Source organism: Spirosoma humi, assembly GCF_054776575.1.
In genome coordinates this window covers 480,366-538,036 of the sequence record NZ_BAAHBR010000017.1, presented here as the reverse complement: position 1 = coordinate 538,036, position 57,671 = coordinate 480,366, and the positions used below count along the sequence as shown (strand labels likewise).

The following is a 57,671-nucleotide window of genomic DNA, read 5'->3' as shown; positions in this document are numbered from 1 at the left end:
ATCTAACATGGGCGACTGCCAGGCCTGGAGATTTATTTTATGGGCGAAAGTAAAAATAACCCCGGTTAAAACTAAGAAGCCTGTCAGTAAACAACCACTCGGTGGCGCTGCCGACTCCCTTTTTCACGTTGGCTTAAACAAAAAAAGTGGCAACCGTTACGTTGCCACCCACATAGGTATCAGTTTGTAATGCAATTACTCGATTCGCTTTATGATATGGTTTTCAACCCATCGGCAAAGGCCTGCATTTGAGGCATGGTACCCAGGCTGACACGGCACCAGTATTGCCCGTCGAACTTCCACTGACGGATACCTACACCCTGGTCCAGCATGCGACTTACGAAATCCTCGCCTTTCATACGAATCGGGAACATCACAAAATTGGCCCCCGATGGCAGCGGTTCATAATTATGCTGCTTCAGGACGCCGTACAGATAATCTTTTGACTCCTGCGCTTTGCCCAGTGAGTATTTGATGAAGTCTTTATCCTGTAAACTAACCATAGCCGCCCGCAGCGTTGTCATGCTCATCGAACTGCCCCCAGTCGCAAACTTACTGATCTGTTCGAGTAGCTCTGGTTTCGCAATCATGTACCCCGTCCGCAACCCGGCGAAACCGTGTACTTTCGAGAACGTTTTGGTAATGATGACGTTGCTGCCCTTCTTCACCATATCGACCATGGTATAGGCTTTCGGATCGGGCGTATAATCGATATAGGCTTCATCGACCAGAACCGGCGTCTTGGCTCCCACCGCTTCGCAGAAAGCCCGTAACTTGGCGGGGTCGACGGTGATGGCGGTTGGGTTGTTGGGATTACATAGATAAACCATGCCTGTCTGGCTACCAACGCGCTCATTCAGCTTATTCAGGTTGATGTCGTATCCATCGGCGGCTACCAGAGGAACCTTATCCATCGTGATACCGTGTTTAACCGCCGTTCTTGGCAGCGCGTCAAACGTCGGGTCAGGCGCAACAATGGTTCGACCAGCGTTAGCACGGTAGGCCGCCCAGAGCGAAGCCGCCGTCAGCAATTCACCTGATCCGGCACCCAGCAGCACATACTCTTCCGGAACACCTTCCGTATCGGCCACCAGCTTCCGGAATTGCTTCGAGTATTCCATCGCATAGAGATAACCATCGGGCGCAGCCTCCGTAATGGCTTTCAGGGCTTTGGGCGAAGGACCGTACGGATTTTCGTTGGCGGATAAGCGGGCTTTCAGTCCGCCTTTCGGAATCGTATATCCCCTGGGCATTTCGGGCTCTGATTCGCAAAAGGCCGCCGGAGCAGCCGCTAAACTCAGACCAGATAACATACTGGCCCGTAGCCAGTCACGACGATTGATAGACATAGCAGAAAGGATAGTTTACCGCATCAATAAATAACAAAAGAGACTGTTGATTAAGGGACCGCCCATAAGAAAGGCGGGTGAGCCGTAAAGAGCTGTTTTGCTGCAGTGTTCAACTTAATAAGTCAAATATATGCCAATCATCAATATTGTTCAAATAATATTCTGTATTATAAAATTATTGCTTGCATAAAAGTTAGACAAATCAATTATATCCAAACAAAGTATAAGTATTATACCATTTATAAAATAAAGAATGGTAACGAGCTTATTCCGTATAGCGCACAGGTATCCCTTCACCAGCAAATAAACGCGGGAATACATCCGACAACAACAATGGTATGATTAATCTAACTGGGCCAATTCCTCTGTCTGGATGCCCCAGGCACACCGAAAATGACCCAGCGGACAACGCGTTCGGCCGTGCAAATTGCAGGGCTTGCACTCAAGCAGTTCGGAGGTTTGTACGACCCGCGATGCATCGGCCAGTGGACCAAAACCGAATTCGGGAACCGTTGAGCAAAAGACTGCCGTTGTCGGCGCGTTCATGGCCGAACACAAATGGAGCGGAGCCGAGTCATTGACATAGTTCATTACGGCCCCCTGTTGTAGAGCCGCCGACTGCAATAGACTTAATTTACCGGCCAGATTCACAACATTCGTTTGGGGAGCGGCCAGCGTTTTGATTGCTTCACAAGCCACTTCGTCCGATGGAGCGCCTAACAGGTAAACCCGTATGCCGTTAGGTAGAGCCTGCATCAGTTCAACCCAGCGCTGGGCTGGGTACTGTTTTGTAAACCACACCGACATAGGCGCTATGCAGATGTAAGGCTTGCTCCGGTAAGTGTTAACGGCGGCATAATCATCGAGCGACGGGTATAACTTAGGGCGACGTACAAATCCGCCAGTTATGCCCAGCGCCCTCAATAACCCAGCGTTACGATCCACTTCGTGAACTCCCGGCTCAAACCGGTGCTCGACCTGGTGGGTAAAAAAACGAGCCAATGGATTCTTGTCGAAACCAATCGTCTTTTTTGCTTCCGACAAGACGGTCAGTAAGCCCATCGTGCCGTATCGTTGCAGGTTAAGTACGGCATCGTAGTGACGGGGGCGGATGATATTGAGCAGACGCCACAAATCCTGGTATTTGGCGAACGGCCCACCAGCTCCCTTTTTATCCCAAATCAGGACTTCGTTCAGAAAGGGGTGATTAGCCAGTAAACCCTCGTTACCTTTGCGAACCAAAATATCCAGTATTGCATTTGGATGTGCTTCATGTACTTGTTCAAGCATGGCCGTAGCCAAAATCACATCACCGATGAAAGCGGTTTGAATAATCAGGAACCGGGGCGGATTGGTAGCGGTTATCATTAGTACGCTCAATGCGTAAAAGCTAAGAATGGAAGATTACGAAGTTTATACTTTACCCAACGGAATTCGGATTGCGCATAAACAAATGCCCTATACGCAGATTGCTCATTGTGGTATCATGCTCGACATCGGCAGCCGCGACGAACAACCACATCAGCAGGGATTGGCCCATTTCTGGGAGCATATGGCATTCAAAGGTACGGAGAAACGAAAATCCTACCACATCATTACACGCTTAGAAACGGTTGGGGGCGAATTAAATGCCTACACAACGAAAGAAAAAGTGTGTTTCCATGCATCTGTACTGGATGCTCATTTCGAGAAAGCTACTGAGTTATTGGCAGATATCACATTTCATTCAATTTTTCCGGAGAAGCAGATCGAGCGGGAACGGGGTGTCATCCTCGAAGAAATGGCCATGTATTACGATTCGCCCGAGGATGCCATTCAGGATGATTTCGATGAGCTGGTTTTTCCAAACCATGCCCTGGGTGGGAATATTCTAGGTACCATTGACACCGTCAGCTCGTTCAGGCGTGAAGATCTTCAGCAATTTATTACTGAAAATTATGACACCAGCCGAATCGTCTTTGCCTCTGTCAGCAAGTTACCGTTCAGCCAGGTAATCAAAGTTGCCGAGAAGTATTTTCGGGATGTACCGGCTCAGCATTCGGTTCGCCAGCGGACGAAACCCACCGATTATGCACCGCGCCACACCAGGGTAGAGCGGCCGATTACGCAGGCACAATGCGCGCTCGGCCGACCGGCCTATGGCCTGACCGACCCAAGGCGGCTCCCATTTTTCATGCTGGTCAACCTTCTTGGCGGCCCCGGCATGAACTCCCGGCTGAACCTGAACCTACGCGAGAAATACGGTCTTGTTTACTCCATCGATGCCAGCTATACGCCCTACCTGGACACGGGTTTTCTGGGTATTTACTTCGGTACCGATCCCAAGAAAGTGGACAAAGCACAGGCGCTTATTATAAAGGAACTGAAACGGCTTCGTGAGCAACCGCTTACAACGCTGCAACTGCACCAAACTAAAGAGCAACTCATTGGGCAGTTGGCCATGGCCGAAGAAAGCAACAACAGCTTTATGCTGATGATGGCAAAAAGCCTGCTCGACATTGATCGGGTTGAAGCGTTGAACGATATTTTCAACGATATAAAATCGGTAACAGCCGAACACTTGCAAACGCTCGCGCAGGAAGTTTTCGATGAAAATCAGTTCAGCTATCTGACCTTTGTTCCTGAGAAGTAAGTACTGTTTTTATCATGCTGGTACGCCAGCATAACAAGAGTATGACCATTAAAGACGCTCAACTGACGGTAGACGACTGGATTAAAACCGTTGGCGTTCGTTATTTCAACGAACTGACCAACATGGCTCAGCTGACGGAAGAGGTTGGCGAAGTAGCCCGAATTATTGCCCGACGCTACGGAGAGCAATCCGAAAAGGAATCTGATAAGAACAAAGACCTGGGCGACGAACTGGCCGATGTACTTTGGGTGCTTATTTGTCTGGCCAACCAGACCGGTGTCGACCTGACAGACGCCTTCCAGAAAAATCTGGACAAAAAAAACATACGGGATGCTACAAGGCATCTGAACAATGAGAAACTGCACTAACGAGAATCACACAGGCAACTCCAATCTTGTCCTTCCTGTTAGCCATAAAAAATGCCCGCTGAGTTATCAGCGGGCATTTTTTATGGCTAATACCAGTATAAACTATTTTTGAAAAGAGCCGAAAACGTAATCCCAGAAGGGCGATGACACGCCATAGTTACTTTCTGGATTCTTATAGTGGTGTACGCTGTGATTGATCCACAACACCTTGAAGAAATTCTTCGGTGGGGCGTAGGCATGAACGATAAAATGTACGGCCAGATAGCCCGAATAGCCTACCAGAAAGCCAGGGAAGAACGCATAGGCCGCTTCACCCATGAGCAGGAAGAATAAGCCAAAAAACCCACCGGCAACAAAAATAGCCAGGGCCGGAGGCATGGCCAGCCGGGTTTTGTCTTTCGGATATTCGTGGTGAACACCGTGAAAGGTATACTGAATCTTGGCACGCTGGGGCGTCGATGGGGCTAAATGGTATAAGTACCGGTGTAGTACGTATTCAAACAAAGAAAATACCAATAAACCCGTTGCAAATAACGTAGCGATGGTGGCGGTTCCCATGTCTGTGTAGGTGAACGCGTACCACCCCAGAAACACCGATAAGACCAACCACATCGAAATAGGCACTAGAATATGCGTCCGTGAAAGTGCTTCCAGGATCGGATTGTCGAATAGCTTTTTACTACCGCTGTTCTTTGGCCGGGTTTTGCCGTGGCCAGCCATGGTTTGTAGCTTTTCAGTAGTTGATTCCATAGAGAGATAAAAATTAACAACGAGTATTATGACACAAAAATAAAACGAAAATCAGTTTTTCAGTCAGATAGTAAACTAAATTTACTATCTGACTTATGTTTTACTGACTTCTAACTGATCGGAGAGTTTTTCCTGCATAGCCGACATATCGCCCTTCGGCATTTTCTGGCGAATAATGAGCCGTAGTGAGTTGTTATAGGTAAGGTAGTTAAACATCCAGTTCAGAAAAATAGCCAGCCGGTTTTTCACACCAACAATGGACATAAGATGGACGAATAACCACGTTATCCAGGCAAAGAATCCCTGAAATTTAAAAAAAGGCAAATCGACTACGGCCAGCCCTCGCCCAATAGTAGCCATAGTGCCCAAATCACGGTAGACAAATTCCACTGGCGGCTCATTACGTACCCAGCGCACCATATTTTTGGCCAGGTGTTTTCCCTGCTGAATGGCAGGCTGCGCAATCTGCGGATGCCCATTCGGCCATTTTTCTTCAGTCATCAGGGCTACATCGCCTATCGCAAATATATCTGTAAAACCCTGTACCTGGTTGTACCGATTGACCAGTACCCGACCGCCCCGACCGATCACGTCCGGTGGCAAACCAGCCAATGGATTGGCTTTGACACCAGCCGCCCAGATAAGGTTATTGGTACGGAGCGATGTGCCGTCGTTCATCGTCACCACGCGTCCATCAAAATCCTTAACCCGTGTATTCAGCCGCACATGCACGCCCAGCTTTTGCAGATACGCCAGCGAATGCTCCTGCGACTGCACCGACATAGGTCCTAACAGCTCGCCCCCGGACTCGATCAGGAAAATATCCATCATCTTAAAATCCAGTTCCGGATAATCGGCGGGCAGCACCGTTTTACGCATCTCGGCCAGCGTGCCACACAGTTCAACGCCCGTGGGGCCGCCCCCCACCACCACCACATCCATCAGTCCTTCGCGTTCATCGAGGGTTTCAACGCTCAGCGCATCCTCGAAGTTTTGTAGCATCCGGTTTCGAAGGGCGATGGCCTCGGCCACCGACTTCATGGGCAGTGCCTTCTCAATGATATTCTGCTGATTGAAAAAGTTGGTATCCGCACCCGTCGCCATAACGAGGTAGTCGTACGTAACAGGCCCCAGTTCGGTATCGACCGCTTTATCGACCGGACGAATGCCCGTTACGTTGGTAACCCGGATATGAACATTCTGGCAGTTGCCAAATACAGCCCGTAGGGGAAACAAAATGGAGTTGGCCTCCAATCCGGCCGTCGCTACCTGATAGTAAAGTGGCTGAAACTCATGATAATTCTGTTTGTTGAGCAGTACTACCTGAAACTCTTTCCGACGCGACAGGTAACGGGCCAGCCTTAGGCCACCAAAACCAGCACCGACAACAACAACGCGCTTGCGGTCTGTTTGAGGTATGTTTGGATTCATTTGTATTCGTTTACGGTCTACGGTATTGGTTTATGGCATTTCTCCGTAAACCTAAAACTGTAAATCTGATACTAAGTTTCAGGACACCAGCGGTTGAGCGGTTTGCAACACACGTTCATAATGGGCTTCGTAAAGGGGTAAAATTCGCGATAGCTCAAATTCCTTGGCGCGTGCCAGCGCATTTTCCTTAAAGGTCGGCAGATGGGCATCGTCCAGAACATAAAGCGCATTTTTGACCATGTCATCCACGTCGCCCACCGGACTCAGGAAACCTGTTACACCCTGTATGTTCAGTTCGGGTAAGCCCCCCGCATTCGAGGTGATCAAGGGCACTTCACAAGCCAGTGCTTCCAGTGCAGCAAGACCGAAACTCTCGTTTTCGGATGGCATCACAAACAAATCAGCAACAGACAGAACCTCCTCCACGGCATCCAGCTTGCCCAGAAAACGAACCTGATCGTAGATACCCAGGTCACGCACCAGTCGTTCGATACGCGCGCGTTCGGGGCCATCGCCCACGAGCAGAAGTTTGGCCGGGGTTTGCTGCTGAATATGAAAAAACATCATAACAGCGTCATCAATGCGCTTCACCCGCCGGAAGTTCGACGTATGGACAATCAGTTTTTCGCCATTTGGGCAGATGGCCCGTTTGAAATGGTCCTTTTGCTGGCGCTTGAAACGATCCAGATCAATGAAGTTGGGAATGACTTCGATTTCGCGGTGAACATTGAAGTGCTTGTAGGTATCCTGACGTAAATTTTCGGATACCGCCGTAACACCATCTGACTCGTTGATACTGAACGTGACAACGGGCTCATAGGAAGCATCTTTCCCTACCAGCGTAATATCGGTACCATGCAGCGTTGTTACAACGGGCACGGTTCGTCCCTGCGACCGTAAAATCATCTTGGCCATATAGGCGGCCGACGCATGCGGAATAGCGTAGTGAACGTGCAGTAAATCAACGTTTTCGTTCGTTACTACATTAACCATTGCACTAGCCAGCGCCGATTCGTAAGGCGCGTATTGAAATAGCGGGTAGGATGGTATATTTACCTCATGGTAAAAGACGTTCTCGTTAAAAAAATCGAGCCGGGGTGGCTGCTGGTAGGTAATGAAATGAATTTGATGACCACTTTTGGCCAATCCCTTGCCAAGTTCAGTGGCCACAACGCCACTGCCTCCAAAGGTAGGGTAGCACACGATACCAATTTTCATGCGTAAGAGAACGGTTTTGTTTCTCAACATCAAACAGGAGTAAAAAGAATCCCTAAGAAGAGAAGAAAGGGAGAAGAGGCAAGATGACGTATTTTTTGTTGTTTCTTTGCGGTTTCGCCTTCCCCTCTTTTTACCCAGTTTTCCGAAACGGGTAGTTTTGTAAAAACAGTCATGGTTGCACGACAGTCCATTCCTTTCTCGGCGTTCACATTCGGCTTTCTGCGGCTCATTCGGGTGCAGAATCTGCTGATTGTTGTCCTGACGCAGTTTCTGGCCCGGCTGTGTCTGGTTGGTGAAAAAGCAGAGATTGTTCAGTCACTGACCGATCCGAAAATCTGGCTTCTCGCTTTATCAACCGTTTGCATAGCAGCCGCCGGTTACATTATCAACGATTATTTTGATGTTAAGATCGACCTCATCAATAAACCGCAGCGGGTAGTTATCGGGCGCTATTTAAAGCGTCGGGTAGCCATGGGCGTTCACCAGGGCCTGAATGTCGCTGGTTGTCTGCTCGGTCTTTACCTGAGTCGCTGGGTCTTTGTCGTTGATGTGCTGTCCGTCACGTTACTGTGGTTTTATTCCGCCCAGTTTAAGCGACAGCCACTCGTCGGGAACATTGTTATCTCGCTGCTAACGGCCTTATCGTTCATTGTTCTGGCCGTGTATTATCGGCAGAATACGGATATGCTGCTGATCTACGCCTTGTTTTCGTTTGGCATTTCGCTCATCCGCGAGATCATCAAAGACATGCAGGACATTCGGGGCGATGCCCGTTTTGGCTGCCGGACGTTACCCATCGTGTGGGGTCTCCGACGAACGAAATACCTGCTGTATGTACTCATCGGAGCGTTTCTGTTGAGTTTATTTCTCATTGCCAGCTCGCTCCACAACGTTCGGCTTACCTTTATTTTTGGCTTGTTACTTTTTCCAATCGCCTGGCTCACCTACCGCCTGGTTATTGCCGATACCCGGCACGATTTCGGGTATCTCAGTAACCTGTGTAAACTCATCATGCTCATGGGCGTACTGAGTATGATATGGGCGTAAGCGATTCAGCATACATCGTTAAACTTACTTCTATTCACATGAAAACAATTCTTTTCTCATTGCTCCTTGCCGTAGTTGCAGGAGGCACAAGTGTGGCGCAGGCTTGTATGGGCTTGAATTTCAAGTCGGGGATGAGCTTCGAACTGAGTCAGTTTAATGCGAAAGACAAGCCAATTGGTAAAATCAGCTACCAGGTTAAAGACGTTCGCAAGGAAGGTAGTTCGACCGTGATGGACATTGTGGCTCAGGTAGAAGACGAAAAGGGCAAGCAGCGCCCTCCCTATACCATTCATTACACCTGTACGGGCGATGAGCTGATAGCCGACATGTCGGGAATGATGCAGGCAATGCCGAACGGCGGCCCGAAAGACATGGAAATGAAGCTCAAAACCAACAAGCTCGTTTACCCCGGAAAACTGAGTGTAGGTCAAAAGTTGAGTGATGGCCAGATGGAGGTCGAAATGAATACGAATGGCAACGTGATGATGACGATGAACATGATCATGGCCAATCGGCAGGTAGACAGTCAGGCCCCCCTGACAACGCCCGCCGGCACCTTCAACGCCTACAAAATTACGTCGGACATGAACCTGGAAAACAGGGTGATGGGCATGCCCATCCGCAGCACCATGCACGTGGTCAGTTACCGCGCCGACAACCAGCTATTCGATATAAAATCAGAGACTTACAACAAAGGTGGTAAGCTAATGGGGTACTCGTTACTGACAAAAACGAACTAATGCCTATGTGCGACCAATGAGGAATAGTCTGGCCGACATCGTGGACCGTACCTCACTTTTCAGGGGCAACAAATCAATTTACGCAACTTTGTTGCAAAAAAGTGGGTTAAGGGATCGTACGTTCGCCCAAAGCATCGTACTTTTGTGCGTGCTCATGAAGACAGATATTCTCTCCCGCAAAGCTGACTATATCGGCATTACTGGTTCGGTATTGTGCATTATTCACTGCCTGATCACCCCCATACTATTGCTGACAAGTTCGGTTCTCCAGAACTCGACTCTCCGTGTTGGCTACCTGAGCCTGGACTATGTATTCATTGGGGTGAACATTGTAGCAGTCTATTTTGCGACCCGGCATTATGCCGCTCCAGCCATCAAAAAAGGACTTTGGGGATTTCTGGCCTTGTTCACGGTTGCTCTTTTGCTGGAAGACGTAGCCCCGTTTTTCGAATACCTCGCCTATGCTGCATCCGCCGGCCTGGTCATTACTCATTTAATCAACATCCGACAACATAGGCTGAGTCATACGCATTAGTTTGGGCCGAATGCCCGGTTGTTAATAAATGTGTCATCGGCCAGCGTACGCAGGAAGGCGATGACCTGCTTTTTTTCGGAGTCGGTCAGGGCAATACCAAGTTGACCGTTGACTTTGAGCGCCGGATCGAGTGAAGGACTGTCTTTAACGCCAGCGGTGTAGTGATTCAGAACCTGATCCAGCGTAGCAAAACGACCATCGTGCATGTAGGGAAACGTTTTCTCAACGTTCCGTAGACTCGGCACCTTAAACTTCAACCGATCAGTTTCATTCAACGTAATTGTGTATCTGCCCTGATCGTTTATCCCCGTACTAACGGGCAAGCCGTTGTTGCGGTAACTCTTGTCGGTGAATAAGTCGGTGGCATGACAGGTCGCGCATTTTTGCTGAAACAACGTCAAGCCTGCCAGTTCATCGGCGCTCAGGTCTCCACCAGCCTCTTTTCGCACGTATTTGTCGTAGCGCGAATCAGCCGAAACAAGGGTCAATAGAAACTGCGAAATCGCTTTCAGAAAGCGCGCCGTCGTGACCGTATCTGACCCGAAGGCGGCCCTGAACATCGACGGATACTTTGGACTTTTCTGCGCCCGGCTCAGAGCATCCGCAAATTTCATATCCATCTCGACTGGATTCTGAATCGGCGTTATGGGTAACTCATCCAGGCTGGTAACGCCCCCGTCCCAAAAAAACTCACGACTCCAGGCCAGATTTTGCAAGCCCGGTACATTGCGCGTGCCAAACTTACCGCCAATACCGTGGCTGAGCGGGTGGTCGGAATGGCCAAAACCCGCAAATTGCTGGTGGCAGAACCCGCAACTGATAGTCGTGTCGCGCGAGAGAGCGGGATCGTAGAATAAGGCCTTGCCCAGTGCTACGCCCTCCACTGTGAGCGGATTCTGACTCAGATCATACGCCACATCAGGAAAATTAGCGGGCTTCCGAAAGGCTAGCGGGGTTGTTTGATACGTTACTCCCCCACCCGGTGCGGGCGGATTAGGCTCAGGCGCTGGCTCACCGCCCTTGTTTGTCTGGCAGGCAATGGCGAGGGCAAACAAGCCAGTACTGACCGTCAAGCCAATACGCTTTGTCGATATCGTCCGTAGCCCTTTCATTGGTTAGCCTGTACTCGGACGTAACTAAACATCTTCGCGTAATTATCCGAAATGCTGGTTGAATACGGGTCAAACATCACGGATGGATTTTGCGCAATACTTAGTTTCGTTGATCCGTTGAAAAGCGCCAGTACATCCGCTTTTAGCTGGACAAATGGCGTCGCATTGGTTTGAACGTTTGCCACGTCAGTATTGAACGGGACCGTACTGGTGCGTAGGTTATTAATTGTCTTCTTACCGTCATATCCTCCGCCAAACCCACCAATGTGGTAATAAAAGGCGTTGTTCTGGGCGGCTGGTGCCACCGCCGATGTCCCTTCCAGCTTTAGGAAAATATAGCCAGAGTTCCACTCCCAGTACATCCCGTCATTGAGTCCCGGATCGAGAACGCCGGTGCGCTTGCTAATATCGGCCAGACTACGCAGGCTATCGACCCCCACGGTAAACGTTATCCCGGTATAATTGCCCGTCGGTATGCCGGACAGCGTAATCGTTTGTGAAGCGGGTTTCTCTTCCTGAATCAGAAAATAGCTACTATCCTGCGGCACTACATATTCACTGCCATCGGCTTTGCGAAGGCGAATGTTGCTCACGAAATAATTGAACTTCGTAACCGTGAAGGACTCACCAACGGCATTTTGATACGTCCCTGAATTGAGGGTCAGATCCGATGTACCGGCCACGTTATCGAAGGCAACGCGCAGGCGGCCTGTTTCGGCCGGGGCCATGAGCGGATCGGTTGTGTTACAGGAAAAAACGGCTAGTCCCAGGGCAATACTGGCCAGCAACCCAACAGTAATGATCTTCTTCATAGCAAGTACGTTGGCTACCTGTTCATTTGACAACAGATTAGCGCGTAAATTACTAACGTCAGGAAGCTCGAAATCATACAGGCTTTCCGATTAAATCTCGGTTAGAGGCTGTCAACTAAAAGGCCACCCGTTTGGATGGCCTTTCGTTCGGATGATCTATAAACTCTTCAGGTAAGCCAGGCTCTGCGGCACTTGCTGCTCGGCAGCCTTGCTTTCGTCTTCAATATAAAAGTGGGCGATGGAGCTTTTACGGGCCGCTTTCAAAACGGCAGGCCAATCGATTTGCCCTGTTCCCAATACCACAGATTGTTCGTTGGCCATGCTCCCTTTATCACTCCGGGCAACCCCCTTCTGAACATCTTTCAGGTGAATGAGCCGGAATCGTTTAGGATATTTGGTTAATAACGCGGCCGGATCCTGACCCGGCAAATAAGTCCAGGTTACATCCATTTCGTAGCCCACATACTCGGGATTGGTTTGTTTCACCAGGTAATCGAACAGCGTTCCATTTTCGTACGGCTGAAATTCAAATCCGTGATTGTGGTAGCAGAACATAATTCCTTTTTCGTGTGCCTTCTTCCCAAACCGATTGAATACCTCGGCGGCTTTCTGCATCATCTCCAGCGTGGCAGCCGTTTTGTGCGGTATCGACCCAATGCGAATGTACTGAACACCCAGCGCTTGCGCATTTTGCAGAATAGAATCAGGCTTCTGGTCGATAGCGTCGTAGCTCACACCGTAACTGCTGCACTTGAGTCCGCGCTGGTCGAGCAGTGTCCGAAGTTCGGGGGCCGTTTTTCCAAAAAGACTCGAAAATTCAATATCGGTGATGCCCCAGGCTTTGATCTTATCCAGCGTGCCGGGCACATCCTGGCTAAAACTATCGCGTAGGGTATAGGAAACAATACCGGGTGTTTTCTGAACAAGTTTACCAAAAGGTTGCGCCTGTGCAGTCCATGAACCAGCCAGAAACAGAATCGACAACAGGGTTTTACGTATCATAGCGAAATAAGGGGCAAAAATTAATAAACTCGTTAACTAAGTGATTGGCCTACGTCTATCAGATATGCCTGGAAGCCCCGGAATACCCTGACCTGTACCAGTAAGGACTATGCATTGCGGTTTCTACTTAGCGTACTTCCCAGATAAGGCCGTTTTGCTGCGTCTCCTCACCGCTTGCCTAGGGCAAATCCGCTTAGCCTGAAACGGTGATTGCATCATTCGCTCGATATTCGAACCGTTCGCTCAAAAGTCGTTCAGGCAATCACCTACCTAAGCTAACTTCCTGACCAACAAACCGTAAACTTATTTTTAATCAAAAAAAACAGGTCTAATCGCATGAAAACATTACGCTGCCGGGATGCCGGTTTCGATTGTGACGCCGTAGTCAAAGCAAGTACCGACGAGGAAGTTTTGAATCAGGCCGCCGAACATGCTCAAACTGCTCATGGCGTTACGGTCACGCCCGAATTAGCGGCTGGTATCAAAAGTCTGATTCGTGAAGAACCAGTCTGAAATCGGACCCTTCTGATCGGTTCAATCAACTGCCCCAAACACTGTACTCCTCAACTCGTGTGAAGGGTTTGCGCTAGCCTTTTTTCACTCAACCACCTATTTGTTATGAATCAGAAATTGACGCCCTACGGCTGCCTGGCTGCCCTTCTTTTCGTTATGAGTTGTCAGGATCACCGCCTACCTGCTCCGGCAGATCCTGCCGTAACAACGGCTCCGCTGATCACGGGGTTAATGGCCCCCATTAGCGTAGAGACCGATGCCAGTGGGCGGGTTTTCGTGGCTGAGCAAGGCACCGGCAACAATGACGGCAGCATCTCCGAAATTACCCAGGATGGTAAGAAGCACCCAATTGTTACCGGAATTTATTCACAAACCAACAATGCAGGTGAGCTTGATGCGGTCGATCATCTGCTGGTTGCCGATGGGATGCTCTATTTTCTGAACCCAAAAGGACTTTGTAAAATCGATCTCGCATCGTATAAGACCGATGCGACGCCCGCCATACCATTTTCCAGTATGGTACCCGAAAACATTCAAAAGTTTGTCATTGACTATACGTTCACCAACGATACCGGCGAATCGCACCTGTACAATTTAACACTTGGCCCCGATGGCGCTCTTTACATGACCGATGCAGCCGCAAACGCGATCATTCGCCGATCGAAAACCGGTGATTTGAGCGTCGTGACAGAGGTACCGGGTATCGTCAACCCAAATCTGCCTGGTTCTCCTCCTGGCCCCCCGTTCATTCAGTCGGTGCCCACGAGCATCACCTACGACGGTCATCAGTTTCTGATCACGACATTACTGGGTTTTCCGTTCCCTGCCGGCAAAGCCATTCTTTATCAGATGGACCTGACGGGGAAACTCAGCCTCTATCAGCAAACGTTCAACAGCCTGGTCGACGTAGAAAATGATGGAAACGGCAAACCCCTGGTACTCGAATTTGCGGTATTTGGTCCGGCAGGCTTTACCCCAGCCACGGGCCGTTTGTTGCGCGCCAATGGAACAACCAGTACGGTCTTGCTCGATAAGCTAAACCTGCCGACCGATCTGAAAGTAAGTAACAGCCATACAGCTTACATAACCAGTATGGGCGACGGCGCCTTATTAAAAGTTACGTTTTAAGGGCCTAAATCCATCACAGGCAGGTTAAATGTTAACCACAGAGGCACGGAGAACACAGAGGGCTAAACTGTAGATTTTACCTACTTATACTCTGTGTTCTCCGTGCCTCTGTGGTTAATAAAGTTTTACCATTAATCAGATAAAGCCAGATGCGTCTTACTCAAAGGCTAAGGCTTCGCATGGCGCATTTCCAGCCCGACCGACATGCGGGGTTTGAAACCCGTCCAGGACCCGGCAGCGTCTGTTTCGGGAAGATTCAGATATTTCGCATAATCCATTTTCTTGAGGTGAATCCCCAGAAATGCGGTTACAAAGTGCTGGTTTATGTTATTGATCCGGTGTTCATTCCAGGCGGGTTCGGCATAGTGCATGTACTCATCAGGCGATACACCGGGTTGTAGCGAAGCCACTGGCGGTGGATTAGGCGCCACATTGTGCCGGGCATTTACGTAGGTCAGTAAATAGCGGTCTGCATTGACGGCTCCTTCGTAAATGGCTTTGATGCCTTTTTCATAGCCCGATACATCATCTTTACTACCCGCAACAAACAACGTAGGCAGGGTTAAACCCGCCAGCCCGGCAGCATCCCAGAAACCCCGTTCCATACCCCAGGGCGCAAAGGCAACGACCGCTTTAATCCGGGGGTCCAGTGAGGCTTTGTACACGGGCGAGTCCATGGTCCGAACCTCAAGGGCCGTACTACCGTCGGCAAGTTGGCCAAACATCTTAACGGCCTGAGGGCTATAACCCGCTCCTACGGCGTTGAGCGCCCCATAACCACCCATCGAATACCCAATCAGGGCTGTGTTATCGGCGTTCAGCAAACCAGCCAGAAAGGTTTTACTGGACACTGCACTCAATCGGGCCATTTCATTCAATACGAACAGATCGTCGAGGGCCCGATTCAGCAGCGTACTCGGAAAACCGGCGGCATCGCTATAGGTCGATTCAGCGTGGTCGATGGCCACGACAACGTATCCTTTTGAGGCCAGGTTTTCGGTTAAATAGGTGAGCAGAAGCCGTGATCCAAGATACCCGTGCGAAACGATAACCAATGGATAGGCTCCACCGCTGGCGTCCGGCTCGGCATCACGACCAGCCCGACCCATGAATGTGAACGGAATGAGGGGACGCTTGGGGTCGTTGGAACGGCCAAGTACGGATTCATACGTAACCATTGAGGGTTGGCTGGCTGCCATACGAGCCGGATACCAGACCTCGACCGTTAGCGGACGATCATAAAAAGGATGCTTGCCATCTTTCGTATGCAGAACATCGACCTGGCCTTTATGGATCAATTTCAGGGTTCGTACCCCAACACCATAGGTTCCGCGAGCCGACAGTTCGGGAGAATTAGGCAGTAAATCACCGTTGACAAAGGTATTGTCGGGCGTTTGGGCGCTGGTTGGGCAGGCCGCTCCCAGCGTAATGAGCAGGTAAAACAGGTAGCGAAGCGAGGTCAATTTCACGGAATATACGACTAGAAATATTGTCCGTAAAGCTATCTCAAACTTTCTGTAGTCGGCAGATGGTTATGCAATTTTCACAATTTCGTAATTCATTATCCCCTACCTTTGTGAAACAACTTTAGGGGTGTCAGCGCCGGATTAGCCTGACTGAGAGAATACCCTCACCACCTGATGCAGCTGGTACTGCCGTAGGGAAAAGTTAACGAGATGCGCTCCGCTCTCCTAAAGTTGCTGTTTACCGACCGATTGACAGCAACATGACCCAATCTCCTCAAGCCATCTGGACCGACGTCGAGCGTATACGCACGCAGGCCCCGCTTATTCACAACATTACCAACTTCGTGGTGATGAACAATACGGCCAATGCGCTGCTGGCGCTGGGAGCCTCGCCCGCCATGGTACACGCGCCCGAAGAAGTCGAAGACTTTGTGTCTATTTCGAGTGCGCTGGTGGTCAATATCGGCACGCTTGACGCCACTTTTGTAGCGGGTATGCGGCTGGCCATGCGTCAGGCCAGAGCGCTGGGCAAACCTATCGTTTTCGATCCGGTTGGCGTGGGTGCCACGGCCTACCGCAATCAGGTTAGCGAAGAACTTCTGGCCCTGGCCGCACCGGATATTATTCGGGGAAATGCCTCCGAGATTATGGCCCTGGCGGGCCTCAACGCGCAGACCAAAGGGGTCGACAGCCTGTACGGGTCCGAAGCGGCCATTGACGCGGCCCGCCGGCTAAGTTCCGTTTGGGGAAGTGTGGTGGTCATCAGTGGCGAAAAAGACTACATTATCCAGCATGATCAAACAGCCATAGTCGCCAACGGCCACCCGCTTATGACCAAAGTGACGGGTATGGGTTGCACCGCTACAGCCCTGACCGGCGCTTTTGCCGCCGTCAACGCCAATTATTTTCGGGCTGCCACGCACGCCATGGCCGTTATGGGTATTGCGGGTGAACTAGCGGTCGATAAAAAGCCGTTGCCGGGTAGCCTGCAAGTCAACTTCCTGGATGCTTTATACGAATTGACCGAAACGATTATTACCGATCGTCTTCTACTGACCGAAGCGTGAACAGACTTTATTTAGTAACCGATAGCGCCATTGCGCGGCAGGCGGGTCATACGCTGCCTTTTGTGGTCGAAGAAGCCTGCCGGGCCGGAGTTCGGTGGGTGCAGCTGCGGGAGAAAGATATAGCCACCCGCGCTTTTCTAGACATCGCCTTCGACCTGAAACGCATTACGCAGACCTACGAGGCAACGCTCATTATCAATGATCGGGTCGATATAGCCCTCGCTGTCAATGCCGATGGCGTGCACGTTGGTCAGGACGATATGCCGTATGCACTGGTCCGCTCACTACTCGGACCGGACAAAATTATTGGCCTGTCGATCAATAACGCAGCCGAACTGGAAGCCGCTCGCGGGGCTGACCTGAACTACCTCGGCATAGCTACTATATTTCCAACTGGCACCAAGCAGGACACGTCAAGCCTGTTGGGTCTGGACGGTTTACGGGCTATTTGTCAGCAAACGAATTTGCCCACATTTGCCATTGGTGGCATCAACGCCACCAACCTTCGGTCGATTCGGGAGGCTGGCGCAACGGGAGCGGCTGTTGTCTCGGCCATCTGTGGTCATCCATCTCCGTACGAAGCCACCCGCGAACTCATTAACCTGATCGACGAAAGCCAATGAAAACATACGCACGCACCTTAACGATTGCCGGTTCCGACAGTGGCGGGGGCGCTGGTATCCAGGCCGACCTTAAAACGTTTGCCGCGCTGGGCTGCTACGGAATGTCGGTGATTACTGCGCTGACGGCTCAGAACACAAAAGCCGTAACGGGTATTATGCCGGTGCCGCCTGCCTTCATTGCTCAACAGATGGAAGCGGTATTAAGCGACATTGGGGTCGATGCGGTAAAAATCGGTATGCTGCACTCAGCCGAAGTCATTCAGCAGGTGGCTAAAACGCTGGTTCAATTCGGGGTGAAAACCATTGTGCTTGACCCGGTAATGGTAGCCAAAAGTGGCGACAAACTCTTGCAAGACGAAGCGGTCGATGCCCTCAAAACGCATCTGCTGCCCATTGCCTCCGTTATTACGCCCAATTTGCCCGAAGCCAGTGTATTGCTGGGGCACCCGGTCGAGACGTTGGTCGACATGCCGCAGGCCGCTATTGAGCTGGCAGCACTCTGTCCGGGCGCTATTCTGGTCAAAGGAGGTCATTTGCCCACGGCAGAAAGCACCGACTTACTTTATCTTTCCGCCAATGACCAACATTGGTTTCCGACGAGCCGAATCCAGACCGATAATTCGCATGGTACGGGCTGCACGCTTTCGTCGGCCATTGCGGCCGGATTAGCCAGGGGTTTATCCGTCGTCGATGCGGTAGCGACCGCCAAAGACTACCTGACACTCGCTCTCCAGGCGGGGGCCGTTTACAAACTGGGACATGGGCATGGCCCTGTTCACCATTTTTTCAACGTTTGGCCATAAAACGCATGACATTCACCGACCAACTCTGGCAGGACATTAGCCCTATTTATCAGTCCATACTCGAGCATGGCTTTGTAAGCAAATTGATGGACGGCAGCTTACCCTCGCCGACATTTCGGTATTACATTCAGCAGGATGCACTTTACCTGACAGACTTCAGCCGGGCGCTGAGTCAACTGGCCGTACGGGCCACCACGCCCGACGATATGCTGCAATTCACGCAGTTTGCCCAGAATGCGATTCTGGTGGAACGCGCTCTGCACGAAACCTACTTTGCCCTCTACGCTATTCAGCCCGAAACCGCGAAAATGCCTGCCTGTTTCGCCTACACAAATTATTTGCTGGCAACGACCTCGCTTCAGTCGGTAGCGGTTGGGGCAGCCGCCGTTTTACCCTGCTTCTGGATTTATCGGCAGGTGGGTAAACACATCTATGAACGGGCTGTTCAGGAAAATCCCTACCGAAGCTGGATTGATACCTACGCAGGCGACGCCTTCGACGAATCGGTCAATCAACTGCTGGCTCTGACGGATGCCTACGCCAAAACAGCGGGCGAATCTGAACGCGAAAGGATGCGGGAAGCCTTTCGGATATCGAGCCGACTGGAATGGTACTTCTGGAATGATGCCTACAGTCAGAATCGCTGGCTTGTGTAAACGCAATAATGTTGGTTGTTAGCCGTACAATCGGGAAAAGCAGTTATCTACAAAATAATAAAAGAGGGTTGGCTTAACTTTTTGTTAGTAGTGGGTCAATAGTTTATTAATTAACCCTACTAACTCAACTGTTATGGACAGCATCAATCAACAGCAGCCCGAAAAGAATCACGAAGACCTTTCCGGTACCGAAGCCGGGAAGAAAATAAAAGAGTTGGTCGATAAAAGCAGCACGTGTTATTTCTGCACAAAAATTACAACCGGCGAACCGTTGAAAACCAGGCCCATGTCCGTGCAAAAAGTTGACGAAGCGGGCAACTTCTGGTTCCTGAGTGCCAACGACAGCCACAAAAACGCGGATATACAAACCGACGACAAAGTTCAACTGTTGTTCCAGGGCTCGGAACATTCGGATTTTCTGAGCATCTACGGGCAGGCGACTATCTCGACGGATAAGGAACTCATCAAGGAACTTTGGGAGCCCATTTTGAAAACGTGGTTTACCGAAGGCGTCGATGATCCCCGCATTACGGTCCTGAAAGTAGAAACGCAGGAAGGTTATTATTGGGACAATAAACACGGCGATGCCGTGGCGTTTGTCAAGATGGCCGCCGGGGCGATTATGGGCAAAACCTTAGACGACTCAATCGAGGGTAAGCTAAATGTTTAATCGCCCGATTTAGAAATTCCGGTAGCCCGGCTTAACGGGGAAGGCCCCCAGACAGATTTGTCTGGGGGCCTTCCCCGTTACTGGCAGAAGAGATTTTTTTCTCAGCGACCAAGCAGCGTATCTATGGTTTTCAGAATCATCGGCAGTTTTTCGTGGTCGTTGTTGCACAGCACAATTACCGTTTTATCGGCGTCGATATAGCGGGTGATCTGAGTTTTATAGCCTGGATTGTCACCGTCATGCCAGACGATTCGTCCAAGTTTATCGCTTTTACTCAACTCCCACCCGAATCCGTACGATGTCGGTGACCCATCGTTTAGTTTGGCCGGGATAAAGGCTTCGGCCAACGTTTGCTGACTAACGAGTTTACCGGCGTACAAAGCGCGATCCCACTTCAGCAAATCCTCGGCCGTAGAGCTGATGCGACCGGGACCTTTTCGATTACCCAACCAGATGGCATAGTTGAATTCTGGAAAAGAATCGGCCTGAACGTAACGTTTCTTCTCTGGCACGTAAATATGCCCCCAGGCCACATCGGATAGGTTTACCTTCTCCTCTCGCGTCCGAATATCGGTATGTGTCATGCCGAGGGGGTTGAAAATACGGGTTCGGCAAAAGTCGATAAAATCCTGCCCGGATGCCCGTTCGGCAATGCTGGCCAGCAGCATATAGCCGGTGTTACTATATTTGTATTTAGCTCCCGGCTCAAACAACCGGTCGGGATGAAACTTGATCAGGTACGCAATGTTGTCGGTATTATTGGCGACTTTACTCTTATCCCAATGCTTATCCATCACATCCTGGTAGTCGGGCAAGCCCGATGTATGGTTGAGCAGATGCCGGATGGTAATACCGGGATACGGTAAGCCCGAAATGTATTTGTCTATTCGGTCATCGTAAGCCAGTTTACCCGCCTGTTTCAACATCAGGATGGTCATGGCGGTAAACTGTTTCGACACGGAAGCCAGTTCAAAAATAGACGATGTCGCCAGCGGGTCTTTCGTCTCAAATCGTTTGTAGCCAAACGCCTTCTCGTAAACCGGTTTGCCTTTATCAGCAATCAGGACAACCCCGCTAAAATCGGGCGTGCTGGCGAACAATTTGTCCAGCTCGGTATTGAGTGACGACTGGGCATTGGCGCAGAAATTAATCGATAGCAGAAGTAAGAACAGGTACGTAAACAGATTGATTTTCATGAATGAGCAGGTTGTATAAGGTCTCCGGTAAAAATACATTTTACCACAACATCCGTCAACGAGTGCTCACGTCAAATCCGAAAGGTTTTAGCATAATCCGTGACTTCGTTCTGGTATTTGTCGCGATTGTAGTAAAAGTACCGAATGCCCCATAAATTTAGGCCGCAGGAGGCTTCATCCGGTAAATTTAACCGTGCCGGGCCGTTTCTTGCTGTGCAGTCAGGCTCAGGAACCAGACTTCACAATAGGGATACCGATTTTGATTTACATATTGTGTCTATTTATCAACCCGAACTCAGAACCGTCAATGTGACGCGCTACGCCAGACCCTTACGGGAAGGCGGCTCATTACCCGCCCTTGTCGAGGCCGACGACGACTTCCTGTACGTACTCAAGTTTCGCGGAGCGGGGCAAGGAACCAAAGCACTGATTGCGGAACTGATTGCGGGTGAAATTGCCCGCCTGCTTGGCTTACGGATTCCGGAGATTGTCTTTGCGACGCTCGATGAAGCCTTTGGCCGTACCGAACCCGACGAAGAAATTCAGGATTTGCTCCGGGCCAGCGAAGGCCTCAACCTGGCCCTGCACTACCTGTCCGGCTCCATCACCTTCGACCCGCTGGTCACCACGGTCGATGCAAGACTGGCGTCGCAAATCGTCTGGCTGGATTGTCTGGTAACGAATGTAGACCGCACGGCCCGCAACACGAACATGCTCATCTGGCACAAGGAATTGTGGTTGATCGACCATGGTGCGTCCCTTTATTTCCATCATTCGTGGGAAAACTGGGAAGCCCAGAGCAGGCGTCCGTTCGTTCAGGTGAAAGACCATGTGCTGCTCCCGCAGGCCAGCGAACTTGATGCGGTGGATGCTGAGTTTCGGGCGATTCTTACTCCCGACCGCATTCAATCCATTGTTGCCTTGATTCCTGACGACTGGCTGATGAACGAGTCAACGCCAGAGTCGCCCAGCGAACAGCGAGCGGTGTACGCCAATTTTTTAGCGTCACGAGTTGCCTCATCCGAAATCTTTGTGAAGGAAGCTACCCATGCCAGAAAAGCACTTGTTTGAGTACGCCGTCATTCGCGTCATGCCGCGTGTCGAACGGGAAGAATTTCTTAATGTGGGCGTTATTCTTTATTGCTCCGCGGAAGGCTTTCTGAAAACAATGTATACATTGAATGAAGATCGGCTTTGCGCTTTTTCGAATAAGATTGACTGCCAGGAACTGAACGAACGCCTTCTGGCCTTCGAACGCATTTGCGCCGGTCGCCGGGAAGGTGGCACCATTGGCCAACTGCCCATTGCCGGCCGTTTTCGCTGGCTAACCGCCACGCGCAGCACCGTAGTACAAACGTCGCCCGTTCACCCCGGCTTGTGCGTAAATGCCCAGGAAACGCTGGAGAAACTTTTTGAGCAACTAGTCCTGTAACGTAGCCAAACTGTCTGCGTTACCACCCACCACCCTATGCGCCCTCTCGCTATCTTTTTGTATCTGTGCTGCTTCTCAGCACAAAGTTACGCCCAGCCGCGCACGGATGCGTGGCTGAAAAGTTTATTCACCACGAACAGACATCCCGTTTTTCAGGAAGTCATCAAGCATCCGGACGCTTATCGGCTACAGATCATCTATACGCAGATTGACCGGGATGCCGCAAATAAACCTTCGTTTAAAAATTACTATTTCCGGGTCGATAGTACGGAGTATTTCAATCCCGCTTCGACCGTTAAGTTACCCCTGGCATTGCTATCGCTGGAAAAATTGAACAGCCTAAAAAAGCCCGGTGTGACTAAGTTTACAGCTATGCAGTTTGACAGTGCTTACAGTGGTCAAACCAAAGAGTGGCGCGACAACACCGCCCAAACGGGTTATCCATCCATTGCTCAGTTCATTCGAAAGGCTTTTTTGGTGAGTGACAATGATGCCTATAGCCGGATGTATGAGTTTGTTGGGCAGGAACGTATCAACCGGAGTTTACATGCCAAAGGATATCTGGACACACGGATTACGCACCGGTTCGTGCGGTTGACGCCGGACGAAAATCGCCATACCAACCCCGTTCGATTTATTCGGGAAGATGGAACGTTGATTTATGCACAGGCAGCAGCGTATAATAAAGACCCTTTCGATTTCCGTCGGACGGCCAACATTGGGAAAGGTTATTACGCGAAAGACAGCCTGATTCGGGAGCCGTTCAACTTCACCGAACGCAATAAATTCCCGCTGGAAAGCTTTCAGCAAATTTTGCAATCCGTTCTGTTTCCGCTCTCCGTACCCGAGAAACAACGGTTCGACCTGACACCCGACGACTACGCCTTTCTGCACCAGTACCTGTCACAATTCCCAGGCGAAACCAATTACCCTAAATACGACGCCAACCAGTATTACGACAGCTACGTAAAATTCTTTTTCATGGACAGCCTGCATCATCGACTTCCCCAGGATGTCCGGGTTTTCAACAAAGTGGGCTGGGCATATGGGTTCCTGACGGATGCTTCGTACGTAGTGGATTTTAAAAATAAAGTCGAGTACATGCTGACTGCTACTTTGTATACCAACAGCGATGGCATTTTGAACGATGACAAATACGAGTACGAAACAGTGGGCCACCCGTTTCTGTATCAGCTTGGCCAGACGATCTACCAGCATGAGCTAAAGCGCAAACGAAAATACACGCCCAACCTAAATTCGTTTCGGATTAGGTATGAGAAACGGGCGACTGATAATCGACCCACGGTTAAGGATGTCGACAATTAGGCGAAGAGCGTTTCAAATGATTTTTCTTTATTTAGCGACAGATAGAGTTGTTTTAAGATAATTTTTCATCGGTCTATTAACCCCTAAATCCCCTAAAGGGGCTTTACTCGCGCGCTGACAAAGTCCCCTTTAGGGGATTTAGGGGTTAATAGACCGACAAACAGGCATGTTCATGGGCTAAAAGCGATACTCTAAATAGCCTCGATGTCAGGCTACACTGGGTTAAAACAACTGTGTAATCATTGGCACCAGATTTAAGACCAGCACAAAATAACTTACCTTCTCCTGACCAACATGAACCTCACGACCACGTTCCGGACCAGCGTATTGCTGGCGCTCACTACCCTTTCGCTGTATGCTCAAACGAGTACCAAACAGTCACCCCCGCTCCTGGCGGCAGCTGCCCCCGAAACGGTTGGTTTCTCCAGCGAACGGCTCAATCGCATTGACGGCCTGATTCAGTCGTACATCGACAAAAAAGCCTTTCCGGGCGTGGCGGCCCTGGTAGTAAAAGACGGCAAGATTGTGTACTACAAAGCGTTCGGCACGGCGGATCTGGACGTTAACAAGCCATTGGCGAAAGACGCGATTTACCGGATCGCGTCCATGACAAAAGCCATTACGTCGCTGGCGGTGATGATGCTCCACGAAGAAGGAAAAATCATGCTCGACGATCCGATCAGCAAGTACATTCCGGAGTTTGCCAAACCGGTCGTGCTCGACAAGTTCAACGAAAAAGACAGCACCTACACGACGGTTCCGGCTAATCGGGAAATCACGATTCGGCATTTGCTGACCCATATGTCGGGCCTCAATTACAATGTCATTTCGAGCGATCCCCGCATGCGGGCCATTTATACGAAAGCGGGAATTATTGATGCGTTTACAACCCAAAATGTAAAAATTGGCGATGCGGTAAAAACACTGGCGAAGCTGCCGTTGAATCACCAGCCCGGCGAAAAATGGACGTATGGCCTCAGCATCGACGTGTTGGGCGCGCTGGTGGAAGTTGTGTCGGGAATACCGCTGGACCAGTTTTTTCAGAAACGCATTTTTGAGCCGCTGGGCATGAAAGATACATACTTCTATTTACCCGACTCGAAGAAGGATCGTCTGGTGCCGGTTTATTCGGAAGATAAGGATAAGAAACTGGTGAAGACGTCTACCATAAAAACCCTGCCTACCGATCCCAATTTCCCGATTGTGGGGGCCAAAGCTTATTTTTCGGGTGGTGGCGGTTTATCGAGTACGGCCTATGACTACGCCATCTTCCTGCAGATGCTGCTGAACAACGGCGTGTACAACGGAAAGCGGTTCCTGAGCCGCAAAGGGGTCGATCTATTCACGAACTCAAACCAGACCGGCACCCTGTTCCCGGACCCACACGGCTATTTTAGCCTGGGCTTTTCCGTTGTCAATGAAAAAGGGCACACCAAAGACCTGAGCAGCATTGGCACTTTCTCCTGGGGTGGAGCTTTCAGCACAGATTACTTCGCTGATCCTAAGGAAAAGATCTGCGCTGTATTAATGAAACAAATGTGGGGAACAAGTTACGGCGGGGAACTCGATGATAAATTTGGCCTGATGATTTACCAGGCACTGGACAACTAGCTGTACTGGTTATCGTTCAGGGTAGGTTTCGATCTGCCCTGACAACTCCTTTATCGCTTCCTGCAGTTGGTTTCGGCTCAACACAATGTCCATTTCTACCGGAAAGTCAGGGTATTCGTTCCAGGCGGGTGTCAGGTCATGCCCCAACTGGATTTGTAACCGGTAGCGGTCATCTGACAGAGCTTTTGCATCCATGCTTAAGCCGGGCTCAGAGAACGTCAATTCTACGTGGTTGGTCGCCTTGTTCCAGAGTGACCGCAATCCTGTCAGCAGCCGCTTTACTTCCCAGGTATGCAGCTTTGCCGACTGCGTGTCAGCCTGTTGCCGCCAGAAGGTCGAGAAACGGCACTGAAGCCGATTCCGGTCGCGCCAGCTTTTTGTTGCCTGACCGTAGCCCAGAATGGCCAGTTCGAACGAATCGAGTGAGTTGACAGAAGATACAAATTTCATAACGATATAATTTAGGGAGGCAACTATTCTCTACTCAACAAATATACTAAATATGTTGTTACAGATTCCCTGCAAAAATTAACCATTCCCGATGAGTGCGCTCAATTCTATCCTACGGGAAAGTTTATCAATCCGTTAACTTCCACGCCCAGTCACTTATCCACGTAGTCACTTTCCTTATCTTTGCGACCAAAAGAATTACAAACTAATCATTCAGATAGATGGCAAACGTGCTCATCATTGGAGCCGGTGGTGTTGGTAGTGTTGTGGCGCACAAATGCGCCATGAACAGCAATGTCTTCACAACGATCATGCTGGCTAGTCGCACGAAATCAAAGTGCGACCGTATTGCGGCCGAAATTCAGGAGATGCACGGCGTCACTGTTCAAACAGCCCAGGTAGATGCCGACGTCGTGGCCGATATGGTCGCGTTAATCCGGTCCTTCAAGCCCGTGCTGGTTATTAATGTGGCCCTCCCCTACCAGGATCTGCCCATTATGGACGCCTGCCTGGAAGCTGGTGTTCACTACATGGACACGGCCAACTACGAACCCAAAGACGTTGCCAAGTTCGAATATAGCTGGCAATGGGCTTATAAGGAACGCTTCGAGCAGGCTGGCCTGATGGCGCTTCTGGGCTGTGGTTTCGATCCGGGCGCTACCCAGGTCTTTACTGCCTATGCCAACAAACATTACTTCGATCGGATGGATTATCTGGACATTGTCGACTGTAATGCGGGCAATCACGGTAAAGCGTTCGCTACTAATTTCAATCCCGAAATTAACATCCGGGAAATAACCCAACCCGGCCGCTACTGGGAAAACGGCGAGTGGATCGAGATTCCGGCGATGAGTATCCATAAACCCATTGAGTATCCTGAAATTGGAGCCCGTGAGTCATACGTGCTGTATCACGAAGAACTGGAATCCCTGGTCAAGAATTTCCCGACCCTGAAACGGGCTCGTTTCTGGATGACGTTTGGCCAGGCCTATCTGACGCACCTGGAGGTACTCCAGAACGTGGGCATGACCCGTATCGACAAAGTGAAGTTTCAGGGAATGGACGTTGTTCCGCTCGAATTCCTGAAAGCGGTGCTCCCGGCTCCCGATTCGTTGGGCGAAAACTACACAGGCCAGACCAGCATCGGCTGCCAGATCAAAGGGGTAAAAGATGGAGAAGAGCGCACGTATTTCATCTGGAATAACTGTGACCACGCCGAAACCTACCGCGAAGTACGCGGGCAGGCGGTTAGCTACACGACCGGTGTTCCAGCCATGATTGGTGCTATGCTGATGCTGACAGGCGTCTGGATGAAGCCTGGCGTCTGGAACTGCGAGGAACTGGACCCGGATCCGTTTATCGAGCAGATGAACAAACAGGGTTTACCCGTTCAGGAACGAATCAACATCCCGCTTCCGCACGAATATTAAGCTCGTTGAGGCACGTTGTGCGTTGGTTACGCATCGATTAAAATACAACATGCCACCTGCCAACGACTTATCTCAATCCCGTTCATCTTAGATGGCGGGATTTTTCGTTAGTTAGACAGCCTATTATACCGACTTATTGCTGCGCTCATGAAACGCCTAATTCAACTTTCACTTGTCTTGTTTTCCTTTTCGATGGGGTATGCCCAAACCCGCGACACAACCAAAGCGAACAGTTCCAGCCGTCAGGCGAACCCTACGCCCCTCAACCAGCGAAATGGGTACGAAACCTATCAATCAACTAATCAAATTGTTGGGGCTGGCCCGAATGGCATGGTCAACACCCTCGATAACCGCTACGAAGGGCTGAAGGGTACGCCTTACTTTTTGCCCGACTGGATTAACGGGCAGGTTGAGATGACGACTGGAAAAAACTACACCAACGTGCCCCTCAAATTTAACGCACATAAACAACAGTTGATTCTGCTGCGGACAGGCTCGGGCAATGACTCGATTATTGTCGATGCCAATCAGGTGAAGCGCTTTATGCTAAGCAGTGCCGATGGACAAACGTATGTTTTTGAGCGCTTACCAACGGCAAAAACCAATGATCAGAATTTGAAAGACGGGTATTTTCTGGTGCTTTACGAAGGCAAAAACGCCTTATTGAAGCGCATTGCCAAAACGTTCAAAGCCGCTGATTATAAGAACCCTTACGCAAGCGACATACGCTACGATGCCTACCAGAATGCCTTTTCGTACTACCTGCTCAAGCCCGACCAGACACTGACCAAAGTCAAACTCTCAGACAAGTCGATTATCGATGCTTTAGGTGACCGAAAAGACGAGCTGAAAGCGTTCGCCAAGCAGGAAAACCTGACGTTTAAAACAGATAATGACGCCATTCTGCTCGTGAAGAAGTACGATAGTCTGTAAAGCCAAATGTGGAATTTGGTGGGCGCACACATCCTGGTTGTGCAAACCAAATCGCGCATCGCTATATGTATCTCTCTACCGCTTCCGAACCCGTCTCGTTAACCTACGACGACATTATTTTCCAAACCCGCAACCGGGCCTACGGAGCCTTTGACCTCCGCAAACAGTATCGGCCAACGCTTAGCCGTGCTCTCGGTTTAGGCGTCGTCCTGTTCTTGGGTTCTTTATCGGCGCCCACGCTGTACGCTCGTTTCTGGCCTCAGGCGTTGGTGAGTCATGACCAGTCTATGCAGGAGGTGACCCTCACCAAACTGGCTGAGCCCCCCGTTGAACCACCCATTTCCTTACCACCCGAAACCGCTCCGGCGGTCAATACGGTCAGAAACCTACCACCCGTTGTCATGCCCGAGGCCGATGTGGTGGAAGAGAGCCTCCCACCCACAACAGATCAGCTAAAAGAGGCCACGTCGGGCACCGAAACGGCTCAGGGTACGGGCGATGTTGATGTTATTGCGGCCCCGGAGGCAAGCGCGCCCACCGTAACCGAGAAAGCGTTGGAAGTAGAGACAAGAACAGAAGCACCCTTTGTCGTAGTCGAGCAGCAACCAGAGTACCCCGGTGGACTGGACGCTCTACGCGCTTTCCTGGGCAAGAATCTCAACTATCCAAGGGCAGCGGCTGCAGCCGGTGTGTTCGGCCGGGTTTATGTTAGTTTCGTCGTTAATACGGATGGTAGCCTGACGGATATACAGGTTCTGAAAGGTATTGGGTTTGGGTGCGATGAAGAAGCGGTACGGGTTATGCAAAAAATGCCCCGCTGGTGGCCCGGCAAACAGTCTGGCCATACGGTTCGGGTGAAATACAACTTACCCATCTCGTTTACGTTGGAATAATCGCCACAAGCAGATCAGAAACAAACACATTGGATTCTTTTTGTCATGCTGACGCAGGAAGCATCTTGAGGCATACTACCGAAGATGCATCCTGCGTCAGCATGACAAAAAAACAATCGAGAATACGCTAAACTAGTTATACTTGACTATTGATCCGCAAATTACCCATCCTATTCGGCGTTGACTATTCCAAACGGAAATAGCATTCGTTATACCTTTGTCTTATGAATACGACTTTGCTCCAATACCTCGACTCTGCCGACGAATCGGTTATTCCGTCCCCCTGCTTTGTCCTTGAGGAGGCCAAACTTCGGCGAAATCTTCAGTTGATCGATTCGGTGCAGCAAGCGGCCGGGGTTACGATTATTCTGGCGCTCAAAGGCTTTTCCATGTACAACGCATTTCCGCTGGTGCGCGAGTACCTGAGTGGTGCCACTGCCAGTTCGCTCAACGAAATTAAGCTCGTTAATGAATACATGGGCGTGCAGGCGCATACATACATACCGGCTTATCAGGATGCCACATTCGATGAAGTCGTTAGTCGGAGCAGTCACCTGACGTTTAATTCCTGGACACAGTGGGAACGATTTAAAGATCGGGTGGCAGGAAAACCCGTTTCCTGTGGCATACGCGTCAATCCGCAGTATTCGGAAGTAGCAACGGATATGTATAATCCCTGTGTGCCGGGTTCCCGATTAGGTGCCACCCGCGATCAATTACCCGATCAGTTGCCGGAGGGGCTAGACGGAATTCATTTTCATACCCTCTGCGAAAACGATTCGTTCACGCTCGAACGTACCCTCGAAGCGCTCGAAAGCCGGTTTGCTACCTTGCTGCACCAGGCCAAGTGGGTCAATTTTGGCGGAGGTCATTTAATGACCCGCGAAGGATATGACACCAATCACCTGATTAGGCTATTGACCGCTTTCCGGCAGAAATATACGGTAGATGTCATTCTGGAACCCGGCTCGGCCATTGCCTGGCAAACGGGTGTGCTCACCTCGACGGTGCTTGATGTGTTTGATAGCCAGGGGATTTCGGTGGCGGTTCTTGATACCTCGTTTGCGGCTCACATGCCCGACACACTCGAAATGCCGTACAAGCCCCGCATCATCGGGTCTTATCATGAGCCGGTTGCGGGCAAACCAACCTATCGTTTGGGCGGCATGACCTGTCTGGCGGGTGACTTTATGGGCGATTATTCGTTCGATAAACCGCTCACCGTGGGTGACAAAATCGTGTTCGATGATATGATTCACTACACCATGGTGAAAACCACCACCTTCAATGGTGTGAACCTGCCTGCCATTGGTGTCTGGAAGGAAAATGAGTCCTTTCAACTGGTCAAAACGTTTGGTTACGAAAGTTTTAAAGACCGGCTGTAACCTGAGCAGTGCCCTTTTTTAGCTTATTCGGCCAACAAAAAACCTGCATACGATACCGTGTGCAGGTTTTCATTAGACAGCTAAAGGTAACCACCTAAGGCAGTTACAGAAAAGTAAAGCTACGATGTTTTCGGGAATAGCCCTCGTTCGCTTACTTTTTTGAGAATTCGCGGTGGTAAGCCGCCGTGTATAATTCCTCTTCCGGCAGGTTCTTGAAGTAATCATACGTGATCCGCAGACCTTCTTCGCGCGATACTTTTGGCTCCCAATCCAGAATCGCTTTTGCCTTCGTTATGTCTGGCTGGCGTTGTTTTGGATCATCAACGGGCAAGTCTTTAAGCACAAGCTTTTGCTTGGTTCCGGTAAGCTTGATGATCTCTTCGCCAAACTCCTTGATGGTAATTTCCGACGGGTTGCCGATGTTGACCGGATACGCGTAATCGCTGAGCAACAGGCGATAAATACCCTCTACCAGATCATCGACATAACAAAATGAACGAGTCTGGCTACCATCGCCGAACACCGTCAGGTCTTCACCCCGCAGGGCCTGACCAATGAAAGCGGGCAATACCCGGCCGTCATTCAGGCGCATCCGTGGGCCATAGGTGTTGAAAATACGAACAATGCGCGTTTCCAGACCGTGGTACGTATGATACGCCATCGTGATCGCTTCCTGAAACCGCTTTGCTTCGTCGTACACACCCCGTGGTCCAATTGGGTTTACGTTGCCCCAATACTCTTCGGGTTGTGGATGAACGTTAGGGTCACCGTATACTTCCGATGTGGAAGCAATCAGGACACGGGCCCCTTTTACCCGCGCCAGACCCAGGCAATTATGAATACCCAGCGAACCCACTTTCAGCGTTTGAATCGGGATTTTCAGGTAATCGATCGGGCTGGCCGGCGAAGCAAAGTGAAGAATGTAATCCAGTTCGCCGGGTACATGGATGTACTTGGATACATCGTGATGGTAGAACTCGAAATTTGGCAGATGGAACAGATGCTCGATGTTACGGATGTCGCCCGTAATGAGGTTGTCCATGGCCATTACGTGATAACCTTCTTTAATAAACCGGTCGCAAAGGTGCGACCCCAAAAAGCCGGCTCCACCCGTAATCAGTACACGTTTCATATATTGTTTTGGAAAAGGATTACACACAAATACACAGAGTACACAGTATATCTACTCTGTGCAAATCTCTGTGTATTTTGTCTTTATGCGTAAAAAAAGTTAGACTTTCTGTTCAACGGGTGCTAAAACAGCTTCGCGTCCAACACTATAATAGGTATAATTTACCTCGCGCATCTGCTCCAGTTCGTACACGTTACGACCATCAAAGATCACTTTGTTCTTTAGCAACAGGTTCATTTTATCGAAGTCCGGCGTGCGGAACAGAGGCCATTCAGTAACGATAACCAGGGCATCGGCATCATCCAGCGCAGCATACTGTGTATGCGCGTACGTGACCGAATTACCAATTACACCCCGAACGTTCTCCATCGCTTCGGGATCATAAACCGTCACTTTAGCGCCGGCATCGAGCAACGCCTGGATGTTGTCCAGGGCTGGTGCTTCCCGAATATCATCGGTATAGGGTTTGAACGCCAGTCCCCAAACAGCAATCGTTTTACCCGTCAGATCGCCACCAAAGTGATTCAGTATAATTGGCATCAGTTTGGTTTTCTGCTCGTAGTTCACATCCATAACCGATTTCAGCACTTTAAAATCGTAATTAAAATCCTTGGCCGTTTTGGCCAGTGCCTGCACATCTTTCGGGAAGCAGCTGCCACCGTAACCGATACCGGCAAATAGGAAACGCTTACCGATCCGGCTATCCGTACCGATCCCCCGACGAATATCATCGACATTGGCACCAGCCCGCTCGCACAGGTTGGCGATCTCGTTCATGAAGGTAATTTTCGTAGCCAGGAATGCGTTAGCGGCATATTTGGTCATTTCAGCCGAACGCTCATCCATGAAAATGACGGGGTTCCCCTGACGCACCAATGGCGCGTAGAGTTTGTTCATCACCGCCTTGGCACGTTCTGATTTTGTACCGATGACAACCCGGTCAGGCTTCATGAAGTCTTCAACCGCAACACCTTCCCGCAGGAATTCGGGGTTCGATACCACGTCGAAATCTACTTTGGCGTTGTCGGCGATGTGGGCGTGTACTTTTTCGGCGGTTCCAACAGGCACCGTGCTTTTATCGACGATAACCGCGTACTGGCTCAGGATTGGGCCCAGGTCGCTGGCTACTTTCAGAATGTACTTCAAATCAGCCGAACCATCTTCGCCCGGAGGGGTTGGCAAGGCCAGAAAAATAACTTCAGCGCCTTTGATTCCTTCTTCCAGATCCGTTGTGAAGGATAAACGACCTTCCTCAACGTTCCGGTGGAACAGGGTTTCGAGACCCGGTTCATAGATAGGAACGATGCCATTATTAAGTTTTTCAACCTTGCGCACGTCGATGTCAACGCACGTTACCTGGTTACCCGTCTCCGCGAAACATGTCCCGGTAACAAGTCCTACATATCCTGTTCCAACAACTGCTAATTTCATATCTATTTATTTATAAAAAATCCCAATGACATACTTTACAGACTCGTCCGAATACGCAATGTCACAAAAATAGGAGTTTTTCAATAAGTCCCCTCATCTGTAACACAATAGTGACTTACCGGTCATACCCCTCGTTTAATAAGGCTTTTGCTGATTTACCTAAATGATCCCATCGCATATTGAAACCAAAATAAATTTTATGGATCTATTTTGTTTCAAATATATATAAAACATTAACTTATATCTTATGCAACGGTAATTTTCGCCCACGCATGGATTCAATCGAGAAGCAAAAAATAATATTGAACTTCTCGTAGAATTTGTTTAAATTACCTATTGGGCACGCTTGTAAGAAGCCCCACTTTATGACAAACGAAATTGTAGAAAATCAAGAATTAATTGCCCAGTCAGTTCGTAGCCTAGGTGAGCGGCTTATTCGGCCTAATATGCGGCAATGGGATGATAGTCAACACTTTCCGGCAGAATTGTTTCAGCAGCTTGGTGAACTAGGCCTAATGGGAATGCTGGTCCCCGTTGAATACGGTGGCGCTGGCCTTGGTTACCACGAATATGTGGCTGCCATTGTTGAACTCGCACGTATTGATGGTTCTATCGGCCTTTCCATGGCCGCTCATAACTCGCTTTGCACCAATCATATTTTATTATTCGGCGACGAAGATCAGAAACGAACCTACCTGCCACGGCTGGCTACCGGCGAATGGCTGGGAGCCTGGGGCCTGACGGAACCGAATACGGGCTCTGACGCGGGCAATATGCGAACGACAGCCGTGCGTAATAATCAGGGAGACTGGGTTTTGAACGGCGCCAAAAACTTTATTACGCATGGTAAAAGCGGCAATGTGGCCGTTGTTATCGCCCGAACAGGTGAACCGAATGCCCCTCATAACGCAACAGCGTTTATTGTTGAGCGAGGTACTCCTGGGTTTTCGGGCGGGCGCAAAGAAGATAAATTAGGGATGCGAGCCTCGGAAACGGCCGAAATGTTATTTGAGGACTGCCAGATATCGGATCGTCAGCGGATTGGCGCGGTGGGTGATGGCTTTGTGCAGTCGCTGAAAGTGCTTGATGGGGGGCGTATTTCAATCGCTGCACTCAGCCTGGGTATTGCGTATGGGGCCTACGATGCTGCGTTGGCCTACGCCAAAGAACGTGAACAGTTTGGTCAGCCCATTGCCACGTTTCAGGGAATAAGTTTTAAGCTGGCTGACATGGCAACCGATATCGAAGCGGCCAAACTATTGACGTACCAGGCAGCCGCGTTGAAGGATGCCGGAAAGCCGGTGACAAAAGAATCAGCTATGGCGAAGTTGTTTGCTTCAGAAACGGCCGTTCGGGTTGCCAATGAAGCGGTACAGATTTTCGGCGGTTATGGCTATACGAAAGACTTTCCTGTCGAGAAATTTTACCGCGATGCGAAACTCTGCACGATTGGGGAGGGTACCAGCGAAATTCAGAAACTTGTTATTTCAAGGCAAATATTGAAGTAAATGAGCCGTGCTTTGCGTGATTTCCTGGCCGACTCTACTATAAATCATACAGCTAAGTAACAGCGCAAATTTGTTAACCACAGAGGCACAAAGACCACAAAGTTTTCAACGTAAACTTCTCTGTAATCTTTGTGCCTCTGTGGTTAACAAATCCTGTTTGTATTACACCGTACGACGCGAACCTTTGATTAAAGCAGCAACGCCAAGGATGATGACAGCACCGACAAAGGCCGTTAGAATTTGGTCGATTACACCACCATCACGGCCAAAAATCCAGCCGCCTACAAAGCCACCAGCGATACCGAGTAAAATTTCGGCAAATAGCGAAAACGAAAACCGTTTGAAAACGAGGTCAGCTAGCCAGCCGGCTACTGCACCTACCAGAATTGATACCAGGATTCCCATGACGTTTGAGTATTGAGTAAAAAGTATGTGATAAAAACAGATACATAACTCAGTCAAATTAATTATTGTTTAATCGGCCAGACCAATTACTGCCAGCATACGTCCAGTCTGGCCCTGTTCGGCCCGATAGGAGAAATAAGTATCATTATGAAGGACGGTGGAAAAAGGTGAAACCTCAAGCTGCTTTTCTGGAATACCAGCCGTCACCAGCAAGTGTGCGTTAGCGGCTTTCAGATCGACAAAGCTTTTGTCGTTACCCGCATCAGCCCGTTTGAAAGCCGTGTCAAATTGCTCAGCTACCTCTGGCCCAACCTCGAAAGCGCGTTCATCGATGCAGGTTCCCACATAGGCGTAACAGTGCTCGGCATTTGTTCCAAACAGTTGGTGCATTTGGGCCAGCGTTTTTGTGACAATTCCCCCCACCGTGCCACGCCAGCCCGCATGAATAGCCGCAACTGCCTTTTGTGCCGGGTCGTAAATCAGGATCGGTACACAATCCGCAACGGTGACGCCAAGTAGCAAGCCCGGTTTGTTTGTGATGAGCGCATCGTAACCCGTATAACGACCTGCTTCCACAGCATACTTGATCTCGGTGCCGTGAACCTGATGCGAAGAAGCAAACGCGTAGGCACTGGCCCCAATGGCGCTAAAAAAACGACGACGGTTCTCGTCAACATTCGCTACTTCATCGGCGGTGTTAATGCCCAGGTTTAGCGACGTAAACGGGGCTGGACTTACGCCCCCATGACGGGTACTTTCAGCGGCAACTATGTTAGAAAAACCAGCGAATATGGTTGGCGAAGTGTATAAAAACGTATGCGTCGTGTGGTCGGCCATGGCGTAATTTATCAATGGAGTTGAGTCGTGCAGCCTACTTATTCGTAGCTAGTCAAAAGTACCGGCAAGTCCTGTTTTATCCAAAAAGCATTGCTGGTAGTAGGCAGGTTGACTGCCTGAAAATCTACTTCTTTATTATAGGAGAATTGGCCTGTTAATTTCCTTTTACGAATAATAAAGTAGGTGGCCTATGATTTTTCCCCAAAGAACGCCTGGCAGTAATATCAATATAGTACGGAATAACGTCAATTTAGGTTAGTTTTATCGACATAAAGTATATACTCGACAGTATGACACGTTTACTCCTGCTTTTTCTGTTACTGATTGCATCAGGACAGGTTTTCTCGCAGGCGCACCCTACTATTGGAGACATAACGGACAGAACACTGGGGCAACCCATCGCCAATCAATTTGACCATTTGTCTGTCCAAGACGGGCTATCCAACAATTCGGTCAACTGTATTCTTCAGGACCGGGAAGGCTTTATCTGGCTCGGAACCAATGAGGGGCTAAACAAATATGACGGCTATACCTTTACGATCCTGCAACATGATCCGAAGCACCCAACGCAAAGCTTTCAGAATAATAACATAACAGGCCTGTGCGAAGACCATTCGGGCCGTTTATGGGTGGTAACCGAAGGGGGTGGCCTGCATGAAGTGGACAAAAAAACGGGCCTCGTTACGCCCCATCTCATTCGCGCCGAAAACGCCCATAAATGGAGCAAGCAACTTTCCGTTTATGAAGACAAAGGAGGAGTGCTCTGGATTAGCACATTTGCCGGTTTGGCCCGCTACCAACCCGCCCGGCATCAGTTTACGCTTTACCCGTCGCCCCAGCCTGATGTACCCATCAAAACTGTCTTTGAAGATTATGACCATCGCTTTTGGGTAGCCACAAACCGAGGCTTGTATCTCTTTGATCGACAAACTGGTCAATTTACACCCCTCCCCATTTCGGGCATAACGGGCAATCAGCCCACGTTCATTTCGTTTTGTCTGGACGCCAACGATGTGCTTTGGCTCGGCACGGCAGGTCGTAGTCTGTTTCGGCTCGATCTGCGCCGTCGCCCCTGGCAATTCATACCGTACAATCCAGGTGGCCTTATCAACCCGTTTGTGTACATGAATTCTGTCCACCGCGATGCCAAGGGAATCCTTTGGGTCGGCACAACGAATGGCCTGCAAGGCATCGATACGAAGAATGATAAGGTTTTTACTTACCGTCCTCAGCCCAATGCCTCCAGGGGCATCAGCAGTGTTAACGCCCAGGCTGTATATCATGACCGAACGGGTATGCTCTGGGTGGGTACAGACAATGGTGTCGACCGGCAGGCCGTTGCCATAAAACCTTTCCAGACGTATCAGGTAATACCCAATAAGGGTACCGCAAACCTGCCCGAGAACAAGGTTGTTGCCTTATTGAAGGACAGTCATGACCAGTTCTGGGTTAGTAATCTGCGCGTTGTTTACCAGAAAAAAGCGGGTAAAGAAAACTTTACGGCCATCCCTTCGGCAGCACTAGGCTCTGTCGGACCGCACGAAAACCTGATCTGCGCCCTGCTAACAAACCAATCTGATGGCATCTGGCTAGGAACCACCGATGGCTTGTACCAATTCGATCAGGCATCCGGTCATTATCGCAATTATCCTTCTGAAGTACCTGCTCAATTTCTGGATCGCTCACCTTCCGGCGATTTGTGGATTGGCGGAGAAGGCGGAATTGCCTCATTCAATCCCATCACCCATCATTATACCTATTATAAAACAGGCCTTAATGCACTGCCCGACAAGTATGTGCATGGCGTAATGGCGAGCCGAACCGGCGATATCTGGGTGTTGATCGAACGGCAGGGAATCTGCCGTCTCCATCCGCAAACGAGCCATTTCACCCGGTACACGGCAGGCCCAGCAGGTCAGCTGAGCAGCAACGATGTTCAGTCTATTTACGAAGCCGCCGATGGTATCATATGGATCGGCACGCACCAGGGAGGCCTTAATCGCTTCGATCCAAAAACGGGTTTGTTCTCCGTTATTTCTCACCGGGATGGATTGCCCGGAAATAACGTTCTGGGGATTACCAGCGATAGTTCGGGGCACCTCTGGTTAAGCACCGATCAGGGATTGTGTCGATTTGATCCACACACCAGATCTATTCGAAATTACGGCCTAAACAATGAGCTGCCCAGTAATGATTTCGTCCGAAACGCAACTTTCCGGCAGCGCGACCAGCTCTATTTTGGTAGCCTGAATGGTGTCGTTTATTTTAATCCGAACAGCATTCGCGATGACAAACGTCCTTTCCCGGTTTATATAACCGAGATAAACGTACTGGGGCAGAAACGACCGCTGACGGATACTGTACTGGAGCTGAACCATGATGAAAACTTTCTATCCTTCAGGTTCGCAGCCCTCTCGTACAATCAATCGCAGCAAAACCAGTACGCTTACCAGCTCGTCGGGGTCGAAAAAAACTGGGTTCAGAATGGGAACAGCCATTTTGCCAACTACACCAATCTGTCGCCGGGTCGCTATACATTCCGTGTCAAAGCAGCCAACAGCGATGGCATCTGGACCAGCCAAGGTGCGTCTATTCGTGTCCTTATTCATCCGCCCTGGTGGGCTACCTGGTGGGCCTACAGCCTGTATGCCTTGCTCGCAGGCGGGGTCATCTGGATGTATTTTCGATTCTACACGAACCGGATCCGGCAGCAGCAGGAACTGGAACTCAACCGGCGCGAAGCCGAGCAGCTAAAGTCGGTCGACGAGTTGAAGACACGCCTGTTCTCTAACATTACCCACGAATTTCGTACGCCTTTATCCCTGATCATTTCACCCGTAGAGAAGCTGTTGCAGGATGGACGCCTTGACGCTTCTACCCGTCAGATTTTGGCTCTGGTACAGCGCAACGCCGACCAGTTGCTTCGGCTTATCAACCAGTTACTGGACCTCTCGAAGCTGGAAGCGCACCACATGAACATAGCGCTGACGCGGGGCGAAGTAGCGGAATTTGTCAACCGCATTATCGAGTCGTTTCAACAGGGAGCTGAGCTAAAAAATATACAGTTAATCTATACAGCGACAGCGGTAACGCCCAAAGAGCGATTGTTTGATGCCGATAAGTGGGAGAAAATAATCACAAATCTACTGTCGAATGCCCTGAAATTCACACCCGAAGGTGGACAGGTGACCGTTGCGCTCCAGGCAGTCCCCACGCCGGATATACAGGATAGAACCAGTGTACAGCTTCGCATTACCGACTCCGGCATCGGCATTCCCCCCGAAAACCTGCCGCATATTTTCGACCGCTTCTACCAGGTCGATAATTCGCGTACCCGCTCCTACGAAGGTACCGGCATTGGCCTGGCGCTGGTGAAGGAATTGATCGAGTTACTAGGCGGCACTATCCTGGTAGAGAGTCAGCTCCATAGGGGCACTACGTTCCTGTTGACTTTGCCTGTCCTATCTGTGCACGAGAAGGCGGATGCCCCTTACGTAACCCTGTCTAGCCGAAAGGCCGTGCCTGCCGATTGGGACACTAGTGCCACGCCAGCTTCCGTTGACAAACCAGCCCCTGACAATCCACCTAAAGCGCTGGTACTCATCGTTGAAGACAACACCGAATTACGCGAGTTTCTAGCGGCCGAGCTGGCCGTTTCGTATCAGGTTTTAAGTGCCCCCAATGGAGAGACAGGCTGGCAACTGGCACAGACCGAATTGCCAGACATTGTACTTTCCGATTTAATGATGCCCCAAATGGACGGCTACGAACTGACGCATCGCATCAAAAATCATCCCGCGACCGATCATATTGCGGTCATTCTGTTAAGTGCCAAAGCAGCTCACCAAAGCCGTATGGAGGGTCTACAGAAAGGGGCAGACGATTATTTGGCAAAACCGTTTCATCTAGACGAACTGCAGGCACGGCTTCACAACCTGATTACCCGGCAGCAGAAACTACAAGACCAGTACCATCGGCAACTTACTCAGCCAGATACTGAAGTCCCGCTGGAATCAATTCAGGACCCATTTTTGCACCAGATTTATTCTATACTGGACAAACACCTCGACGATTCAACGATCAGTGTAGACTGGCTGGCCGAGCAGGTAGCGATGAGCCGAAAAACACTTTACCGGAAAATTCATACGCTGATTCAGTTAGCTCCTAATGAATTGATTCGGCAGTACCGGCTTCGAAAAGCGGCTGATCTGCTGCGGGCAGGTCATGGTGCAACCGAAACGGCCTATCTGGTAGGTTTCAAAACGCCATCACACTTCTCGATTCTTTTCAAAGAATTTTACCACAAAACGCCATCCGAATTTATAGCGCACAGCCTTAAAAGCAGCCAGTAGTCACTTTTTTGAAGGTATTACCCCCTGGATGTCCCCAATCCGATAGCATTTGTCCCAAATCAGAAAGCGAATTTGCCTTCCTATATCGACATTTGATTTACTATAATTTCTATCCACACCTCTCCCTTTTGCGGATAAGCACCAGGTAGTAACCCTGATCCGGATCGGCAACTATTGATTCTACTTTATCATTGCAATGAGCCAGTGTGGGATATGTCCATACTGGCTCATTCTCTTTCAATCTGATGCTGATCTATCCGTGACTAGCTGAGTCAAGACAAACAAGCCGTCCGCTGAAGCCATTGCGGACAAGCTGTCTGCGGGAGAGCCATTCGCCTGTGGTCAACCACGTCGTAGCGCTGGGCTAACTGGTTACCGGCTACGCCTTTATATCACAAAAGCCTTCCTTGCCTAAACAGGGAGGGCTTTTTACAGTTAAGTCTTTGGCCATGAGCCGCGCCAGCATGTCTGGATCCGGATGCGTCTCACAACCAAATACCTACGTTCATACAGCGGTACCCGTTTAGCCTTTTGGGTGGGCGTCGTCAGTTCTTGTTTGGTGTGTATTCAAGAAATTTCTGACTTGCGCTGTGTGCCGTCTCACTGTATCCGCTTTTCGTCTATGCTCACAACGCAATCTATAAATCTGCTTACTTCCTGGCCTGATGCCGACTCGAATGTCCAGTTTTGGGAAACGCTGGCACAAGCAGTATTGCCACCATACGTCAATACATGTCGCTGGTTTGCCGGCAAGGCCAGGCAACAGACAGGCTTTTCAGTAAAAACAGTCCATTCACTACCCTTACGGGATGGGGCAATCGCTTATTTACTGATTCTGGAAGCCCGTTATGCAGAAGGTGTCCCTGAAAATTACCTATTACCCATTTCATTCCTGGACGACCATACCGTACATAAGTTGTCCTTCCAGGTTGCGGATATCCCTGAAAAAGGGCGTATCGGCGAGGTTACGATTGGTAAACAAACGGGTTTGCTGATCGATGCCATTTATGACGAACGATTCCGGGAAGCGTTGTTTTCAGCGATTTACCAGAATCATACGTTGCCTCAAACCGATGGTAGCCTGACGTTTCATCGGGGAAACGGGCTTGAAGAGGGGCATGAACGACTCCCGTCACGCGTGTTACCTGTGGATTCGAGCAACTCGGCTATGACGTTTGGCGATAAATATTTTCTTAAGCTCTACCGGAAGCTCTTCCAGGAAACCAACCCGGAAGTTGATATGATCGCCTTTCTGACGGATGAGAGCAAGTTCGACCATATTCCGGCTTTTGGCGGAAGCATTGTCTGGCAGGGCGATCACAGACCTGATATTACTCTGGGGATGGTGCAGCGGATGGTGCCCAACGACAAAGACTCGTGGATGCAAACGGGCGATTACCTGAACGATTTCCTGTATGCCGTACCGCAGCGACTGTTTGCCATTCGGGAAGACGTATTCGATAAAGTGGAATTACTGGGACGCCGAACGGGCGAAATGCACTGCGCCCTGTATAAACCTTCCCGCCCCAACGCGCCTACCGATCCGGCTTTTGCACCGGAACCCTTTACAGATGATTATCGCGAATTTTTAATTAAGCGCTTCGAGGACTTACTTGAGCGTCGGTACGCGCTGCTTATCGATAATTATACGAAACTCGATATACAGGCGCAGCGGCTTGCCTGGGTATTTATGGAAGCAAAGGAGATGATCGAGACCTTTATCGACGACTTCCGTACGCGCCCCATCGAGTCGCTTCGGGTTCGTATTCACGGTGATTATCATCTTGGGCAGGTGCTGGCTACTGAAAATGATTTTGTTATCATTGATTTCGAGGGCGAGCCAGAAAGTAGTATCACCGAACGAAAGATAAAGCATTCACCCCTGAAAGATGTGGCTGGCATGATTCGGTCGTATCACTATGCCGTTTCGGCCAAGCTGTTCAACTCGACGGAAACCGACGCGCTGGATCCCGACCACCTGCAACGCGTATCGGACCGCTGGTTCTACCTGATCCGGGATACGTTTATGAACGCCTATCTCGACGTTTTTGGCACCCCACACCCCCTGTTCAAAAACAATAGCGAAATCAATTTCCTGCTCCTGATTTACCTGCTCGAAAAAGCAGTTTATGAGCTGGGCTATGAAATAAGTTATCGACCATCCTGGGTAAAAATTCCACTGAAAGGCATCATTGATGTTATTCGTGAAATTGAAAAAATTAGACTGAGCGACGGCAACACTGTTCCTCATGTGGCCATGCTGCAAACTAATTTACTGCAAACCAAATAGAGAAAACGGTCAGGTGTCCAGAAAGGCTTTAAGCAACCGACTTTGCTATTTTTTTCAATTTTATTGCTATTAAAAGTTAGTAACCACAGTAAAGGTGAACGCCGTTTTAAAACAATGGATGGACATCTGACCGACAAATTGACCGGACGTTTTTCTAGGTAAGGATAAGTTTTTTTCTAACTTTCCGCTTCTGATTACGTTCAACAACGTATCTATTAGTTCCAACCAATGGCAAAACGCAAAACGTCTACACCTTCGGCCGAAGCCGAGCGAACGGTGCAACCTACACTACCCGAACAACCTGCAAGCACACCCGGCACGGCAGGCGAAGCTTTCCAGAACGACGGTCCCTACTCCCGCTTCTCCGACTTCGATATTCATCTGTTCCGCAGTGGAAAACATCAGCGCCTTTACGAGAAATTTGGCGCTCATGTCGTTGAACATAACGGGGTTATCGGCACTTATTTTGCCGTGTGGGCACCTTCGGCCAAATACGTTGCGGTCATCGGCAATTTTAATGGCTGGAACAAAGGAAGCCAGCCCATGAATGTCCGCTGGGATTCGTCGGGTATCTGGGAATTGTTTATTCCAAATATTGGCCGGGGCGAAACCTACAAATATTTTATCGTGAGCGAAAACGGGCGCGAACTGGAGAAAGGCGACCCCTATGCCCACTGGTGGGAAGTTCCGCCCAAAACGGCTTCTGTCATTTGGGATACGTATTACGAATGGCAGGATCAGGACTGGATGAGCAACCGGAAAGAGAAAAACGCGCTCGATGCGCCCATCTCGGTTTACGAAATGCACCTCTCCTCCTGGCGTCGGGACCCCAGCAACCCAGAACGGGAGCTGACATATGGCGAAATTGCCGACGCCCTGGTGCCGTATTTGCAGGATCTGGGTTTTACCCATGTTGAGTTTATGCCCGTAATGCAGTACCCTTATGCGCCGTCGTGGGGGTATCAGATCACTGGCTACTTTGCCCCCAGTAGTCGCTTCGGTACCCCACAGGAGTTCATGAAGCTCATCGAACGGTTGCACCAGGCAGGTATTGGTGTATTTCTGGACTGGGTTCCCTCCCACTTTCCGGGCGACGCACACGGCCTGTACGAGTTCGATGGATCGCATCTTTACGAATACCCGGACCCGCGCAAGGGGTATCATCCAGACTGGAAAAGCTATATTTTCAATTACAGTCGGCCAGAAGTGCGCTCATTTCTCTTAAGCAATGCCCTGTTCTGGCTCGACCGCTGCCATGTCGATGGACTGCGCGTTGATGCGGTAGCGTCTATGCTTTACCTGGATTATTCCCGTAAGGCAGGCGAATGGGAGCCTAACCAATTTGGTGGGCGCGAAAATCTGGAAGTTATCTCGCTCATCAAGGAAATCAACGAAGCGGTTTATAAAGAATTTCCGGATACCCAGACAATTGCGGAGGAATCGACAGCTTTTCCGGGCGTATCCCGCCCTGTGTATACGGGTGGACTTGGTTTCGGCATGAAATGGATGATGGGCTGGATGAACGACACCCTCCGTTATTTCGAGCGCGATCCGGCTTTCCGTAAATTCCATCAGGACGAACTGACCTTCAGCACGGTGTATGCTTATACCGAGAACTTCATGCTGCCCCTTTCGCACGATGAAGTAGTTTACGGCAAGCACTCGCTGGTTGGCAAAATGCCCGGTGATGAGTGGCAGCGATTTGCCAACTTACGACTTCTGTTTTCTTATATGTTTACCCACTCCGGCACGAAGCTGATCTTTATGGGTGGCGAATTTGGGCAAACATCGGAGTGGAAATTCGATGACAGCCTCGACTGGCACCTGCTCCAGTTTGCTCCGCACAAAGGCGTGCTGGCCTGCATGAAGGCATTGAACAGGCTATACAAAACTGAACCGGCTATGCACGAGCGTAATTTCTCACCGGACGGTTTTGAGTGGGTCGATACCTCCGACCGGGAAAACAGCGTTATCAGTTACCTGCGGAAAGGACATCGCCCCGAAGATAATTTACTGATTGTTCTGAACATGACGCCCATCCCACGCACTCACTACCGGATCGGAGTGCCGTCGGCAGGTTCATACAAAGAGATCTTCAACAGCGATGCAACCGAATTTTACGGGAGTGGCATTGTAAACGCATCGCCTATCGGCAGTGAAGATGAATTATGGCACGGTCGTCCGCAGTCGATCAACGTAGCCATCCCGCCATTAGGGGCCGTGGTCTTAAAAATGAGTTAACGTAATAGAATACGGGCGATGGGTTGAGAAGATGCGGTTAGAGAAATCTACGGCGTCTTCTCAACCCATCGCCCGTATTCCGTTTCAGCATGTACCTATTGGCTCCTTTTCATTAACTATCTTTGCCACCGTAACAGCCTTACTGTATTGATGAAGCAATTAATTTGTATACTCTTATTTAGCGCCTTTCCCCTTTTCACATTTGCCCAATCGCCGGTATCGGCCCGTCTCAGTAGTGGTTATGATCTGGGTATGGCCTATTCGAAAAACAATTACAACCCGTCCATCACCTACTATCAGCTAATCAATATCGGCGAAAAGAAACGCTTTTCGCTTGGCTGGACAGCCCGTTTGGGTGCTTTTTACGGCGACAATATAAATTACTACACTGCACCAGCCCGCCTGACACGCGGGAAAACGGGCTTCGCTGCTTTATCGGGCCCTGTTCTTGTCAATAATGTAGATACTGTCCGTTATGACTACATGACCAATACCTCGCTGAACGTGGGGATTCGGGCGCAGGTCAACCTGGGAAGAGTGGAGTTAGGTGTAAGCGCCGACCTGCTGGGGATTTCATTCGGTAAGTCGCGCATGGGCCGCTACCAATCGTCGACTGGTCAGTTTCAGATAAAATCATCTACAGGAGCCGATTCAACGACGGCCTATTTCCGGGGGGCCAACACCTTTCAGAAATCACGACCAAGCATTTTGAATGCACGACTACTCGGTGATAATGACATCGGGACCTTATCGACAGAGGTATATGCCCGGATTCGGATCAGCCAACGAATTGGTGTCAAGCTAGGCTATCAATGGCTCACGACAGAAACGACCGTATCCAACCGAGATGTCGTAGCCGACAACAATCGTTTCCGCAACCGCGCTAACATGGCCTATCTGGCTGTGACAATTCCCGTCTTTAATTAATTGTGTTTCATGGGCGCGTCTTTCTTTAGCCTGTATACACTCCTCACCTGATGCGATAGGCATCGAGTTCTGTGGGCTATAGGAAGACACGACCTTTGGTACGCTTTACAAAGCCTGACCGCCATTGACAGCCAGCACATGGCCATTGACAAACGAGGCTTCGTCGGAGGCCAGAAATAAATAAGCGTTGGCGATATCTTCCGGTTTACCGATGCGCCGTACCGGAATGGTGGCCACGGCCTGATTACGCACCTCATCGGGCATCGCATCTGTCATGGCTGTTTGTATGAATCCTGGGGCCACGGCATTGGCCGTAATACCTTTAGGACCAAGCTCTTTCGCCCATGACCGCACCATGCCAATAATACCGGCCTTGGCTGCGGCATAATTGGTCTGGCCAAAAGCGCCATGCACACCATTGATGGACGATGTGCAAATAATGCGTCCGTATTTTTGCTCGACCATATACGGGGCAATGACCTTCGTGCAGTTGAATACACCCGTCAAATTCACGTTGATAACCTGCTGCCATTCATCGAATGACATTTTCAGCAGCGTTTTATCCCGCGTTATGCCCGCATTGTTGATCAGGATATCGATTCGTCCATATTGGTCATACACCGTTTTGGCAGCCATCTCGATTCCGGGCACATCGGTTGTGCTAACGTGCATAAAATCGCAGCGGTATCCCTGATCCCGAAGCAGTTGGGCCGTTATTTCGCCCTCGGCCAGCAAATCCCAGATAACAACGATGGCGCCTTCCCGGCAAAATACGTCGGCGGCTGCCTGGCCGATGCCGCGGGCCGCCCCGGTAATGATCGCGACTTTATCCTGTAGTCTCATAACTCAGTGTTCAAAATTATAGTTAACCTTACAAAACGAACAAATACAGTCTATTCGTCAACGTTGACCGGTCGGCCAATTAGTTATTTCAACCGCCCCACCCACTTTGTATGAAACAACTCTTTTCCATTCTGCTGCTCAGTCTGCTGGCTTTTCCCAGTCTGTGCCAGTCCTCCTCCCAAAAGTTAACCGCGAACCGCGATCGCCGATCTATTTTAGAAGCGCTCAAGCGACAAACCGACGATTGGAATGCCGGGCGCGTCGACAGGTTTATGAGCAGCTATTGGAATTCAGACTCGCTGACCTTTGTCAGTAAAGTTGGCGTTACCTACGGATATCAGGCTACACTGGCAAATTACAAGAAGCGTTATCCTGACCGAGCATCGATGGGCACCCTAAAATTCGATATTCTACAATTGGATTTGTTAACCCCAACGCTGGCCTACGTCATTGGTCGATTCCAGCTTACGCGTCCGGAGCTTGGCAACACCGAAGGGCATTTCACGTTACTATGGCGCAAAATCAAAAACCGCTGGATTATCGTCAGTGACCATTCCAGCTAGCGTTCCCACGAGGTCCTACTCGTTTACCCGTTCGCTAACCAACTGAGTAGGCTCTTTGGCAGAAATACGCTCACGAAGCTGGGTGACTGGCTTTTCAAAAAACTTGAACAGCAGGGTTGATAAAACCAGCACGAGTACCCAGAACAGCCCAACCTTGAACCAGCCCATAGCAAGAGACGTAGTCGGTATCCGCTCAATGAACGTTACCATGATGGGTGTCAGATTGAGCAGGTACATCGAGTAAGAAATCAGGCTGATATGCGTAATGGCCTGGGCAAATCCGAACCGTGTCCATAAGCCTGTAGCCGTACGCCATCCGTCCATATAAGGCATCAACAGCGCCATACTCAAGCCGATAGCCGGGAAATAAAACGTGCGTTTATAAAACGTGTAGGCAGGAAAAAGCCCGAAATCACCGTAATATTTTATAATAACTACAGACGAGGTAAAAGCCGCAATGAGTGTCAACACCAGACCAATCCGTAAGAACCGGCGACGCAAGGCATCATCCCGCCAGCTTACGGGAAAGTAGTTTTTCACATAGGCGGCCAAAACCCCATATGAAATCGCATCCAATCGGGTAATGACAATACCCCGATACCCTAATTCGCCTTCGGTAATTGGAATCTGAAGCGCCGTAATGAACCGGTACAGATTAGTCCCGATAATAATGAACAGAATCGTTGTCAACACAATGCGCTGACGCGACCAGCGAGCTGAAAAAAGAACGTGGAAGGCCCAGAGTACCAGCGGCAACGTTATATACGACCACTCTTCAATAGCCAGACTCCAGGTTTCAGGAAAGAAATCGGGAATATAATGAGCAAAATTCTGAAGGAAAAAGAAATAGCTGATCAGGGTGCTTTTGTCGGGTAATTTATGCTGAAGGCCGCTTCGTAATGCCTGAAGCAAGGCAAAGGCAATCAGTCCGCCTAGAACCAGATAATAGTTGGGCAATGTACGAAACCACCGGCGTGTCCAGAAGTTAAGCAATAACTGGCGATCAAACGTCGCCTTTTTCTCATACGATCGAATGAGTATTCCCCCGATCAGGAAGCCACTCAGGACAAAAAACAACTCCACACCATCGGGCAGCAGATGATGCCAGAAGGCTCCGCTGTAATATTCTTTCAGCGCAACGGTTGCGTGCGCATCCACCACAATCAGAATAGCAGCCGCCCGCATGATGTCTAAACCAAATACGCGCTTCGCTGTCGCCGTATCGAGCGAAAATAGGTTTCTCAGCATAATTAGCACGAAGGTACAGTTGAATAATAAATTATGAATGATGAATTAATAATGATAAATAATTTAGAAAGACATGCTGAACTTTACCGACTTTTCACTCATCCCTCATCCGTCACTATGATTCCTGATTTTGGCCTCAATGCCGTCCATCGCTATGCGTTCCGTTTTTCACAGGCTGATGTAACTGATTTTGCCCGGGTCACCGGCGACAATAACCCGCTTCACCTCGACGCTGATTTTGCCGCGCAAACACCCTTCAAGCGACCGATCATACACGGCATGTTGGGAGCCAGCGTGTTTACGAAAGTACTCGGCACCGAATTTCCAGGCTACGGATCGGTCTATCTGGGTCAGACACTGGAGTTCCTGCGACCTATGTTTGTCGATACCGATTACGAAGCCACCTTCACCGTACAGTCCACGGACCCGGTGAAGCACACGGCTCAGATTCTGGGCGAAATTCGGGACGTGCAAACGGGTAAGGTGACCACCAAAGGCATGGCCACGCTCATGCACCGGGAGAAGATTTTATAAACCCGTCCGTAGGTCGCTACGGTGGGAATCTGTTTGTAATAAAATGGACACGTACACCATCAGATTGAAATCCGGTGTTGCCTGATTCCTGAAAATGAAAACGCCCTCGTCTATACCAGACGAGGGCGTTTTACTTGATGGTCAAGACGACCGTTTACTTACGCGGCACTGTTCTTTGCGTTCTGAACTTCAGAACGGATTTCCTGTGCCAACGTCTTCAAATCTTGCATTCCTTTGCGAACGCGAGTTCCGGCAGCCTGGTTATTTTTTTCGTAGAATTTCTCGAAATCACCTTCAAGCGATAGAACCAAATTCTTTACTTCATCGAAGCGTGCCATAGCGATGTGTATGGGTTTAAGTGTGTAAAATGCCCAAATTCCGCTAAAAACGCGGTTTTAGATCGAAATTTAGTCATTCTCTCATACAGCGCAATAGGCAGAACAAAAAAATAGCCAAAAAATACAACTTTTTTACAAAAACCCTACTCACTGGCTGCTTCCGCAGATACTTCGATGGTTTCTGGCGCAATTTCGCTTGTATTCTGACGATAATATCCCTTTTCCAGATTGTCGGCTACTTTCGAGAATGCTTCGAGCGTATACTGCACATCGGCGAGCGTGTGAGCGGCCGTTGGGATGATCCGCAGCATCACGATTTCCTTAGGAACAACCGGGTAAACAACGATGGAACAGAAGATGCCATGATTTTCGCGCAGGTCACGAATCAGGCTCGTTACTTCCGGAATTCCGCCTTTCACATTCTGCAAAAGAACCGGCGTGACCGGCGATTGTGTATCACCAATATTAAAGCCACGTTCTTTCAAACCACTCTGAAGGGCGCGAACATTTTCCCATAGTTTATCCCGAAACTCCGACGAGTTGCGAATCATGTCCAGCCGCTTCAAGCCACCCACCACATAAGGCATCGGCAAGGCTTTAGCGTACGTCTGCGACCGCATGTTATACTTCAGGTACATGATGATGTCATGGTCGGCAGCAATGAAGGCTCCGATAGCTGCCATCGATTTGGCAAACGTGGAGAAATAAAGATCGATGCCGTCCTGACAACCCAGCATTTCGCCAACACCCGCGCCGGTTGCCCCCATCGTACCGAAGCCATGCGCGTCGTCGACCAACAACCGGAATTCGTATTTTTCTTTTAAGGCAACAATTTTATCCAGGCTACCTACTTTACCCGACATGCCAAATACGCCTTCCGTAATCACCAGGATACTTCCTCCTTTTTCGGCGGCTTTTTTGGTTGCCCGCTGAAGGTTTTTCTCCAGGCTGGCCATGTCGTTGTGGTTAAACTTGTAGTACTCCCCCATTTTGGCTTTGTGCAGCCGAATACCATCGATCAGGCAGGCGTGGCACTCCGCATCATACACGATGACATCGCGGTGGTCCACAACGGCCTCGATAGCTGACATCACGCCCTGATAACCGTAGTTTAACAGGAACGAGTCTTCTTTACCAACAAAGTCGGCCAGTTCTTTTTCGAATTGCTCATGCAGATCACTGTTCCCCGACATCATGCGGGCACCCATTGGATAGGCTAACCCCCACTGCGCCGACGCTTCGGCATCTACTTTCCGGATTTCAGGATGATTCCCTAGACCCAGGTAGTTGTTCAAACTCCAGTTCAGCACTTCCTTGCCCCGAAAGCGCATGTGTGGGCCAAGTTCGCCTTCAAGCTTAGGGAACGCGAAATAATGGTGGCCATTGAACTCCCGTGCCGGCGAACCAATGGGGCCTAAGTTGTTACGTAGTTTCTCAAATAAATCCACTTATTGCTATTGTTTATCAGGGCAAACCCTTACTTTATTACAGAGTAAGTGCAAAAATACGGTTAACTTTCGGTAGCACAAATCCGAGCCCGTAAAATTCAATTTGATAATCGTTTTGTGACAAATGTGTATTATTGATTTGTCGTATCACCAAGTATCAGGCCGTTCAGCCATTAAGCTACGTTGAATCTGCTAATTTTTAGTCGCTTGACGGCTCAAACCAGTGCCACGACAGGCACCGCTCAGGTGGCTCCGTCTGTTCAATAACCCTATGCCAACGATTAAAAAACTTCTCATCGCAAACCGGGGCGAGATCGCTTTGCGGATCATGCGAACAGCCCGGGAGATGGGCATTCAAACGGTAGCCATCTACTCCGAAGCCGACCGAACGGCTCTCCACGTTCGCTATGCGGATGAGTCGGTTTGCGTTGGCCCCGCCCCTTCCTCCGAATCCTACCTGCGCGCCGACGTAATTATTGATGTCTGCAAACGACTAAATGTCGATGCCATTCACCCTGGTTATGGCTTTTTATCCGAGAATGCTAACTTCTCCCGTGCCGTACGCGAAGCGGGATTAATTTTTGTAGGTCCATCGCCCGAGAGTATTGAGGTTATGGGCAGCAAACTAGCCGCCAAAGCAGCCGTAGCCAACTACAACATTCCAATGGTGCCGGGTACGCCAGCGGCCATCGACGGGTCTGCCATAGGACGAGCCGAAGCAAAAGCGATATCGGCTACGATCGGCTACCCGATTTTAATAAAAGCAAGTGCGGGCGGTGGCGGAAAAGGCATGCGGGTGGTTGAAAACGAATCGGATTTCGATGAGCAGATGGATCGCGCCGTGAGTGAAGCGATATCGGCCTTTGGCGATGGGTCGGTGTTTATTGAAAAATACGTCACATCGCCACGGCACGTCGAGATTCAGGTACTTGGTGATCAGCAGGGCAATATCATCCATTTATTTGAACGCGAGTGTTCCATACAGCGTCGACACCAGAAAGTTGTTGAAGAGGCTCCCTCGTCTATTCTGACGCCCGAAATCCGGGAAGCGATGGGCCGGGCAGCCGTCGATGTAGCGCGCGCCTGTGGGTACTACGGTGCCGGTACGGTGGAATTCATCGTCAATGATACTCTCGACTTCTATTTTCTCGAAATGAACACGCGCCTGCAGGTGGAGCACCCCGTTACGGAGCAGATTACGGGCGTGGACCTGGTACGGCAAATGATTTATATTGCCGAAGGCAAACCCCTGGCAATAAAGCAGGAAGATTTAACAATAAAGGGCCACGCCATGGAAGTTCGGGTTTATGCCGAAGACCCGGCGAACAATTTTCTGCCCGATGTTGGCACCCTCGATACATATGTCAGGCCGCAGGGAAATGGCGTACGCGTAGACGACGGTTTCGAGCAGGGCATGGCCATTCCGATTTATTACGACCCCATGATCGCTAAACTTATTACCTACGGCGATACGCGGGAAGAAGCCATCCAGAAAATGATTCGGGCGATTGACGAATACCAGATTTCGGGGGTACAGACGACGTTGCCCTTTTGTCGGCTCGTGATGGAGCATGAGGCTTTCCGGTCGGGTCACTTCGATACGGGCTTTGTGAGCAAGTACTTTACACCCGATGACCTCATCCCCCCGCCCAATACCACCGAAGCGCAGTTGGCGGTTGTACTGGCAGCCTGGTTAATGAACAACAAACCAAAAAGTGCCGGACAACAAGCAATCGGTTCGGCATCTGTAGCCCCCAAACCAAGCAAGTGGAAAACGAATCGGTTGCGCTAACCACTTGCTATAAATTCAGGGACCAGTTCAGGAGTACTAAAGTCAAAAACCAACTTTTTGGGCTTCCTGACGCTCGCCAGACACCGTTTGCTCATCGAGGTTGAATATATCGGCCAGGGTCATTGGCTGATCGGTTCGGTACTCCATACCGAGCTGCGCAAGCAGGCTGTTGGCTTTGGCCGACGTCAGTTTTCCGAACGCGTAATCGACCATCAGGCGCCCCTTCCGGAGTAATGCCTTGTCTAGTAAATGCTTGCTGGCGTTGAAGGTTGCAATGACCTGAATGTGCATACAGTCGGCCAGCAGACCGTCGGTCAGGTTGAGGATATTCGAGACGCTGTTGGTATCTCCTCCCGCTTCACGCGATTGGAGGATTCGCTCGGCATCTTCAATGATGAGCACCGACTCTTTATTTTCCAGCAAAAAGGGAATGATCTCGGGCGAGGTCAGGTAGTTCGTCATGTAAGGAGGAAGGATGAGCATATCCTTTTTAACCAACGAACTGAGGTGTTTGATATAGGTCGTCTTACCGGTGCCGGGTTCGCCATGGAGCAAAATCAGGCCTTTACTTTTGGGTTCAGCCAGTAGGGTAACCAGCCGCTCATGAACGGCCGGAAAATCGTCATTATAATGAAGCTCAAGATCTATTTCGGGAGGCAGAATCTCAACCTGCTCCGTATGTAATCCACCTAAGCCGCTTTGAATCAAATAAATATGAGTCTGATTATCTTCATGAACGTATTTGTGTTCCTGAATCCCATCCATCAGCACTTTGGCCGATGCTTCATCGCGGTAATAGCCGTAAAGCCGAAAGAAACGGTCGCCAACATACTCGACTTTTAGAATCATTCCATCCTCATGCTGGTATATCCGCTCGATCACGTGCCAGCCTTCGTCGTTCACCCGTGTTGAACTGTTTACCAGCGTAAAACCGCGGCTATCCAGCAATTGCTGAGCCGAGGGCTTAAAATCGTCGTTGAAGTGAAGGTAATTCGGATAGCTACCGAATGTTTGAACGTAATGGGGCGCCAGAGGAAACTCACGGTCGAGATCGCTGGGAATGTACAAATTTTGAATTGTAGTTTGGCTGGGCATACGACTGTTGGCCGATAAGTAGCGCAACATATCGGCCCTGGAAACCTCGTTGTTGGATTTCAATCGGGCGCTGAGTTACGTTTATTTGAGTACGAAGTTATCGAAATTTCTCTTATAGACGGAGACCGAGGCCTATCCGTCAATCAATACGTGAATTTAAGACCATTGGGCGAAAACCGAAGCATAATTTCGTGGACGCTCTTTTGGTCGTACTGCATCGCATTCGGGCTTTCGGGCGTCTGTGAATTAAACGTGTAGGCCAGCCGGATAGCTTTCGTTAGCTGGTATTCGACAAATGCCTGCAGGTAGTTGGTCTGAATGAGTCCGGGGCTGTTCTGCCGATACGATAGCCCTAAGCCTACTTCCTCGTCGAACCAGACCCGCAGGTTCACATCTACGCCAAGCGGCCGGTCGGCAATTTTCGAGACGAGTATGGATGGAATCAGCACGGTGGTCTCTCCTACCTCAATGGGTGCCCCTGCCTGGAACATAATGGGCCGAACACTTTTATAGGTATATCGCCCGGTTATATCCGTTATCTGGCCCCCTAATTCGGGTGCGGAGATGCCCGCAAAAAAGCGGTCTGACTGATAGTAGACGCCTACCCCAACACTGGCAACGGCCCGGTTGATGCTCGCGGCCGTTGTGACATCGTAGATGGGCACAACATTGACGCCCCCCTGAACGCCAATGGACAGTTTGGCCAGCGCCGGCATATTGAAGCGGTACGCTACGCTCCCATACACCCCCGTTGTGGCAAACAAGCCCATCCGGTCGTTCAACGCCTGAAATCCCAACCCGATCCGACCATTGGCAATGGCCCCATCGGCCGAAACGCTTTGGGTTACCGGCGCATACCGAACGCTGATCCACTTGCGCCGAAGAAAAGCCGACAAGTGAAAAGACTCACGGCTACCAGCGTAAGCCGGATTGATACTCAGCGGATTTAACAGGTATTGTGAATACAGCACTTCTTTCTGAGCCTGAACGTGTTGGTTAAGCAACACAACCAGGCTGCTTACCAACAGGCAAAAAAACAAAGGGTAGTGGGTGAAACGCATACGAACGTCGAATAAGCGACCAATTTGGGGGAGTTACTACTAAAAACCTAAAACGCCAAACAGCCTATTTCTGTACAGACTGTTTGGCGTTTAACATTCAGGCGGTATGATCAACAACCTCGTATACGTAACCGTCTGATTTTTAATAGCTAACACAAGCGTTAGAGGTCCTGTGCCACTGAGCTTATAGATTGATTATTTTTATTTCCGTCCGCCGGTTTTGCTGATGTTCTTCTTCCGAACAGCTCACGCCGTCTTTGCATTCGTTCAGCAATTCCGTTTCACCGTAGCCCTTTGCAACTAAGCGTTTCGGCGAAATTCCTTTCGATTTCAGATAAGCAACTGCTGCCCTGGCCCTATTGCTCGACAAGGTTTTGTTGTACGCAGCCGTGGCCCGGCTATCGGTATGCGACCGCATTTCAATTCGCATGCCCGGATATTTCGCTAACAGTGTCACAACTTTATCCAACTCAACAGCGGCATCAGGCCGGATAGTCGACTTATTAAGATCATAATAAATATTGTCAATCTTAATGACGTCCCCTTTCCGGAACATAGTTATATCGGTAACACCCGTTCTATCTTTGTCAACCCGTCCGCCAACAGTTCCCATGTTATCCTTCATGGCTTCGAGCGAATAGTCACAGCCAGGCTGCACCGCAAATTCGTACCGCCCATCAGGCCCCGTGATGGCCTCCTGCGTGGTGCCATCGCAGCCATTTATCAGGATCACTTTTACACCCGCAATGGGTGATTTGTCGGTTTGAGTCGTTACGCGGCCCCGTAGCGTGGTGGCCGTTGACCTCTCCGAAGCGTTCGGTTTATCCATCATAATTTCCAGGCGCGATGGCTGGTCATCCGACAGGTCTTTGGTGGAAAAACCGACCTTATTGGCACTGTATCCCTCGCGGGTAGCGATAAAACTAACGTCACTGTCAACGTTCAGGCAAATCTTGACCAATCCATTCGCGTCGGTCTTCAGATTTTTCTGTTTGTCGTTGAGCGGATTATCCATCGCGATTTCGGTATTGGCCAGTGGTTCTCTGGAAGTGGCATCCACAACACTCACGGTCAGTTCGCGACATGGGTATAGCGACCCTTCGCGCGTAAACCGGTACACATCATCATCGGCACCGCCATGTTTTCGGTTGCTGCTAAAATACCCGGCATTCCGGTCACCATCGGTGACTATTCCGAAATCATCCTGCGCAGAATTAAGGGGTTCGCCCAAATTACGAACGACCTGCCCCGACTGACCATCGGCCGATAGTTGAGCATAAAACATGTCCAGCCCCCCTAAACCCGCGCGTCCATCCGACGAGAAATAGATATTTCCTTTTTCGTCGGCAAATGGGAAAAGCTCATTGCCTTTGGAGTTGACTTCTTTCCCGAGGTTCACGGGTTCGCCCCATTTTCCGTTCGTCCAGGTCGATACGTAAAGATCTGTACCACCGAAGCCACCGGGCCGGTCAGACGCGAAATACAGGAGCTGATCGGGCTCACCCGTACGGCTTTTCGCCAGGGTCGGGTGCCCCGTCGAGTACTCATCGCTATTGAATGGTAATTCTTCGGCCTTGCTCCAAATGCCATTTGTTTGGGTAGCCGTATACAGTTTTAGCTTGTTTATACCGTCCGAACTCTGCCGATAGTGGCCGTTGTTGAAGTTATTTCGGGTGAAAATAACTCGGGTTCCATCTTTACTGAATGTAGCAGGGCCTTCGTGGTACTTGGTGTTCAGTGTCCGGCTAAACTGATCGGATTCGCTAGTCGGCTGGTCTTCATATCCCATACCGAGGCTGGCACCACCGTAGAAACCAACCGTACGGGAATCATTGGCAGTGGCTGCCGTAAAATCATCACTCCCCAAAGGCCGGATCGACCGCGTCGACCCCGTTTGCGTCCGCTTGGCCGACGACGCGCTACCGCCCAGGCTAGACGCCTTCGACGTCCGTATTGTCTTCAGGTCCGGCAGGTAATACAAGTCCAGAAAGGGCGTGTTGTTCCACTTGAATACACGCTTGATTCCATTGCCTACGCTACCCGCCGAAACAAACACCAGACCATCTTTATACAGCACCGGGCTAAATTCCGCCTTCCGGGTATTCATGGTTAAAAATTCAACTTTATAACTCCCGGCGTTCCGGGTGAGCGCACTTACGTCACTATAAAGTTTTGAGAATGATGGACTACGCTTATCGCTCGATTGCACGCTGCCATACTTATCATAAGCTTCCTGCGCTTCGCGGTATTTACCATTACTGGCCAGGGCCTGGGCATAAAACAGATAACATTTCGTATAGTCGGCAGACAACGTCCCGCTCCCGATCAAGTCCCGATATACGCGCTCTGCATTCTGCGTATCACGCGTTTGCTGGTAGCTGTACCCTAGCTTCGCTCTGGCATTCCGGCGTTCATCATCGGTCAGGCTATTGGGCTTGGCGAGCGCCTGTTCGTATAAGTCAATCGCTTGTGCGTAGGCCAGTTGATCGAACTGGCGATCCGCTTTTTTTGTGAGCGACTGCGCTAGCAATGAACTGATTGTCAACCCGAAAAGCACCAGAAAAGAAAAAATACGTAGCATATTCAATGAAGATTGGGAAGCAGCAAAACCAAAAAAGGTATACACTAACCATATAGGAGTATATACCTTCTAGATAAGCAAATACTGAGCCGAAATTAGAAATACCTCGGCGTCAGGATACGATTCTTACCAAAGCCAAACTCGTAACGGATCATAATTTCGTGCGAGCTCGGTGCGACACTTTGCAGGTTGCTCATGGTACGATCATACGAATAACCAAACCGGAACTGATCGGTCAGTTGAACTTCCAGAAGGCCAACAACCGCGTCAGTCGTGTATTTGGTCCAGGATGAAAACTGATTCCGGCGAATCGACGCGCCCAGGGCAATGCGGTCAGCAAACCAGAAGTTAATGTTCGCATCAAAGCCCAGCGGAGCACCGTCGGCATACTTAACCAGAAACGACGGCTTCATCTTGACCACCGGGCTGATGCCGACTACGAAACCTGCCGCTACATACGCCTGCCG

At 50.0% G+C, this 57,671-nt stretch carries 52 protein-coding genes and 1 riboswitch (2 of these 53 cut by a window edge); of the genes, 28 read left to right on the top strand and 24 right to left on the bottom strand.

Going from position 1 to position 57,671, the window contains the following annotated elements; translation table 11 throughout:
• The 3 genes from ACYU8Y_RS24455 to ACYU8Y_RS24445 all read right to left on the bottom strand — a co-directional run.
• Positions 1 to 9, bottom strand: partial view of an NUDIX hydrolase gene (locus ACYU8Y_RS24455; protein ID WP_460940778.1) — the start only. 678 nt of this gene lie to the left of the window's left edge; the window shows 9 of its 687 coding nt (coding positions 1-9); its start codon is at positions 7 to 9; the stop codon falls past the left edge of the window.
• A gap of 200 nt (positions 10 to 209) precedes the next feature.
• Entirely contained in the window at positions 210 to 1,349 is a 1,140-nt protein-coding gene (locus ACYU8Y_RS24450) for a pyridoxal phosphate-dependent aminotransferase (protein ID WP_460940777.1), read from the bottom strand.
• 342 nt (positions 1,350 to 1,691) lie between these two features.
• Positions 1,692 to 2,717, bottom strand: coding sequence for a glycosyltransferase family 9 protein (locus ACYU8Y_RS24445; RefSeq protein ID WP_460940776.1), 1,026 nt, complete (start codon positions 2,715 to 2,717; stop codon positions 1,692 to 1,694).
• Between the two features lie 28 nt (positions 2,718 to 2,745).
• On the opposite strand from ACYU8Y_RS24445, the gene ACYU8Y_RS24440 reads away from it, so the two are divergent.
• The gene (locus ACYU8Y_RS24440) at positions 2,746 to 3,981 is read left to right on the top strand and encodes a M16 family metallopeptidase (protein WP_460940775.1); all 1,236 of its coding nucleotides are present in this window, start codon (positions 2,746 to 2,748) and stop codon (positions 3,979 to 3,981) included.
• A gap of 41 nt (positions 3,982 to 4,022) precedes the next feature.
• Positions 4,023 to 4,349, top strand: coding sequence for a nucleotide pyrophosphohydrolase (locus ACYU8Y_RS24435; protein WP_460941209.1), 327 nt, complete (start codon positions 4,023 to 4,025; stop codon positions 4,347 to 4,349).
• Positions 4,350 to 4,451: 102 nt separating this feature from the next.
• On the opposite strand, the gene ACYU8Y_RS24430 is transcribed toward ACYU8Y_RS24435, so the two are convergent.
• The 3 genes from ACYU8Y_RS24430 to bshA all read right to left on the bottom strand — a co-directional run bounded on the left by ACYU8Y_RS24430 (position 4,452) and on the right by bshA (position 7,748).
• Entirely contained in the window at positions 4,452 to 5,099 is a 648-nt protein-coding gene (locus tag ACYU8Y_RS24430) for a sterol desaturase family protein (RefSeq protein WP_460940774.1), read from the bottom strand.
• Positions 5,100 to 5,192: 93 nt separating this feature from the next.
• Positions 5,193 to 6,530 carry an NAD(P)/FAD-dependent oxidoreductase gene (locus ACYU8Y_RS24425; RefSeq protein WP_460940773.1) on the bottom strand — a complete coding sequence of 446 codons (1,338 nt, stop codon included), beginning with the start codon at positions 6,528 to 6,530 and terminating at the stop codon, positions 5,193 to 5,195.
• Between the two features lie 78 nt (positions 6,531 to 6,608).
• Entirely contained in the window at positions 6,609 to 7,748 is a 1,140-nt protein-coding gene (bshA, locus tag ACYU8Y_RS24420) for an N-acetyl-alpha-D-glucosaminyl L-malate synthase BshA (protein ID WP_460940772.1), read from the bottom strand.
• A 171-nt stretch (positions 7,749 to 7,919) separates the two neighbouring features.
• Here bshA and ACYU8Y_RS24415 point away from each other — a divergent pair, with 171 nt between their 5' ends.
• From ACYU8Y_RS24415 to ACYU8Y_RS24405, 3 genes are all read left to right on the top strand, one after another.
• Positions 7,920 to 8,795, top strand: coding sequence for a geranylgeranylglycerol-phosphate geranylgeranyltransferase (locus ACYU8Y_RS24415; RefSeq protein ID WP_460940771.1), 876 nt, complete (start codon positions 7,920 to 7,922; stop codon positions 8,793 to 8,795).
• Positions 8,796 to 8,833: 38 nt separating this feature from the next.
• A complete protein-coding gene (locus ACYU8Y_RS24410; RefSeq protein WP_460940770.1) occupies positions 8,834 to 9,535 on the top strand; it encodes a TapB family protein in 702 nt (233 codons plus the stop codon).
• Positions 9,536 to 9,689: 154 nt separating this feature from the next.
• Entirely contained in the window at positions 9,690 to 10,070 is a 381-nt protein-coding gene (locus tag ACYU8Y_RS24405; protein WP_460940769.1) for a MerC domain-containing protein, read from the top strand.
• Here the strand turns inward: ACYU8Y_RS24405 and ACYU8Y_RS24400 are convergent.
• The 3 genes from ACYU8Y_RS24400 to ACYU8Y_RS24390 form a co-directional block, all read right to left on the bottom strand.
• A complete protein-coding gene (locus ACYU8Y_RS24400) occupies positions 10,067 to 11,182 on the bottom strand; it encodes a cytochrome-c peroxidase (RefSeq protein WP_460940768.1) in 1,116 nt (371 codons plus the stop codon). The genes ACYU8Y_RS24405 and ACYU8Y_RS24400 overlap by 4 nt on opposite strands.
• Complete coding sequence (locus ACYU8Y_RS24395) at positions 11,179 to 11,994, bottom strand: MbnP family protein (RefSeq protein ID WP_460940767.1); 816 nt, start codon at positions 11,992 to 11,994, stop codon at positions 11,179 to 11,181. Before ACYU8Y_RS24395 ends, ACYU8Y_RS24400 begins: the two co-directional genes overlap by 4 nt.
• Positions 11,995 to 12,150: 156 nt before the next feature.
• Entirely contained in the window at positions 12,151 to 12,996 is an 846-nt protein-coding gene (locus ACYU8Y_RS24390) for a sugar phosphate isomerase/epimerase family protein (RefSeq protein WP_460940766.1), read from the bottom strand.
• Between the two features lie 336 nt (positions 12,997 to 13,332).
• Between ACYU8Y_RS24390 and ACYU8Y_RS24385 the strand changes: the two genes are divergently transcribed.
• On the top strand, positions 13,333 to 13,509 hold the full coding sequence (locus tag ACYU8Y_RS24385) for a DUF1059 domain-containing protein (protein ID WP_460940765.1): 177 nt from the start codon (positions 13,333 to 13,335) through the stop codon (positions 13,507 to 13,509).
• Between the two features lie 105 nt (positions 13,510 to 13,614).
• On the top strand, positions 13,615 to 14,637 hold the full coding sequence (locus ACYU8Y_RS24380; protein WP_460940764.1) for a ScyD/ScyE family protein: 1,023 nt from the start codon (positions 13,615 to 13,617) through the stop codon (positions 14,635 to 14,637).
• A gap of 167 nt (positions 14,638 to 14,804) precedes the next feature.
• Here the strand turns inward: ACYU8Y_RS24380 and ACYU8Y_RS24375 are convergent, their stop codons facing one another.
• The gene (locus tag ACYU8Y_RS24375) at positions 14,805 to 16,106 is read right to left on the bottom strand and encodes an alpha/beta hydrolase family protein (protein WP_460940763.1); all 1,302 of its coding nucleotides are present in this window, start codon (positions 16,104 to 16,106) and stop codon (positions 14,805 to 14,807) included.
• A 110-nt stretch (positions 16,107 to 16,216) separates the two neighbouring features.
• Positions 16,217 to 16,318, top strand: a riboswitch (TPP riboswitch).
• Between the two features lie 45 nt (positions 16,319 to 16,363).
• Here ACYU8Y_RS24375 and thiM point away from each other — a divergent pair.
• The 5 genes from thiM to ACYU8Y_RS24350 all read left to right on the top strand — a co-directional run bounded on the left by thiM (position 16,364) and on the right by ACYU8Y_RS24350 (position 19,922).
• Positions 16,364 to 17,170, top strand: a complete 807-nt coding sequence (gene thiM / locus ACYU8Y_RS24370) for a hydroxyethylthiazole kinase (protein ID WP_460940762.1) — start codon at positions 16,364 to 16,366, stop codon at positions 17,168 to 17,170.
• Positions 17,167 to 17,793 (top strand): thiamine phosphate synthase, encoded by a 627-nt coding sequence (gene thiE / locus ACYU8Y_RS24365; protein WP_460940761.1) that lies wholly within the window; start codon positions 17,167 to 17,169, stop codon positions 17,791 to 17,793. The genes thiM and thiE overlap by 4 nt, the downstream gene beginning before the upstream one ends.
• Positions 17,790 to 18,596, top strand: coding sequence for a bifunctional hydroxymethylpyrimidine kinase/phosphomethylpyrimidine kinase (gene thiD, locus ACYU8Y_RS24360; protein WP_460940760.1), 807 nt, complete (start codon positions 17,790 to 17,792; stop codon positions 18,594 to 18,596). The genes thiE and thiD overlap by 4 nt, the downstream gene beginning before the upstream one ends.
• Before the next feature lie 5 nt (positions 18,597 to 18,601).
• The gene (gene tenA, locus ACYU8Y_RS24355) at positions 18,602 to 19,252 is read left to right on the top strand and encodes a thiaminase II (RefSeq protein WP_460940759.1); all 651 of its coding nucleotides are present in this window, start codon (positions 18,602 to 18,604) and stop codon (positions 19,250 to 19,252) included.
• A gap of 133 nt (positions 19,253 to 19,385) precedes the next feature.
• Entirely contained in the window at positions 19,386 to 19,922 is a 537-nt protein-coding gene (locus ACYU8Y_RS24350; RefSeq protein WP_460940758.1) for a pyridoxamine 5'-phosphate oxidase family protein, read from the top strand.
• Between the two features lie 101 nt (positions 19,923 to 20,023).
• Here ACYU8Y_RS24350 and ACYU8Y_RS24345 read toward each other — a convergent pair whose 3' ends face one another.
• Positions 20,024 to 21,118, bottom strand: a complete 1,095-nt coding sequence (locus tag ACYU8Y_RS24345) for a serine hydrolase domain-containing protein (RefSeq protein WP_460940757.1) — start codon at positions 21,116 to 21,118, stop codon at positions 20,024 to 20,026.
• A gap of 273 nt (positions 21,119 to 21,391) precedes the next feature.
• Here ACYU8Y_RS24345 and ACYU8Y_RS24340 point away from each other — a divergent pair, with 273 nt between their 5' ends.
• From ACYU8Y_RS24340 to ACYU8Y_RS24325, 4 genes are all read left to right on the top strand, one after another.
• Positions 21,392 to 22,189: a HipA family kinase gene (locus ACYU8Y_RS24340; RefSeq protein ID WP_460940756.1), complete on the top strand. Its 798-nt coding sequence runs from the start codon at positions 21,392 to 21,394 to the stop codon at positions 22,187 to 22,189.
• Positions 22,167 to 22,550 carry a DUF3037 domain-containing protein gene (locus ACYU8Y_RS24335; protein ID WP_460940755.1) on the top strand — a complete coding sequence of 128 codons (384 nt, stop codon included), beginning with the start codon at positions 22,167 to 22,169 and terminating at the stop codon, positions 22,548 to 22,550. The genes ACYU8Y_RS24340 and ACYU8Y_RS24335 overlap by 23 nt, the downstream gene beginning before the upstream one ends.
• Positions 22,551 to 22,586: 36 nt before the next feature.
• Positions 22,587 to 23,876, top strand: coding sequence for a serine hydrolase (locus tag ACYU8Y_RS24330; protein WP_460940754.1), 1,290 nt, complete (start codon positions 22,587 to 22,589; stop codon positions 23,874 to 23,876).
• Positions 23,877 to 24,170: 294 nt separating this feature from the next.
• Positions 24,171 to 25,487, top strand: coding sequence for a serine hydrolase domain-containing protein (locus tag ACYU8Y_RS24325; protein ID WP_460940753.1), 1,317 nt, complete (start codon positions 24,171 to 24,173; stop codon positions 25,485 to 25,487).
• 9 nt (positions 25,488 to 25,496) lie between these two features.
• Here the strand turns inward: ACYU8Y_RS24325 and ACYU8Y_RS24320 are convergent, their stop codons facing one another.
• A complete protein-coding gene (locus ACYU8Y_RS24320; RefSeq protein WP_460940752.1) occupies positions 25,497 to 25,937 on the bottom strand; it encodes a WapI family immunity protein in 441 nt (146 codons plus the stop codon).
• 221 nt (positions 25,938 to 26,158) lie between these two features.
• Here ACYU8Y_RS24320 and ACYU8Y_RS24315 point away from each other — a divergent pair, with 221 nt between their 5' ends.
• The 4 genes from ACYU8Y_RS24315 to nspC all read left to right on the top strand — a co-directional run bounded on the left by ACYU8Y_RS24315 (position 26,159) and on the right by nspC (position 30,578).
• Entirely contained in the window at positions 26,159 to 27,367 is a 1,209-nt protein-coding gene (locus ACYU8Y_RS24315; protein WP_460940751.1) for a saccharopine dehydrogenase family protein, read from the top strand.
• Positions 27,368 to 27,514: 147 nt separating this feature from the next.
• Positions 27,515 to 28,300: a hypothetical protein gene (locus ACYU8Y_RS24310; RefSeq protein WP_460940750.1), complete on the top strand. Its 786-nt coding sequence runs from the start codon at positions 27,515 to 27,517 to the stop codon at positions 28,298 to 28,300.
• Positions 28,301 to 28,365: 65 nt separating this feature from the next.
• On the top strand, positions 28,366 to 29,193 hold the full coding sequence (locus tag ACYU8Y_RS24305) for an energy transducer TonB (protein WP_460940749.1): 828 nt from the start codon (positions 28,366 to 28,368) through the stop codon (positions 29,191 to 29,193).
• Between the two features lie 224 nt (positions 29,194 to 29,417).
• Entirely contained in the window at positions 29,418 to 30,578 is a 1,161-nt protein-coding gene (gene nspC, locus ACYU8Y_RS24300; protein WP_460940748.1) for a carboxynorspermidine decarboxylase, read from the top strand.
• A 151-nt stretch (positions 30,579 to 30,729) separates the two neighbouring features.
• Here the strand turns inward: nspC and ACYU8Y_RS24295 are convergent, their stop codons facing one another.
• Positions 30,730 to 31,710 (bottom strand): UDP-glucuronic acid decarboxylase family protein, encoded by a 981-nt coding sequence (locus ACYU8Y_RS24295; RefSeq protein ID WP_046576069.1) that lies wholly within the window; start codon positions 31,708 to 31,710, stop codon positions 30,730 to 30,732.
• Between the two features lie 99 nt (positions 31,711 to 31,809).
• A complete protein-coding gene (locus tag ACYU8Y_RS24290; RefSeq protein WP_460940747.1) occupies positions 31,810 to 33,141 on the bottom strand; it encodes a UDP-glucose dehydrogenase family protein in 1,332 nt (443 codons plus the stop codon).
• Positions 33,142 to 33,506: 365 nt separating this feature from the next.
• Here ACYU8Y_RS24290 and ACYU8Y_RS24285 point away from each other — a divergent pair, with 365 nt between their 5' ends.
• Positions 33,507 to 34,649, top strand: coding sequence for an acyl-CoA dehydrogenase family protein (locus tag ACYU8Y_RS24285; protein ID WP_460940746.1), 1,143 nt, complete (start codon positions 33,507 to 33,509; stop codon positions 34,647 to 34,649).
• Positions 34,650 to 34,811: 162 nt separating this feature from the next.
• On the opposite strand, the gene ACYU8Y_RS24280 is transcribed toward ACYU8Y_RS24285, so the two are convergent.
• Complete coding sequence (locus ACYU8Y_RS24280) at positions 34,812 to 35,054, bottom strand: GlsB/YeaQ/YmgE family stress response membrane protein (RefSeq protein ID WP_460940745.1); 243 nt, start codon at positions 35,052 to 35,054, stop codon at positions 34,812 to 34,814.
• 69 nt (positions 35,055 to 35,123) lie between these two features.
• Complete coding sequence (gene pgeF, locus ACYU8Y_RS24275; protein WP_460940743.1) at positions 35,124 to 35,891, bottom strand: peptidoglycan editing factor PgeF; 768 nt, start codon at positions 35,889 to 35,891, stop codon at positions 35,124 to 35,126.
• 290 nt (positions 35,892 to 36,181) lie between these two features.
• On the opposite strand from pgeF, the gene ACYU8Y_RS24270 reads away from it, so the two are divergent.
• The 4 genes from ACYU8Y_RS24270 to ACYU8Y_RS24255 all read left to right on the top strand — a co-directional run bounded on the left by ACYU8Y_RS24270 (position 36,182) and on the right by ACYU8Y_RS24255 (position 45,701).
• The gene (locus ACYU8Y_RS24270) at positions 36,182 to 40,243 is read left to right on the top strand and encodes a hybrid sensor histidine kinase/response regulator transcription factor (RefSeq protein WP_460940742.1); all 4,062 of its coding nucleotides are present in this window, start codon (positions 36,182 to 36,184) and stop codon (positions 40,241 to 40,243) included.
• A gap of 622 nt (positions 40,244 to 40,865) precedes the next feature.
• Positions 40,866 to 42,533: a putative maltokinase gene (locus tag ACYU8Y_RS24265; RefSeq protein ID WP_460940741.1), complete on the top strand. Its 1,668-nt coding sequence runs from the start codon at positions 40,866 to 40,868 to the stop codon at positions 42,531 to 42,533.
• A 228-nt stretch (positions 42,534 to 42,761) separates the two neighbouring features.
• The gene (gene glgB / locus ACYU8Y_RS24260; RefSeq protein WP_460940740.1) at positions 42,762 to 44,774 is read left to right on the top strand and encodes a 1,4-alpha-glucan branching protein GlgB; all 2,013 of its coding nucleotides are present in this window, start codon (positions 42,762 to 42,764) and stop codon (positions 44,772 to 44,774) included.
• Between the two features lie 150 nt (positions 44,775 to 44,924).
• Positions 44,925 to 45,701 carry a hypothetical protein gene (locus ACYU8Y_RS24255; RefSeq protein ID WP_460940739.1) on the top strand — a complete coding sequence of 259 codons (777 nt, stop codon included), beginning with the start codon at positions 44,925 to 44,927 and terminating at the stop codon, positions 45,699 to 45,701.
• Positions 45,702 to 45,806: 105 nt separating this feature from the next.
• On the opposite strand, the gene fabG is transcribed toward ACYU8Y_RS24255, so the two are convergent.
• Positions 45,807 to 46,544, bottom strand: a complete 738-nt coding sequence (fabG, locus tag ACYU8Y_RS24250) for a 3-oxoacyl-ACP reductase FabG (protein WP_460940738.1) — start codon at positions 46,542 to 46,544, stop codon at positions 45,807 to 45,809.
• Positions 46,545 to 46,654: 110 nt separating this feature from the next.
• Between fabG and ACYU8Y_RS24245 the strand changes: the two genes are divergently transcribed.
• Positions 46,655 to 47,107, top strand: coding sequence for a YybH family protein (locus ACYU8Y_RS24245; RefSeq protein ID WP_460940737.1), 453 nt, complete (start codon positions 46,655 to 46,657; stop codon positions 47,105 to 47,107).
• 15 nt (positions 47,108 to 47,122) lie between these two features.
• Here ACYU8Y_RS24245 and ACYU8Y_RS24240 read toward each other — a convergent pair whose 3' ends face one another.
• The gene (locus tag ACYU8Y_RS24240; protein WP_460940736.1) at positions 47,123 to 48,355 is read right to left on the bottom strand and encodes an acyltransferase family protein; all 1,233 of its coding nucleotides are present in this window, start codon (positions 48,353 to 48,355) and stop codon (positions 47,123 to 47,125) included.
• 117 nt (positions 48,356 to 48,472) lie between these two features.
• Here ACYU8Y_RS24240 and ACYU8Y_RS24235 point away from each other — a divergent pair, with 117 nt between their 5' ends.
• Positions 48,473 to 48,889, top strand: coding sequence for a MaoC family dehydratase (locus tag ACYU8Y_RS24235; protein WP_460940735.1), 417 nt, complete (start codon positions 48,473 to 48,475; stop codon positions 48,887 to 48,889).
• Between the two features lie 158 nt (positions 48,890 to 49,047).
• On the opposite strand, the gene ACYU8Y_RS24230 is transcribed toward ACYU8Y_RS24235, so the two are convergent.
• Both ACYU8Y_RS24230 and ACYU8Y_RS24225 read right to left on the bottom strand, forming a co-directional pair.
• Complete coding sequence (locus ACYU8Y_RS24230) at positions 49,048 to 49,227, bottom strand: histone H1 (protein ID WP_460940733.1); 180 nt, start codon at positions 49,225 to 49,227, stop codon at positions 49,048 to 49,050.
• 143 nt (positions 49,228 to 49,370) lie between these two features.
• Entirely contained in the window at positions 49,371 to 50,675 is a 1,305-nt protein-coding gene (locus ACYU8Y_RS24225) for an aminotransferase class I/II-fold pyridoxal phosphate-dependent enzyme (RefSeq protein ID WP_460940732.1), read from the bottom strand.
• 271 nt (positions 50,676 to 50,946) lie between these two features.
• On the opposite strand from ACYU8Y_RS24225, the gene ACYU8Y_RS24220 reads away from it, so the two are divergent.
• On the top strand, positions 50,947 to 52,467 hold the full coding sequence (locus tag ACYU8Y_RS24220) for an acetyl-CoA carboxylase biotin carboxylase subunit (RefSeq protein WP_460940730.1): 1,521 nt from the start codon (positions 50,947 to 50,949) through the stop codon (positions 52,465 to 52,467).
• Positions 52,468 to 52,509: 42 nt separating this feature from the next.
• Here ACYU8Y_RS24220 and ACYU8Y_RS24215 read toward each other — a convergent pair whose 3' ends face one another.
• The 4 genes from ACYU8Y_RS24215 to ACYU8Y_RS24200 all read right to left on the bottom strand — a co-directional run.
• On the bottom strand, positions 52,510 to 53,562 hold the full coding sequence (locus tag ACYU8Y_RS24215) for an AAA family ATPase (protein WP_460940729.1): 1,053 nt from the start codon (positions 53,560 to 53,562) through the stop codon (positions 52,510 to 52,512).
• Between the two features lie 143 nt (positions 53,563 to 53,705).
• The gene (locus tag ACYU8Y_RS24210; protein WP_460940728.1) at positions 53,706 to 54,623 is read right to left on the bottom strand and encodes a PorP/SprF family type IX secretion system membrane protein; all 918 of its coding nucleotides are present in this window, start codon (positions 54,621 to 54,623) and stop codon (positions 53,706 to 53,708) included.
• Positions 54,624 to 54,807: 184 nt separating this feature from the next.
• Positions 54,808 to 57,204, bottom strand: coding sequence for a carboxypeptidase regulatory-like domain-containing protein (locus tag ACYU8Y_RS24205; RefSeq protein ID WP_460940726.1), 2,397 nt, complete (start codon positions 57,202 to 57,204; stop codon positions 54,808 to 54,810).
• 95 nt (positions 57,205 to 57,299) lie between these two features.
• Positions 57,300 to 57,671, bottom strand: the 3' portion of a protein-coding gene (locus ACYU8Y_RS24200; RefSeq protein ID WP_460940725.1) for a PorP/SprF family type IX secretion system membrane protein. 603 nt of this gene lie beyond the right edge of the window; 372 of the gene's 975 nt are visible here — the last part of the coding sequence; its start codon lies off the right edge, out of view — the gene reads right to left on this strand; it ends in the stop codon at positions 57,300 to 57,302.

Bases quoted from the DNA above. Each gene is read 5' to 3' on its own strand.
- ACYU8Y_RS24450 (WP_460940777.1), bottom strand. From the start codon at position 1,349: ATGTCTATCAATCGTCGTGACTGGCTACGGGCCAGTATGTTATCTGGT.
- ACYU8Y_RS24445 (WP_460940776.1), bottom strand. From the start codon at position 2,717: ATGATAACCGCTACCAATCCGCCCCGGTTCCTGATTATTCAAACCGCT.
- ACYU8Y_RS24440 (WP_460940775.1), top strand. From the start codon at position 2,746: ATGGAAGATTACGAAGTTTATACTTTACCCAACGGAATTCGGATTGCG.
- ACYU8Y_RS24435 (WP_460941209.1), top strand. From the start codon at position 4,023: ATGACCATTAAAGACGCTCAACTGACGGTAGACGACTGGATTAAAACC.
- ACYU8Y_RS24430 (WP_460940774.1), bottom strand. From the start codon at position 5,099: ATGGAATCAACTACTGAAAAGCTACAAACCATGGCTGGCCACGGCAAA.
- ACYU8Y_RS24425 (WP_460940773.1), bottom strand. From the start codon at position 6,530: ATGAATCCAAACATACCTCAAACAGACCGCAAGCGCGTTGTTGTTGTC.
- bshA (WP_460940772.1), bottom strand. From the start codon at position 7,748: ATGAAAATTGGTATCGTGTGCTACCCTACCTTTGGAGGCAGTGGCGTT.
- ACYU8Y_RS24415 (WP_460940771.1), top strand. From the start codon at position 7,920: ATGGTTGCACGACAGTCCATTCCTTTCTCGGCGTTCACATTCGGCTTT.
- ACYU8Y_RS24410 (WP_460940770.1), top strand. From the start codon at position 8,834: ATGAAAACAATTCTTTTCTCATTGCTCCTTGCCGTAGTTGCAGGAGGC.
- ACYU8Y_RS24405 (WP_460940769.1), top strand. From the start codon at position 9,690: ATGAAGACAGATATTCTCTCCCGCAAAGCTGACTATATCGGCATTACT.
- ACYU8Y_RS24400 (WP_460940768.1), bottom strand. From the start codon at position 11,182: ATGAAAGGGCTACGGACGATATCGACAAAGCGTATTGGCTTGACGGTC.
- ACYU8Y_RS24395 (WP_460940767.1), bottom strand. From the start codon at position 11,994: ATGAAGAAGATCATTACTGTTGGGTTGCTGGCCAGTATTGCCCTGGGA.
- ACYU8Y_RS24390 (WP_460940766.1), bottom strand. From the start codon at position 12,996: ATGATACGTAAAACCCTGTTGTCGATTCTGTTTCTGGCTGGTTCATGG.
- ACYU8Y_RS24385 (WP_460940765.1), top strand. From the start codon at position 13,333: ATGAAAACATTACGCTGCCGGGATGCCGGTTTCGATTGTGACGCCGTA.
- ACYU8Y_RS24380 (WP_460940764.1), top strand. From the start codon at position 13,615: ATGAATCAGAAATTGACGCCCTACGGCTGCCTGGCTGCCCTTCTTTTC.
- thiM (WP_460940762.1), top strand. From the start codon at position 16,364: ATGACCCAATCTCCTCAAGCCATCTGGACCGACGTCGAGCGTATACGC.
- thiD (WP_460940760.1), top strand. From the start codon at position 17,790: ATGAAAACATACGCACGCACCTTAACGATTGCCGGTTCCGACAGTGGC.
- tenA (WP_460940759.1), top strand. From the start codon at position 18,602: ATGACATTCACCGACCAACTCTGGCAGGACATTAGCCCTATTTATCAG.
- ACYU8Y_RS24350 (WP_460940758.1), top strand. From the start codon at position 19,386: ATGGACAGCATCAATCAACAGCAGCCCGAAAAGAATCACGAAGACCTT.
- ACYU8Y_RS24345 (WP_460940757.1), bottom strand. From the start codon at position 21,118: ATGAAAATCAATCTGTTTACGTACCTGTTCTTACTTCTGCTATCGATT.
- ACYU8Y_RS24335 (WP_460940755.1), top strand. From the start codon at position 22,167: ATGCCAGAAAAGCACTTGTTTGAGTACGCCGTCATTCGCGTCATGCCG.
- ACYU8Y_RS24330 (WP_460940754.1), top strand. From the start codon at position 22,587: ATGCGCCCTCTCGCTATCTTTTTGTATCTGTGCTGCTTCTCAGCACAA.
- ACYU8Y_RS24325 (WP_460940753.1), top strand. From the start codon at position 24,171: ATGAACCTCACGACCACGTTCCGGACCAGCGTATTGCTGGCGCTCACT.
- ACYU8Y_RS24320 (WP_460940752.1), bottom strand. From the start codon at position 25,937: ATGAAATTTGTATCTTCTGTCAACTCACTCGATTCGTTCGAACTGGCC.
- ACYU8Y_RS24315 (WP_460940751.1), top strand. From the start codon at position 26,159: ATGGCAAACGTGCTCATCATTGGAGCCGGTGGTGTTGGTAGTGTTGTG.
- ACYU8Y_RS24310 (WP_460940750.1), top strand. From the start codon at position 27,515: ATGAAACGCCTAATTCAACTTTCACTTGTCTTGTTTTCCTTTTCGATG.
- ACYU8Y_RS24305 (WP_460940749.1), top strand. From the start codon at position 28,366: ATGTATCTCTCTACCGCTTCCGAACCCGTCTCGTTAACCTACGACGAC.
- nspC (WP_460940748.1), top strand. From the start codon at position 29,418: ATGAATACGACTTTGCTCCAATACCTCGACTCTGCCGACGAATCGGTT.
- ACYU8Y_RS24295 (WP_046576069.1), bottom strand. From the start codon at position 31,710: ATGAAACGTGTACTGATTACGGGTGGAGCCGGCTTTTTGGGGTCGCAC.
- ACYU8Y_RS24290 (WP_460940747.1), bottom strand. From the start codon at position 33,141: ATGAAATTAGCAGTTGTTGGAACAGGATATGTAGGACTTGTTACCGGG.
- ACYU8Y_RS24285 (WP_460940746.1), top strand. From the start codon at position 33,507: ATGACAAACGAAATTGTAGAAAATCAAGAATTAATTGCCCAGTCAGTT.
- ACYU8Y_RS24280 (WP_460940745.1), bottom strand. From the start codon at position 35,054: ATGGGAATCCTGGTATCAATTCTGGTAGGTGCAGTAGCCGGCTGGCTA.
- pgeF (WP_460940743.1), bottom strand. From the start codon at position 35,891: ATGGCCGACCACACGACGCATACGTTTTTATACACTTCGCCAACCATA.
- ACYU8Y_RS24270 (WP_460940742.1), top strand. From the start codon at position 36,182: ATGACACGTTTACTCCTGCTTTTTCTGTTACTGATTGCATCAGGACAG.
- ACYU8Y_RS24265 (WP_460940741.1), top strand. From the start codon at position 40,866: ATGCTCACAACGCAATCTATAAATCTGCTTACTTCCTGGCCTGATGCC.
- glgB (WP_460940740.1), top strand. From the start codon at position 42,762: ATGGCAAAACGCAAAACGTCTACACCTTCGGCCGAAGCCGAGCGAACG.
- ACYU8Y_RS24255 (WP_460940739.1), top strand. From the start codon at position 44,925: ATGAAGCAATTAATTTGTATACTCTTATTTAGCGCCTTTCCCCTTTTC.
- fabG (WP_460940738.1), bottom strand. From the start codon at position 46,544: ATGAGACTACAGGATAAAGTCGCGATCATTACCGGGGCGGCCCGCGGC.
- ACYU8Y_RS24245 (WP_460940737.1), top strand. From the start codon at position 46,655: ATGAAACAACTCTTTTCCATTCTGCTGCTCAGTCTGCTGGCTTTTCCC.
- ACYU8Y_RS24240 (WP_460940736.1), bottom strand. From the start codon at position 48,355: ATGCTGAGAAACCTATTTTCGCTCGATACGGCGACAGCGAAGCGCGTA.
- ACYU8Y_RS24235 (WP_460940735.1), top strand. From the start codon at position 48,473: ATGATTCCTGATTTTGGCCTCAATGCCGTCCATCGCTATGCGTTCCGT.
- ACYU8Y_RS24230 (WP_460940733.1), bottom strand. From the start codon at position 49,227: ATGGCACGCTTCGATGAAGTAAAGAATTTGGTTCTATCGCTTGAAGGT.
- ACYU8Y_RS24220 (WP_460940730.1), top strand. From the start codon at position 50,947: ATGCCAACGATTAAAAAACTTCTCATCGCAAACCGGGGCGAGATCGCT.
- ACYU8Y_RS24215 (WP_460940729.1), bottom strand. From the start codon at position 53,562: ATGCCCAGCCAAACTACAATTCAAAATTTGTACATTCCCAGCGATCTC.
- ACYU8Y_RS24210 (WP_460940728.1), bottom strand. From the start codon at position 54,623: ATGCGTTTCACCCACTACCCTTTGTTTTTTTGCCTGTTGGTAAGCAGC.
- ACYU8Y_RS24205 (WP_460940726.1), bottom strand. From the start codon at position 57,204: ATGCTACGTATTTTTTCTTTTCTGGTGCTTTTCGGGTTGACAATCAGT.